Here is a 57,671-nt window from a genome sequence, read left to right on the forward strand (position 1 = left end):
TTGTACCCTGCAGGGTCGCTTATCTCGATAACGGGCGGAACATTGCGGTTTCTCAGTTCCTCTAGGCGGAGCGAGGCCAACGATCGGTCCAGTTCGCGCTGAAGTAACAGTTTCTGGTCATCCCAAGTATATGGGTTCAACTGGACATGCTTGAGATACCAGTTGTAATTGTCTTTGCCGACGCCGGACGGACCCGTACGCGAGGGGGCTTCTGCTGCGATCCACCTGGCAAATTCGTCGGTCGCGACGCGGGCCGCGGTAATTGCGCGCATGAGCTTAGGGCTGGCACCTGTCATTGTTGCCGGATTATAGCCATCCAGCGACCGCATCTTCAGCGTGCCAGCTTGCAGCGCGGTAAGCGTTTGGCTTTGGTCCTTCAATGCGCGATCGCCGTAAGCCCACAGGTCGTGCGCCTGACTGTCGGCGAGATTGACTCTGGCCGATGCTAACTGGCGCGGGATCGCGCCGATCAACATGGTGAGTGTTGCGTCATCCTGACGCGACAGCGGGAAGCTGTACGAGAACAAGTCGATACTCGGCGCGGCCGACGGGCCTTCATGCGCAGGGACGTCACTTTGGTCGGCGAAAACCGTTTGATAGAACGACGGATCACGGGCCCATGGCTTCAATATTCGCAGGTTGAAATCGAACGCGTTCATTTCCGCCTCGATCAGTCGGTAGTCATTCTGCTGTGCGATCGTCCATCCGGTACGATCCAACCCCGAAAGCCGAGATTTATACGAAGTCAGGTCCGTGGCGGCTTTGGCCATCGCGGGCTGGCTATAGTCAGGCAACCCTTTGCGCACGACCGGCGTAACAAACGTGCGCCAGTCCTTGAATAGCCTGTAGAGCTCGCGGTCTTGCAGGATCCGCGCCGGGGCGACATTCTTCGACGCATCTTTAGTCGCGGGATTTTTCGCCTGGCCAACCGCAGGTGCGTTCGCCAGAGCAAAACAGATTGCGAGGCAGGCGGCAGTGTTCGAAGGTTGTCGCATTACGTTCCCCATTAGCAAACGCGTGGAGCATGCACGCTAGCCTAAGCGCAAGCGGCGGCAAGCTGGGAATGCCAATGGCATGATTGGAAAAGATTTTAGTTGATAGCGAGCCAACAACGTCGTGGCTCAACAGTTACGGAAAAATATGCCGCTCAATATGCCGAATACCGCTAATCAGCGAACACAGGATCGCGCTACTCGACATCCAATATCAAAGCCGCCCGTCCGCAATCGGGAGGACAGAAGCAACGGTTGAACGTCTGCAAAGGGTCGGGTCTTCTTCGAAGCGTTCTTCCTGCGGCCATCATGGCCACAGGAGATGTGTCATGGGATTATCAGAGTTCGATCCCGCCGCCCGCGAGCGGGTATCTTGGAACGCCGGGCGCAAGGTTGGCGCAAAGCGGGCGCTCAAACCCTGTCAGATCTGGGCGATCCGCTTCTTTCTCGACCAATATGGGCGGGTCCGCGACCGCGCCCTCTTCGATCTCGCCATCGATAGCAAGCTGCGCGGATGTGATTTGGTCAAGATCAGGATCAGCGATATCGTCTGCGATCGGAGAATTCGGACCAGAGCCACGGTTGTACAGCAAAAGACCGGCCGGCCGGTACAGTTTGAGCTGATGGACGACGCTCGCGCCAGCCTGCTCAAGTGGCTCGAGCTGCGCGGCGGCTCTCTGGAAGAATATGCCTTTCCAAGCCGCACAGACCATTCCACCCACATAGGCACGCGACAATACGCACGTCTGGTCGACGAATGGGTCACGGGAATTGGCTTGCCTAGCGAAGACTACGGCACCCATTCGCTGAGGAGAACGAAGGCGTCGATCATCTACAAGGCGACCGGAAATCTTCGTGCCGTCCAGATCCTACTCGGGCATACGAAGATCGAAAGCACGGTCCGATATCTCGGTGTTGATGTGGAGGATGCTTTAACCTTGGCAGAAGGCACGGAAATCTAAAATCGGCTGGCTCCTCGCCGTTGCGGGGAGCCAGAACCGTCCAGGGGACGGCTATGCGCCATTTGTTGCCGTTCTATCGCGTCTGCAAGAGGGCTTTGATACGTGCGCTGCGGCTTAGCATACCCACCGTTTGATCATCCCTCGACGACGCAGCGGAAGCCGATGTGCGATGTGGAAGTATCGATCATTTCGGGGTGCCGGGCGGCTGGTCGATAACGCTGGCAAAAATTGGCTGCGCACAAATGTGAGCCGCCTTTTAATACCTTGCGGCCGATCCTCACGCCTGGCTGCGACGAGTCAAAACTGTTCTTCAGCGTGCCGCCACGGGGGTTGCTGAGCGTGCAGCAGGAGCCCTTGGACTTCTTTATCACCTTTATCACCGTTCTCCGATCGCTCCACCAATCGCTGGTCCATTCCCAGGTGTTGCCGATCATGTCGACAATGCCGTAGCTGTTGGCCGGGTAGGTTCCGACAGGAGACGTTCCTTCCCATCCGTCGAGCATCTGGTTGGCGAAGGGGAACAGCCCCTGCCAATAGTTCGCCATCATCGAACCGTCAGGTGCCAGTTCGTCTCCCCACGCATACTCCTTGCTTACAAGGCCACCGCGGGCGGCGAACTCGAACTCGGCTTCGGTCGGCAGGCGCTTGCCGGCCCAATGGGAATAGGCCAGCGCGTCCGCATAGGCCACGTGAACGACGGGATGATCCCACAGATCCAAGTTGTCCAGGTCCTCCTCGGGCCCGGCCGGGTGGCGCCAGTCCGCCCCGAATTCGAAATGCCACCAGTTGGAGGGATCAGCGAGATCAACTGGGCCAGACGTCTTGCGGAAGACCAGTGAGCCCGCCTGATCCATGCCAGGGAGCATGCCGGGATAGTTTTTGGGATCGGGCGCGATCTGCGCGATAGTGGTATAGCCGGTAGCCTCCACAAAGGCCGCAAACTGCCGGTTAGTCACCGGAGTAGTGTCGATCCAGAAGGCATCCACGCTGACGCGGCGAAGAGGGGCTTCCTCGGGGTAGAAGCGGTCCGAGCCCATCGTGAAGGCACCCCCGGGCACCCAAGTCATTCCAGGCTGCCCGGACTCGGTGTCGCCTGAACCATCATTGGTGAAAACCATCTCGCCTTCTCCGGTGGATGCAAGCCTAGCTTCCGCTTTCCCAAGGAAGCCCGATCGCTGCATACGCACGTCCCTCATTTAAGCTGGATGTCGATCTGCCGGATCGTGCCCGGAAAGTTGCTGTCCGCTATGGTATAGTCGGTATTCACCGGTGTGATCGTGTCCATGCCTATGTCGAAGCCTTCCGTGTGAGACATCCAGCCCCGTACAGTGCGAGCGATACGCCCACTACCCGCCGGCTTGCCATCGATGCTTATGGTGAGCATGCCGCCCGAACCCGGTTCCGCCTTGTCGGCCTGGAACGACGCCGAGACCTTGTGCCGCCCGGCACCAAGCGCGCTCGTGCCGCGGATGGTGAATTGGTCCGATCCCACTGCATTGTAGTGGAATACCGGAAAGCCTTGTTTGAGGTAGAATGCGTAGCCACCAAAGCGCCCGCCCTGCGTGACCAGCACGCCCTTTGCATTCGCGCCTATGTCGACGTCCGCATCGATAGTGAACGACTTGCCGATCGTGTGCGGTGCCGCATCTTCGTTCAAGCGACTGAGCGGCGCGCGATATACGAAGCGGCTGCGATTGCCGCCTAAGGTCGGTCGGCCGGCAGCCCCTTCGCTGTAGTCATGGATGGGCAGGATGTGGTTGGCCGCCGCTTCCTTCCAGAACAGATCCTGCAGTTCCCTAAGCTTGGCGGGGTTGCTGGCGGCCAGATCGTTGGCAGTGGTAAAATCCTTGTCGAGGTTAAACAGCGTCCATTTGCGGCTATCGGGACCCAGGTTCAATTTGCGGTCGACGCCCGCGCCGACTTCCCAGGCCAAACGCTTGGGAAGTGTGCCCGCCATCCAGCCGTCGTGGTAGATGCCGAAATTCTCCATCATCTCGTACACTTGCGTCCGCCGAGCGGACGGTGCCTTGGGCGCGGTGAAGCTGTAGGCAAGACTGATGCCGTCAATTGGCTGCTGCTTGACTCCCCCCACTGTGTCGGGTGCCTTGATCCCCGTAGCTTCCAGGATGGTGGGCGCGATATCGCTGACGTGGGCGTACTGCGTGCGGAAAGTTCCCATGTCCTTGATCCGCGCTGGCCATGAGATAACCATGCCATTGCGGGTGCCGCCCGTCTGAGAGGCGATCTGCTTCCACCAGGGATAAGGGCTGTTCATTGCCCACGCCCAAGGTGCCGGGAAGTGGTTGTAGACGTTCGGCCCGCCGATGTCGTCGTAATGCGAGGCAAGCTCGGCAAAGGTTTCCTTGCGGCCAGTGATGCTGGACTGTTCGAAGGCAAGGCCATTAAGCCCGCCTTCCGCACTCGATCCGTTGTCGCCCTCAATGAAGATAACCATTGTGTTGTCTAGCTGACCGCTATCCCGGAGGCTCTGTATGATGCGGCCCGTTTGGTAGTCTGAGTATGCGACAGTGGCAGCGAACGCCTCCATCAGCCGCACGGAAACCTTCTTGTGTTCGGCATCCAGCGAATCCCAGGCTGGCAGTGATTCCGGGCGAGGTGAAAGAACAGAATCTTTTGGAATCAATCCCATAGCCTTTTGGCGCTCGAAGCTTTCCTCGCGCACCTTGTCCCAGCCCTGATCGAAGCGGCCCCTGAACTTTTCCAGCCATTCCTTTGGCGCGTGATGCGGCGTGTGCGCGGCACCGGGGGCGTAGTACATGAAGAAGGGCTTTTCCGGCGCACTGACGTGCTGTGCCTGAAGCCAGCCGATCGCATGCGTGGCGATGTCCTTTTCAAAGTGGTAATCTGGATCATCAGGCTGATCGACCGGCTTCTCGTTCTCGACGAGGTTGGGGTTCCACAACGACGCGTCAGCCGACAGGAAGCCATAGAAATATTCAAATCCGAGGCCCGTTGGCCAGCGATCGAATGGCCCGGCAGGACTCATTTCCCATTCGGGCGTAACGTGGCCTTTGCCCAGCATCGCGGTGTTATAGCCGCCAGCCTTGAGCATCTGCGCGATTGTCGCCGCTGTCTTGGGGATGACGCTCGTGTACCCGTCGTAGCCAGTGGGTATGTTGGCGACATTGCCCATATTGACGTTGTGCGGCGCGCGGCCGGTTAACAAAGAGGCGCGAGTGGGTGAACACAACGCCGTGGTGTTGAATCGGCTATAGCGCAGGCCCTGCTTCGCCAAAGCGTCGAACGTCGAGGTCTGCACCGGGCCGCCGAATGCGCTACTGACGCCGTAGCCCACGTCGTCCGTCATGATCACCAGCACGTTGGGCGCGCCCTTCGGGGCGGTGGGTTCCGATGGCCAGCGCGGGGCGTGGGTCGTCTCGGCAGTCTTGCCTACGACCCCGCCGCCCACCTGGCCAACCACTGGCGAGGTGAAGGCGAGCGCGGAGCTGGCAAGCAAGGTTGTCCATAGGCGCGAAGATCTGATCATGATGGACATCCTCTTGGTGGTCACTCTTCCCCCTAAAAAGGGAGGGCTCCGGCTATCGCGATCGGAGCCCCCAGGGGGAGTCGGGAAAGTGGGTCAATAGCGGAACGTGACTTGCGCCTGCACGGTACGCGGCAAGCTGGCGAACCCGGTCTGGTCGGCCAATACGCCAGCGTTCGTGCCTGTGCCCGAGCCGCTGTTGGGGGTATCGTTGCCGCCGATCACATAAAACCGGTTGGTCAGGTTCTTGCCGATGAGCTGAAACTGCAGGTGCTCGTCTGCTGTGGTGAACGAGATCGTGCCATCCAGCGAGATGTAGCGCTTTTGCCGAGTGAACGGATTGCCAAAGGCAGTCGCGATGTAGCTGCCGCTGTAACGGGCATCGAGGCCGAGGGCGAGCTTGCCGCTGCCTCCGAGTTGTGCCTCGTAGGATGCACCCAAGTTCCCGGTCCAATCAGGAGCATTGGCGGTTGGCTGGCCCTTAAGGTTCTGCCGGTTCGCAACAGTGTCGGTCGCAGGATTAAACGGGCGTGAGCTATCGGTTGCCGCCACATAAACGAGATTACAGCCCTGTCCGCGCGTTTGACCGGCCCAGCACGGCGTGCCAGGTGCATCGCCATAGCGTGCACGGTTGTAATTGACGCTGCCGTGGAGGTCGAACCCGTCCAGCGCACGCGGGGCTACCTGGAACTCAAACTCAACGCCCTTCGTGCGGGCCGAACCGGCATTGATAGTGGTGAAGGCGAAGATGTCCGAGCGGAAGAAGTCGAGTTGCAGGTTGCTGTACTTGTAGTTGTATGCCGTGAGGTTGAGGCGCAATTGGCGGTCGAGCCAGGTTGTCTTGATACCCGCTTCGAAGCCTTTGGCATTCTCGGGATCGAACTCGAAATCCGGCAGCCCGGCGCTTGGGCTGTAGATGCCCGAGTTTGAAAATCCGCCCGACTTGTATGCGGTTTTGTAGGCACCGTAGATAGTGATGTCACCTGTGGGCTTGTACGTCACGGTGGCTTCGGGCGACCAGTCATCGAAGTCCTGATTTGAACGCAGTGTTACCCCGGGAAGGAAGATGCCCTGCGCCACGCGGATCGGGTGGGAATAAGGCTGGAGGAAGTAGCTATCCTTGCTTTCCGCCGTATACCGCACGCCGCCAGCAATCTCGAGTTTGTCGAAGGGCCTTACAATGAACTGGGCGAAGGCCGCGAAGGTCTCGCCCTTGGTCTGCGAGTCCTTCGAGTTAGCCAGATAGCGCCGGAAGCCTGGCGTTGCTGCACTGTTTTCAAGTCCGCCAGAGGCTGTCCAGGCGTTATAATCGCGCTTGGTCGATTGATAGTAGCCGCCGATCATCGCATCCCAAAAGCCGCCGATGTTTGTCTGTGCGCGCACTTCCTGCGAAAAGGCGTGCCAGGTCGAATCCTCGGTAGCAAAGACCCCGGGCGCGCCTGCGCGCGAAACGCTGTCGCCGTCGAACTGGAATGTGTTTCGGTTCCAGTTGTAGTTGGTGATGGATGAGATCGTCAGCTCATCCATCGCCCAAGTCAGGCCCAGATTTGTTGCCCAGGACGTGTACCGGTTACCCTGCTGGCCGCTCGCGTTGGAATAAGGCACGCTCGCGGCAATATCCGTCGGTGTGCGGTTTGCCGACGAAGCGAAACGACGATCGCACGCAATCGCTGGATTGCTGGCCAGCGCGCCCGTGGGACAATAATAGACAACCGACCCAGCGCTGGGATTGTTGTTTTTATTAATGCCATAATTGGCTTTTAGCACGGCGGTGAGCGTGTCGGTCGGCTCCCATTTTAGAGTGCCGCGAATATACGCTTCCGTGGCCCGACCGTCACCTGCGGGACCAGAGGTGTGGATTGTGGTGGTGCCCGGAACCGCCGTGGATGTGCGATCGATCGTAGGATAGGGCTGCGCCGTCCCAAGCTGCTTGTAATAGCCGTCGAACTGTTTGGAGGCGCGCGCGGCTATGCGAATGCCCAGCGTTTCGCTCAGGGGACTGGAGACAATCGCCTCACCATAGACCTGCTTGGCGGTGAACTCGTAGCCAGCGCGTGCAATGACTTCCAACTTGTCCCCAGGATCGGCGGTAGTGATCGAGACAACGCCAGCGGTGGCGTTCTTGCCGAAGAACAGGGCTTGAGGACCCTTTAGAATTTCCAGTCGACCAAGGTCGAAGAAGCCTTCGTTGATTGTACGGCCCTGCCCGGAATAGGCTCCGTCGACGATCACCGCGACCGATTGTTCCAGCCCGATGGAAGTCGTGTTCGAACCGATGCCGCGTAGCACGAGTGTGGCGCCCGACCCTGATGGCGTTCGTCCGATAGAGAAAGACGGCGTCTGCGCTGCGACCCGTTCAAGGGAACTCAGGTCATATTGCTGCATGCGCGCGGCACTGATTGCGATGACAGAAACGGGAACGTCCTGCGTGGTTTCTTGCCGCTTGCGGGCCGTGACGATGATGTCGCCGATGCCGCCTTGCTGCGCCTGCTCCGTTTGCGTTTCCTGGGCCATCGCAGTTGGGGAGTAGATGAAACCCAATCCTGCGCTTGCAGTCAAAAAGGCCGAGCGGATCATCGTGCGACGGCGAAAGGGGGCGGCCCGGCTCAGTTTAGGCATGTCATCTTCTCCCAAATTTTTTTGTAGGCGACTTCCCATCGCGGTGTCAGCGATTAAAACATATGCGTTAATCATAATAACGCACCTGTTTTAAATGTTAGGCCGCAACTAGTGCTACGCTTGCTACCGCGCAGCTTCAGAGCCTTGTAGGAAAGGAGAGTGTCTTGCTTCGCGAGCTGGAATTTGCTTGCGGCTCGTGTACGGAGGGCGAGGTGACCGAACCACTTCGACACTTCGCCGACGAGACCAAGCTGCGGATCATCGCTGCCGCAGAATCGCTTTATGCCCAGCGCTCGATCGAGAGCGTGTCGCTCCGCGAAATTGCCCAGGCGGCGGGCAACCGAAACACCAATGCGGTGCAGTACCACTTCGGAAACCGCGCAACACTAGTGCAGGCGATCTTCGCTTGGCGGGTGTGGCAGATGGAGGGGCCGCGCGGCAGGGCACTGGCGCAGGCGGAAAAGAGCGGCGGACGATTCGACCTCGCAACCCTCATGCGCATTTTATGCGAGCCGATCCTTGACCTCACAAACGACGAGGGCCTCCATACTTACGCTGCGTTCATGAGTAAGTACCTGCTTCAGCAACGACCTGTCGGAGTGTTTCATCCGGGCGACACGCGCGCCGATCTCAACCAGAACCTGCGGCGCATCCTTGATCAGATTAACACATTGGTCGCCGCAGAAGATCCGCACTTTGGGGATTACCGCATCGGATTGTCCTACCTCGTGGTGCTCAACATGATTGTGCTCTCGAACAACGAAGGCTTGCACAAGCGCGAACCGGAACAATTCCGCAGACGCTTCGAAACCGCACTCACCATGGCAGTAGCCGCGCTAGAGAGCAGCTACACCTGACCACGCTCCGAAAACCCTGCACTTCAAATCCGGCCTCACTTCGACGCCAAATAGAAAAACGCTTCAGCATCAAGGGCGATGGGAGAGTTGCGTGTCCAAAGCATTCACTTACCCCACTTCCTTTGGGCTGATGATTGATTGCCGACGGTCCGCACCTGGGAACAATAAATCAGATGCTGAACGTCTTAAATGGGTCGTTTCGAGCGGGGCAGCTTCGGGCAACGGCCTTATCTCTCCCATGTCACCCGGAAAGGGTGGTTTGTGGACAGGCGGCTTCTGGGGAGATGATCGGCGATAGCTGACGTCGCATGGTGAAAAATGATCCGTCTACAATCGCCCCCAGTTGCGGTCATAAGTCGCCGGTGGTTATGTAGGCCCATGGCGAATGCAATCCTCACGTTGGACCAAATGGACACGGGAGTGATCTTTTGGCATCGAGCAGATGAGCGAGCATTCTTCGAATGGCTTGAACGCATTTCGTGCGTTGAGAGCGTAAAGGGCGAAGGCCAACGCGGTTTAGTGGTGCGATTGAAGCGCAGACCGGGCCAAGACGATTTACGGCAATTTCTCGCTCTAGCGCATCGGTATGGATTAGAGATGAGCAAGTTCGCCAAGTTTGAGACCAACGCCAACCGAGACTGGTTCCGCGATCCCAAGATGTTTTGGTATAAGCAAGTGTTCGGCGGAGCGAGCAGCACCAACTAGTTGGCCGCTAACCAGCAAAGAAGGAACATCTGCGGGTGGATTGCAGACTGCCGGCTTACGAGGGAAAATGTCGCAAAGCGGTCAGCCTACCTTGCCAATAATCTCTTCCAGCTTCTGCTTTTTGAGTGGCATTCTTCGTCCCTTTGTGGTCCAGATTATCATAGTCTTTGGGCCACTCAGCGGGGGGGGCAGATCATTGGTGCCCAATTATATCGACAACTACTTCAGCAGTGATGACGATCCTGAGGTTATGCCATTGACCAGTTAAACGGCAAAAAAATGGTCGCCTGTGGCCGAGGCTGGGCCACGTGCCTTGTCTGGTACTTTGGCGGCTTGCGGAACCGACTAACGTACGCCAACTAATTCAGTACTCGTTCGACTTCCTCTCGAAATCAGATGCGCAACGCTCCCCAGCTATGCCAAAAATTAAATATCAATGTAGTAGCATTGATGTATTTTAACCGGCAGAGAAAATCCCAAGAAAAAGCCTTGAGGGGAAAGCCGTGGAGAAAGCGCTCATTGAAGCGATCAAACAGCATCCTCGCTATAATGGCCTGGTGGCGCGCCGCTCTCGCTTCGGCTGGATGATGTCCGCTGTAATGTTCATCGCCTTTGTTGGCTTTACGATGTTGGTAGCGTTCGGCAAAGAATGGCTGGCCACGCCGATCGGGCATGGCGTCACCTCTGTAGGCATACCTGTCGGGCTAGGCCTGATCGCTCTCGCCGTTCTGCTGACCGCCATTTACGTCGTGCGAGCCAATACTGTGTTCGACCGCGAAATGATGGCAATCCTGAAGGATGCGCGCCAGTGAAGGTCGCGCGCGCCGTGATCGTCGCACTCGCCCTGCTACCGCTCCCGGCCTATGCCGCGGCATTGGAAGGGGAGGCTGAGCGCCAGCCCATGAACTGGGTCGCGATCGGCATGTTCACGCTGTTCGTCGCGCTCACGCTCTCGATTACCAAAAAGGCCGCCCAGCGTACGAAGACCGCGGCGGACTTCTACACGGCGGGCGGGGGAATCTCCGGATTCCAGAACGGGCTGGCGATGGCCGGAGACTATATGTCCGCGGCGTCCTTTCTCGGCATCTCGGCGCAGATTTTCAACGATGGCTATGATGGGCTGATCTATTCGACCGGCTTCCTTGTCGGGTGGCCGATCCTGCTGTTCCTGATGGCAGAGCGGCTGAGAAACCTTGGCAAATACACGTTTGCCGACGTCGCCTCATATCGTTTTGCCCAGCCGCCGGTGCGCAGCTTCGCAGCAGGCAGTACATTGCTCGTCGTGTCCTTCTATCTCATCGCGCAGATGGTTGGCGCGGGGCAGTTGATCAAGCTGCTGTTCGGCCTGCCCTACACCTACGCCGTCATCATCGTTGGTGCCCTGATGATGCTGTACGTCCTGTTCGGAGGCATGCGCGCAACGACCTGGGTGCAGATTATCAAGGCGGTGATGCTCCTCGCAGGGGCGACGTTCATGGCTATCATGGTCCTTGCGCAGTTTGGCTTTTCGCCCGAAGCGTTGTTCCGCCGCGCTGTCACGGTGAAGACCGATCTCGCACTTGCCGCCGGATCGTCCCCGGGCGAAGCGGCCGTAAAGGGCAGGTCGATCATGAGGCCCGGCAATTTCATCAAGGACCCCATCTCCGCCATTTCCTTCGGTTTGGCGCTGATGTTGGGCACGGCAGGCTTGCCCCATATATTGATGCGTTTCTTCACCGTCCCCAATGCGAAGGAGGCGCGCAAGTCCGTGCTCTGGGCAACGTCCTGGATCGGTTATTTCTACGTGCTGACTTTCATCATCGGTTTTGGCGCGATTGTGCTGGTCGCAACGGAACCAGGCTATCTCGACGGTGGTGGCATGTTGCGGGGCGGTGGCAACATGGCTGCCATCCATCTCGCGCACGCAATTGGCGGCAATCTGTTCCTCGGCTTCATATCCGCTGTCGCCTTTGCCACCATTCTTGCGGTAGTGGCAGGCTTGACACTCTCAGCCGCGTCCGCCGTCAGCCACGATGTCTATGCCACGGTTCTTCGCAAGGGGAAGGCAGACTCTGCCAGCGAGTTGAAGGTCTCACGGATTACTACACTCGCATTGGGGACTATGGCGATCTTGCTGGGCATCGCTTTTGAAAAGCAGAATGTGGCGTTTATGGTCAGCCTCGCCTTTGCGCTTGCAGCATCCGGCAATTTCCCGGTGCTGATTCTGTCCTTGCTGTGGAAGGGCTGCACCACGCGCGGCGTTGCGATCGGCGGCACAGTTGGGCTGCTGACCGCGTTCACTCTGACGATCCTGTCGCCAGCAATCTGGGTGAACGTTTTTCACATGACGAACGCGCCCTTCCCTTATGCCTCTCCTGCGATCTTTTCTGTTCCGGCAGGCTTCCTTGCCATCTGGCTGATCTCGCTACTTGATACAGGTACCCGCGCCGCCATCGACAAGGCGGGCTATGAAGCGCAACGCATCCGGTCGGAGACAGGGGTGGGTGCGGCGACCGCGTCAGCAGATCACTGATGCGGCTTATCTTCCGGGCGGGAAGCACGCCCAGTAAGAATGACTTGGCTATTCTTTGCAGGTCCAATGTAACGGCCGTTTTCGAGTGCCTCAAATCGCGACTGAACGTCTGCAAGGGGTCGACATTGGAAGGCGGTACGTGGGACGATGCTGCCGATCTACAGATATAGAACGAACGGCAGCTCGTATGGGGAGCTGACAGCCCCACGTTTTTGCCATCACATCCCCCCTTAACGACGCCACGCTCAATCTATCGACGAGTCGGTGAATAAAGCGTCCCTTCTTGACCAATCTGCTATGTGAGTGGTCGAAAAAACTGTTGCCCCCACGCACAGGCGGCGTTGACTAATGTGCATCATGTCATTACATTCACCACATGACTCGCGACAAAGCGCACCCGTTCCAGATGAGGGTCTCCTCGGACTGGCTCAACAAAATTGACGACTGGCGTCGGACCCAGGCTGACCTGCCATCGCGCGCGGAAGCGATCCGCCGCCTCGTCGGCATGGGCCTCAGTTTCGGCATCGAGGTCGGCGACGAGATCTCGACGCCGGTCGGCCGAGCTACCGTCAAGCGGATCATGTCTGCGATTGGTCAGGTGGTCGTCGAAACGAAAAACGGCGACGGCCATGCTTTGCATTGTCCGAGATCGATGCCGTAGACGAGAACGGCTAAACGCAGAATGCTGACACGCGGGCATCTGATCGGCCAGATCATCGACGACCTCGCCGGCATTGCCGCGCAGGCCAGGCAGCGCGGACGGCTGCACCTGTTCGACATCCACACCCACGTCGAGGACTTCGCCAGGGAGGTGCTCAACCGCGCGCTTGGGCTCGGCCTGTCGAACCTCAACCAGGAGCATTCAAACAATCCCGGGCTCGATCTAGGCGACGCCGCCGCGGGTTGGGCATTTCAGGTCACGGCCGACAAGTCCGGCGCCAAGGTCAGGGAGACGCTCGACAATATCGGCGACCAACAGCGCGCGAAATATCCCAATATCCGCATCCTCGTGATCGGCGAGAAGCAAGGATCCTACACCTTTACCGGCGAGCCGTACGCGACGTTCGGCTTCACGCCCGAGATGGTCTGGGACTTCAACGACGTGTGCGGCCGGATCATGTCGCTGCCGATCGACGCTCTGGTCGATCTTGCCGGCTACGTGTCGCGCGAAACGCGCCGCGTGCGGATTGAACTCGAAATTCCGGATGAAGACGGGAAGTTCCCGACCAGCATCGACAATCTGATCGAGGCGCTGCCCCGGCCGCAATTGTCGAACGCGGCCAAGATGGAAGTATATTTCGACTCGGAGGAAACGCCCTTCGAGCGCGAAGAGACGGCCAAATCGATCGCCGAGCTGAGTGCGAGGCTCGCCGCGCTGCCGCGGCTGACCCGCGAGGTGTTCAAGTTCCTGGTCGAGCGCCGCGACGAGCGGTCGGCCGGCTTCCACGACGAATTTCGCATCAGCGATCCCAAGCTCAGACGCATCTATCACGGCGACGATCTCGACGGCGACCTCGCGCTGCTCCAGGAAGCCCGACTGCTGAGCGCCAACGAGCCGGACAATTACGGCGAACCCGGCTACTGGCAGATCCACTTCCCGGGCTCGGGCTACAATTTCCACCTGATTTTCATCGAATATGTGACCGATCTCGGGCTCGACCTGCGCAAACCGCTCGTGACGCTCGACTTCTCGGATTTCTAGGCCGTTGGTGACGTTACGGAAGTTTACTGCAGGGGCATTGCGCGCATCCGCAACAAGGCGGCGGGCGAGGTTCTCGAGATCGAGAGCGACGAGCTCAACTGGGATGCCGTCGGCGGGACGAGCGGCAGATGGGGATCGAGGCACCTTCGACGTTTGGTTTCGTCAGTTCCGGACACTGAGCTGACACACCCAAACATCGCCTTGTGGTCGCGTTCTGCCGGAATAGCTGCCGGTCCGCACGTGGGGAGCAAAATTGTGGCGCTCAGCGGCCGATTTGGGTCGGCTTCGTAGAAAGCGAACGCCGCATCGTGGCACGAAGCCGCTATTCCTACCAGGGTCGCTAAACATCGGCGTCTTTACAAAAGCCAGCATTCGCGCGTTCTGCCGTCCGGGGTTCTGCGACCAATGGGACAGAAGTCGTGCGCGGGGCGGTTGAAAATGCGTTCCCGGTGAAGGTAAAGTAATGCGTCGCTCAACGGACTCATAGCCTTTATGAAGGACGTGAGCCACTCGATTGATCCAGGGCCGTCGCAATCTCGGTGAGCAACGCCAGCCGCTGCTCGAGCATGGTTCGCGATAACAAATCCGTCCTTGCCCAGTCAAACCGCTCGAACAGCGCCCGGTCAGAAAACAACATCTCATGGGCCTCGGCAGATGCCTGAGCAGCACGCAAAGCATCAGACCAGTTCACCTGACTGTGCGCCGACCTGGCGGCGATCTCTGCTCCGATACGCGCCTCAAGCGCCTCGATCGTCTGTCTTAACCGCTCGCGATCATCCACTGGATACCCGTCCTGCGTAAGGAGGTTAGGGAAGTCCGATGGAGCATTCTCGGTGATCGTGGTCTCAAGAAGCCGGATCGTCGAGATAACGTTCTGACAGAGCCACATCACCCGCTCTGGGGGCCAGGTTTCGCACAGCGAACGTCCGGAAGAGCTCCCGTACCCGATCTCGTGAACGAGGGCATGGCGGGTCATGAAGAGTTCCTCGAGCACGTCGCGCATCAATGGCTCTCGCACGACATCGCCGAACAGGCCAAGCTGTTCGATCACTATAGGCTGGATCGTACTATCAGGCGACGTCGCGATGCCAAGCGCCTCGAACAGCGTCTTGAACACGCCGAGATATTCAGTCACCGAGCCAACGGTGAAGGAGACCCCGAGGAGCTGCGGGATAGACACCTTGGCCTGGATCATCTGCGAAAGCACCTTCGCCGGAACCTTGCCATCGAGCGCCTTGGCGTCGATCTTTTCCGGAAGAAAGGTGTAAAGATCGGTCAGCCGCGACCGGGCATGCCATTCCAGACAGGTCGCAAGACCGACCAAAGTGTAGGGTACGATCTCAAACCCATTCCACCACCAGTCGGCTCGCTCGTCTTTCTCGCCTTCGAGCTCGAACATTTGCGTGATTTGCTCGGTTTCGCGCAGAAGGAGGCGCGCGCGCTCGAGTGCTGAAAAGGCATTGAACTTGTTGACCGGTCCGGATGCATAGCGCCCGGCATAAGCGACATGCCGGTTGGGAGTGTTGTCATTGGCCACGTTGATCATCCATAAAAATCGACACGCGATATCCGATGCAGCGGTGCTGCACAGCCCCTTATCGTTAGGCCAGCCATTGCCGACTGCGGAATGGCAACAGTTGGTCGATAACGGTGGCGATAGCTGCCGGTCCGCACTCGGCGATCGAAAATCGCTGGCTGAATGGCGGCAAAGGGTCGACAGCGCATCGGCAGCAACGCGCTACTTCTTGCAGTTAAGAGCCGAAGCCAAACTTTGAGGAACAGAGCACCCGTTCTCTTGTAGGGTGCGGCCGAAGAGCGCCCTGCTCGACACTTATGGCACCGGACAGTCGACCCCGTCATACCTGCGGACGCTGCCGCTTTCCGAATTGAAGAACGACCGCAGCTTCGTTGAGCATGCGCACCGCAATCGTAACGACAATGGTGCGCTCCACTATCGAGCGTGCGCACGACCTTGGCCTCAAAGTGGTCGCGGAAGGCATCGAGGAACCCGCCTGCCTTAAGCTTCTGCGCTCGGTAGGCTGCGAACTGGCACAAGGTTATCTGATCAGCAGACCTTACTGGCCGGGCAGGTAAGTGCGCTGCTGGAAGCGGAGGCGGCTATTGCATGCACGCCACAGCACATCGATCCGGCCCGCATGGCCTATGAACAACAACGCACGAGGGCGTCAGCATGTTAAAAGCGCTCTCTCCACCCCAAAGCTTTCTTTCGTCAGGATTAATTGCGCCGCGTCAGTGGCGATGCGCATGTCCCTAAAAAACATTACCTCGCCGCTGCATCCATCTTGGATTAGCCACGTAGCTTAACGGCAGATTAATTTACTCTCTCCCGCGTCCGCGCGGTGCACGTTGGTAAGGACCATCTCAAAAGATCGCAACGGCGCTCCACTGCTCGACGGTTCAAGTAGAGGTGCTTCGCGAACGACCGACGGGTTCAACAGGAGGAAGCCAGTGAAACATTACACTAAACTTTTGCTCGCGGGAGGCGGCGTGCTTCTTGCCATTCCGCTGGCGTTCATGGCTGCGGAGACATTTGCACCAGCGGCCGATCACCTCGATCCTCCAACCCGCACCGACCCGGCCATGGATACGACCCCCGATCGCCCGGCGGACATCGCCGACGTTTATGCCTGGCATACCGACACCAAAGTCATCATCGCGATGACCTTTGCCGGTCCACAGGCCACCACCGCGCCTGCTACTTACGATCGCGATGTTCTTTACACCATCAACATCGCCAATGGCCCCAACAAAACGGTATCGACCATCCCGGTCACCGTTCGATTTGGGCGCGACAATACAGCCAATGGTACACAGTTTGGTGTTCAGATTGCCGGGTTACCGGGTGTGACCGGCGCTCTGACCGGTCCGGTCGAAACTAACCTCAGCAAGGATGGCGTTACGGCTCGCGCCGGGCTTTTCGACGATCCGTTCTTCTTCGACCTTCAGGGTTTCCGAACGACGACCAGCACGGGGACGTTGAGTTTCGACAAGACCCGCAACTTCTTCGCCGGTCAGAACCTGACGGCTGTGGTCCTGGAAATTCCGCGTGACCGTATCGCCAATGGCACGAACCCCATCGGCGTTTGGGGAACAACCGCCCGCTTTGGAGGACAGCTCTGATGTCTCGCACTCACCACATGCTGATGGGCTTAGCCTCGTTGAGCGCCATTGCTGCACTCTCGGGCTGCGGCGATGACGACGCGCCACCCGTCGTCACTCCGGCCCCCGCACCAGCGCCGACGCCAACTCCCACGCCGACGCCAACTTCCTTCAATGTGCAGCGTTGTCTGGATCAGACTGTCGGCACGGGCGGACCCACCGTCGCAAGTCTGGTCGTACCAGACACACTGACGCTAAACCTTGCGGCTACTTCCGGCTTTCCAAATGGTCGGAAGTTGACCGATCCCGTCATAGATGTGACCCTTGCGGTTATCTTCCTCGACCTTACGAAGCACAGTCCGCTGACGCTTGCCAATCTGCCGCTCAATCCAGCGGCTAACGATGTCGCCTTTCAGTCGGCATTCCCCTACCTTGCTCCACCCCAAGGTTCGCCTCCGCTGAGTGGAACAAGCGGCACAAGCTTCGACTTCCGCTCCGATCCGGCAAGTGCTTATGTGCGTGTCGACCGGATGGGCATGCCCGCCGTTGCGACCGCACTGATCGCTTCGTCCCGTAAGACAGCCTATAACGATGCCGATCCGTCCGACGACGCGGCAGGCACATTCGTCCCCGATCTGAAGGGGCAGCTCACCACGCTGACAAACGCGTTGGCGGATGATCTGGTTGGGGCCGGTCTGACGCCTTGCGCCACACCGGGATGATCGGTCGCTAGGACAGTAAAGCAGGTGAGGCGCGATCAAGTGACGCGCCTCACCTGATCCGAAAGCTCAGCTATGATAGCATCAGTGGCGCCACTCCAGACGCTCAACAAGGTCGGTCTCTACCTGCTTGCCGCGACCGTCGCGGTAGCCGCTGTTACGATCTCCGTGGACCAGTTCTCCTTACCCGCGCCAACCGCCGCCAACGAAGTCGCACCGCATTTACGCTTTGGCCCGAAAAGCTTCGCTGCTGCTTTGGAACTTGCTGCCGGGCCGATCGCCTTGGGAAGGGAGCGCGTTGCGCGTGCACCGGACCAGTGGGCGTATCAGGAAAGCTATGCACGTGCGCTGATGGGACGTGCGCGCCTGACAGGATCGTTTGACGATCTTCTGGCGGCGCGTCTGGCATTGATGCGCGGGCGCGCAGATGCTCCCAAGGGCGCAGGTCCGCTACTGACCGATGCCGTCAGCAATTTGACTATTCACCGCCTGGCGCCGATCGCATCGACGCTCACCTTGCTGGATGGTGCCGCCGTTCCCGCCGACCGGGGAGATCAAGCAGAGGCGCTGGCGATCCGCGGCGATGTCGCATTCTACTCCGGAAAGTATTCTGCAGCTTGGCGCACGTACCGCGCCGCCGCTCAGATGGATAATGGTCCGGGGATTGCCGTACGTGCGGCCAACTACTTCAAGAAAATGGGCAGGTTTGACGACGCGATCCGCCAGCTCGAATACGCAATGAAGAGCGTCAAGGCGCCGACGCCGCAGTTCTACGCCAACATGATGCTGCAAAAGGGTGTGATCGAACTGGATCGGGGGAATTGGGAAACCGCCACACGACTGTTCTTACTGGCTGACGCTACCTTTCCCGGCCATTGGCTCATCAAGGCGCACCTCGCTCAGATGACCGCACTGGGCGGCGACCTCGACGGTGCCGAGCAGCAGTACCGCACCATATTGGCTAAAGCGGGAAGCGAGATAGCCATGCCCGAAGTAATGGATGCTTTGGCCGCTTTGTACCGTGCGAGGGGAGACGCCAAAAACAGCCGATATTGGTCCGATCGCGCGGGCGCACTATGGACCCGCCGCCTGTCGCAGTTGCCCGAGGCGGCGTATGGCCCTGCGCTTGAGCATGAGCTAGTGCTGGGAAACCCGGCCAGAGCGCTGGATCTGGCGCGGCTCAACTTTGCTGCACGGCCTTATGGCGACTCCTGTATCATGCTGGCGATGGCCTTGTTGGCGAATGGTCGCCCTCAGGAGGCGGTCGCTATCCTCAAGGCTGCGGAGCAGACCGGCTGGCGGACCGCGCAGCAATATGTCGTATTGTCGCAAGCATCGGCGATGCTTGGCCAGGTTCAAGCGAGCGAAGATTCCCGCCCCAAGGCACTCGCACTTAATCCCAAAGCGTTCGACCCGGCAAGTTCGCTTATCTGGTTCGGCAATCACTGATGCTTGCGCTTCCCAGGCTGCTTCTCGTGATGCTGGCAGCCCTGCTGGCGCAGCCCCTCCAGGCGCACCTGACCCCAAATTCGGAGATGCAATTCGATTTCGGACGCCGTGAAGTGCTTGGAGACCTGATAATTCCGGCGGGTGAATATGCCTATGCAACGGGTAACCCCACTGGCAACGATCCCGCGTCGCTCAAGCGCGCTGAAGCGTTCCTGCGCCGGAACATCAATGTGACCGCGAAACGAGGCGCAGCCTGGAAGTTAACGGTAGAACGTCTCGAGTTCGCGCAGATTGCCGGACCGCCCGACCTGCATGCCGTCTTGCGGTTGACGCCTCCTGCTGGCGCATCTGCTCGGCAGTTCGATATAAGCTGGCGCGCCGTCATCGACCGGGTGCCGAACCACTTCGTTCTGTTTGTCGCCAGAAGCGACTTCTCCAGAGGCACGCTGGATGGTGGCCGCGAGATTTTGGGAGCGCTGCAGGGTAGCCAAGGGTCGCTATCTGTCGACCGTGGAAAGGCGAGCCTGACCGACGGCTTTCGCGCTGCGGTCGGGTTGGGCATGCGCCATATTGCGGAGGGCTACGATCATCTTTTATTCTTGATCGTCCTGTTGTTGCCAGCGCCACTCCTGGCAGCCGGGCGGCGTTGGGGAGAGAACAGACCCATTGGCTCGACACTTTGGCATCTTATCGGGATCGTCTCCGCTTTCACGATCGGTCACAGCCTGACGCTAATCGGTGCTGCTGTGTTCGACTGGCGTCTGCCCGTACAGCCAGTGGAAATCCTGATCGCATGTTCGATCCTGATATCGGCAATCCACGCCCTACGCCCCCTGTTCCCGGGTCACGAAGCGCGCGTCGCGGGTTGGTTCGGCCTGGTCCATGGATTAGCGTTTGCAACCACCGTTAGCCATTTCGGCCTGGGTATGGAAGAAAAGGCGCTTGCCATACTGGGTTTCAATATTGGCATCGAACTCGTTCAGCTTGCAGTGGTGCTCTCAATAATGCCGGCGCTGCTGCTGTTGGTCCATACGTCCTACTATAAAATGATTAGGCGGGTGACGGGTGGATTGGCTGCTATTGCCGCAATAGCCTGGCTCATCGAAAGGGTATTTGGAGCAGGCAACGCTTTCACTGCGGCGATGGAAAGCGCATTTAGATACGCACCATGGGTCGTGGGGACGCTGACCCTGTTCGGCGTTGTTATCCATACGAAAAGGCATCTTCAATCGTCACGGATCATCAAGTCGGCCGCGTTGGACCGGTAAATCGCTCGCTGCGATGATCGTGCCGACTCGTTCACCGGCGTGTCTGCCACTTGGAGAAGCTGTGATGGCCCATGTTCATAGCAATTAGCGGCGCTGGCAGAAGATAAAATGCTCGGCTTATGACAAAGCAGACCGACCGCAGCTGAGAACAACAAATCAGCCGCTGAATGTCTCACTAGGGTCGACTTGAGAAATTCGGCAGTTGGAACGAAGCTCTTGTTCGAAAGTTTCGGTGAACCGCAGGTTCCAATGAGAGCTGTCGTTTTTGGCGAAGCTAGCCGACAGCCATCCATCGTCGATGCTGTAAATTTTCGCCCGACATAAGACGTTTGTACAGAACTGTGTTTTGGAACGTACAAGTCTACAAAGTAGCTTAAAACGCGCGTCATTTATTCCGCGGAACATTAACCATACCGTTAATCCCAACCGCCTTCTGCCGCATCGCTAGTTTATGGTAGCGATACCAGATTTTCCCCGTCATATTGGCTTGGACAAGTAACGCGATGCTCTCGGTAGATGGTATAAAATCTAAGACGCGTTCACTGGCCGCAGACAAGCTGTTGAAGCGATGGGGGCTTTGAAGGATGCATAGCACTGGCAACACTCTGTCCAGGCGGACACTGTTAGGCGCTGTCGCGGGAGTGGCTGTGATCGCTTCGATCTGCCCGGTCGTTGCGGCGCCAGTTGTGGCGCGTCGCTTCTCGCTTGTCACGCAAGGCCGTCCCGTCAGCATCCTCATTGATGAGTCGCCTGACCAGGCTGTTACCCATGTCGCGGAAAGTTTCGCTGCGGACCTTGAGCGTGTAAGCGGGTCGAAGGTACAACTGATCCGTGGTCGCTCAGAGGTTGCGTCGGGACCACTATTGATCATCGCCGTGAAGGGACAGAGTGCCCTCGCCGATCAGATGGCTGCCACCGGTAAACTTTCGGTGGAAGATCTCGAAGGAGAATGGGAAGCTTATCGCCGCATCGTCGTGCAACGCCCATTCCCCGGCGTGCCTCGTGCGCTGGTCATCGTAGGGTCGGACCGTAGAGGCGCGATATTCGGGACGTATGACACCTCCGAACGCATGGGCGTCTCGCCTTGGCACTGGTTTGCCGATGTGCCCATCCTACAGCGCAAGAACGTAAGCCTGCCGTTTCCTGAGAAACTCGACCGACCCAAGGTGCGGTATAGAGGTTTCTTCATCAATGATGAGGATCCATGCCTCAGCGGCTGGGCCATCAAGAAGTTCGGCGGCGTCAACTCGGCCATGTATGCCCACGTCTTTGAACTGCTGCTCCGCATGAAGGGCAACTACCTGTGGCCCGCTATGTGGGGCAAGGCGTTCGCGCATGACGATCTCCAGAGTATGGTACTGGCCGACGCCATGGGCGTGGTAATGGGCAATTCCCATCATGAACCCATGCTAAGAGCACAAGCGGAATGGCACCATGCAAAGGAAAACGGAGTTGCTGCGGGGGATTGGGACTACACCCTCAATGCAGATAATCTTCGTACCTTCTGGAGGGGAGGCATAGAGCGGATGATGTCGAAGGGCGACGGAAAGGGCTACGAGTCCGTGGTCACCGTCGGCATGCGCGGGGACGGCGACGAGGCGATGGCTGAAGGCACCGCCACCGAGTTGCTCGAGCGCATCGTTCATGACCAGCGTGCCATCATCGCCGGCGTTACAAAACGCCCAGTAGAACAGCAGCCTCAAGTCTGGGCCCTTTATAAAGAAGTGCAGGATTACTACGACAAGGGCATGCAGGTGCCGGATGACGTAATCCTGCTCTTCGCCGACGATAACTGGGGTCAGATCAGGCGGCTGCCGAAGGTAGGCGCTCCCGCACGGTCAGGCGGGCAAGGTGTCTATTACCATTTCGACTATGTTGGCGTGCCGCGGAACTACAAGTGGATCAATACCAACCAGATCGAGAAGGTCTGGCAACAGATGGATCTTGCATATCGGCGTGACGCGCGAGCGATGTGGATCGTAAATGTTGGCGACATCAAGCCCATGGAATATCCATTGAGCTTCTTCATGGCGATGGCGTGGGATCCTGAAGCCATGACGCCTAGCGCACTTGCGAACTATCCCAAGGCTTGGGCACGGGCAGGCTTCGGCGAAGAGCAGGCACCGCCTATCGCGGACCTTGTCACGACATACAGCAAATACGCCGCCCGCCGGAAACCGGAACTGATCGACCAAAACAGCTTCGCCTTGGGCGGCATCACGCCTGCGGGGCTGGACGGCGGCGAGTTCGGCGACCTGATGGCTCGATGGGACGCGCTGGAGGCAGACATGCTTGCGACGCGAGCAAAACTGCGGCCTGACCAGTTGGACGCCTACTTTCAGATGCTGGAATACCCGATCTGCGCAATGGCCAATCTCTATCGGCTTTACTACGCCGCAGCCTGGAACAAGATGCTCGCTTCCCGGAACGACGCACGCGCCAACTACTTCGCAGATCAGACGGAAGCGGCATTCAAGAGGGACGGAGAACTGACGGCTCAATATCACCGAATCAACAATGGCAAATGGGACGGCATGATGTCGCAAGTCCATATGAGCTACGTGATCTGGAACGATCCAACCCAGCAGACGATGCCAAGCATTACGCGGGTGGGCGGAGACACGCCCAGCGATCGTCTCAGGCAGAAGCCGGTCTTAGTGCAACGATCTATCACTGCGGACGACGTGCTTGAAATCGAGGCAGTAGATTTCGTGAGTGCCAGCCAAGGTAACGAGATACGGTGGACGCCGATACCACATCTTGGCCGGACAAAGGGGGCGCTGGTGGCATTGCCGCAGGGTCTTCCGGCGACCACTCAGGCACACGGGATCACCGTCGATTATGATATCGTCGTGAAGCGCGCGGGACAAACCGGAGTCACCCTTTACCTAACACCGACCCTCGACACCTCAGGAGGCAAGGCTGTAAGCATCGGCCTGTCGATCGATGAAGGCCCGATGCATATCATGCGGGCCGAACTGGAAGCCACCGGCGGCGCACAGGACAACCCGGCCAAGAAGCTGTGGGCTGAAGCTGTGTCCGACAACGTCCTTCGGCTATCAGCGAACTTCGGAGAATTGACTGCCGGGCGTCATCGCTTGAGGGTGTGGCGGTTGGATGACAATATTGTCCTTCAAAAGCTGGTGTTGGCAACGACGCCTTCCGCGCCTTCGTAGCCAAAACCTTCCCCTATTTAGCGCACGAAGGTAACGTCATAGCCTTAACCCGCCCCCTGCCGGTCCTGCTCGTCTCAGGCTATGCCGAAGCGGACGGCAGCCCCGGGGGACTTGCCGGTCTCACCAAGCCTTTCCGCAGCGCTGACCTCGCCGCCAGCATTTGCGCTTTGCTGCCGCACGGCGGTAGCAATTCTGGCTACGGCTAAAGCGCCATTGCAGGCGAGCATGCTACGACAAGGAAGGCATTTCAGATCCACACGGCGGCTCTTCCACCACCTGTCAATCGAGCATGCGCGGGATCATGGTGGCCCGACCTCTTCGGAATCAACGATCCCGACGCGCAGATGAAATCGGCTGAGACAGATCGCGGCTGTAAGACCTGCTGGTCTTGCGCCGATCATCAGGCAATCCAGGCTCACTATGAATCCGTTGCCGCCGTAACCAGGCTTTCAAGGAGGGTGGTCACCTTGGCAAGCCGATCAGCCTCGTCGATCTGCTCCTTCAGAAGCCAGCGGCCATCTTTGCTGGAAAGCCCAGACCATTTCCTACTGTCGCGCGTAGCTTCACGCGGGGTCAGCGCTATAGCTGTGGGGCCTGTATCAATCCGTGCGACGCCGGCTGCGCGCGCAAGAATAGCAACTCTGATGGATTCGATCAGACGTTCGGCAGCGAGCGGCAGCGGACCGAGCCTGTCGGTCAGTTCCTCCTCCAAAGCGTCAAGCTCGGTTTCATCCACAAGCCGCGAAAGCCTGACATACAACCCCAAGCGGATGTCAGGGTCGGGTATCCACTCCTCGGGCAGACCGCCCGCATCGCCCAGATTGAGCTCGGGCGTCCAAAGCCCCGCGTCTTCGCCTCGCGCCTCTCTCAAAGCCGCTTCGAACAAATGTTGATAGAGATCGAGCCGATCAGCTTCATGTGGCCAGCCTGCGTGTCGGCCAACGGATCGCCAGCGCCACGCTGATCGAGATCGGCGGCGCTGATCGCGAAGCCCGCGCCAAGCTGATCGTAGGTTGCAAGCGTCCGCAACCGCTTCATGGTGCGTTCAGCGATCTCTCCAGCTTCGGTAAGCAGGATGACCTGACCACGACGGTTGCCGCGACCCACCCGCCCGTGAAGTTGATGAAGCTGTGCGAGGCCGAAGCGGTCTGCCCGCCACACGATCATCGTGTTGGCTCGCGGCACATCCAGTCCCGCCTCGATGATGTTAGTGGCCAAAAGAACATCGCCTTCGCCACCGCCAAAGCGAACCATGGCGTCATCGATCGCGGCGACCGGCATCTTGCCATGCGCTTCGATCAGTACGAGGTCGGACGCGATGCGTGCCAGACGCTCAGATAGCGGCCCGAGATCCTCGATGCGAGGGACAACGATAAAGCTCTGTCCGCCGCGCAATCGCTCACGCAAAAAGGGCCGTCCTGATCATCGCATCGTCAGGGCTGGCAAGGCTTGTCCTGATAGGCTGGCGACGAGCCGGAGGCGTCGCGATCACCGACATTTGGTGCAGGCCGAACATCCCGCGGTGCAGTGTTCTTGGAATGGGTGTCGCGCTCATCGCCAGAAGGTGAAGGTCGGAGCGTCCCCGCAGCTTTGCCTTATCGGCAGCGCCGAAGCGCTGCTCCTCGTCAATGATGACAAGCCCCAATTTTGCATAGCGAATGTCCTTCGCCATGACGGCGGCGGTTCCGATAACTATACCGATGGAGCCATCGGCCAGCCCTTCCTTTGCGGCCTTCTTCTCCGCAGCGCTCGATAGGCGCGACAGACTGACCACCGTCACACCCGTATCCTTAAATCGCCGCTTGAAGGTTTCGGTATGCTGACGAACGAGAACCGTCGTTGGCGCAACCAGGATGACCTGATAGCCAGCAAGCGCCGCGAGCGCGGCGGCACGCAGGGCGACCTCGGTCTTCCCGTAGCCCACGTCGCCGATCACCAGGCGATCCATCGGCCGTCCGCTGGCAAGGTCGTCCCGCACCGCCTGAATGGCACGAACCTGATCTGCCGTCTCGTTGAAAGGGAATGTGGCAACAAATCGTTCGTACGCTGCACTATCGGGTTCAACGACAGCAGCTTTGACCTTGTCTTTCTCCCGAGCCAATTGAAGGAGGTCGCGGGCGCTTTGGGCAACCGCCTCCTCAATCGTGCCGCGACGCTTCTTCCAGGTCGAGCCGTCTAGCTTGTCGAGCCGCACCACATCGGCATCGGCGCCATAGCGCCACAAAAGGCCAGCCTCATGACAAGGAACGAGCCGCCGGGCGCCATCGGCATATTCAAGAGCGATCAGTTCCGCGTCGCCTTCGCCGGGAGCCGGCTCGAGGCCAAGGACCCGTGCCACGCCATGATCCTCATGCACCACAAGATCGCCTGCGCGAATGTCGCCGCCTGCATGAGAGAGGGCGGCAGCAACGCCGTCTTGCGCGGCACCTAAAACTGCGCGGCTGCCGAGAAGATCGGCGGCCGCAATCACAACGAGCTTAGGGCCAAGAGCACCCCGGTCGATCGGCGCGACAAGCGCGGCTATGGCTCCCTCGGAGAGTTCATCGACAGCCGCAATGGCTTCGATGGCCTCAACCGTGGTGTTGAACGTCTTGGCGATCTTTGGCCTGAGGAAACGGACATCCCGCTCGCTGCCTACCAGCAGCATGCGCTTGCCCGTCTCCAAATGCGGTGCCGCAAAGCGCTTCAGCGCCGATAGGGGTGAACGTTGTTCCGCAAAGCGGGGAATGGAAGACACCTCCAATGCTTCCGGATCGCCTGGACGCCAAGCATTGAGGTCCTCTGCCCATCGCGCCTGCGAAGCGGCGCCGATCGCTGAACCGGAGGTGCTGGCGGCTTGGTCGGCGAGGCGAATGAAACGCTCTCGCCGCTTGTCGGCTTTTTCCGAAACATAAATCCGGCCGGCCGCAGATGGGCCAAAATTGTTACCTTCTGCTCCGACTCCGGTTAGATCGCGCGGCCGATCTCCAAAACCTCGCACGGCTCCTGGGTGCCCTGCGTTGCCGGATCATAGCGTCGGATGCCCACGACGCGACCGTCTGCGATGTCGATACGCGCCGGCAAGCCGGTATCTGCCGGAAAGATGTCGATCACCTCCCCTCGGACCGCCACCTCGCCTGGCTCATCGACACGATCGTCGGCGACGTAACCAAGCTTTTCCATCTCAGTGGCGAATTCTGCCGCATCGATCGGATTGCCGAGGCGCAGGCTGGGAGGAGCAGCATCAAAAGCGGCCGGATCTGCATAAAGCCGCGCCGCCGCTTCGCCGCTCATAATGGTGGCAAGAGGCCGGCGTTCGGGCTCTTCCCTAAGGCGTCGAAGTTGCAGCAAGGCTGAGACACGTCTGCCGATGTTCGCGGGAGACGCAGGCGCGCTGTCGCCAGGCAAGGTATCACTCGATGGCACGAAGACGATATGATCACTCGGTGACAGGGGCATAAGCGCATTTGCCACCGCTTCGGCTTCCTGCTCGTCATCGGCGAGATAGAGCAAATCGCCGGCCTGAAGCGCCTCAACAGCATGAGGACGGTTTCGCTAAGTCCGCGTGAAGCGCTCATGTCGCTACACCTGCGCAAAAATGGGCCCGATCAAGCCCAACAGTAAACCGGTTCAAATGCCTTCTTCGCCCTTATGATCGCCATGGCCTGAAGCGCGCAGTTCTGCCCGGTCACGATCTGCACGCTTGCGTGCAGTCTCGATCATCGTCCGTTCCTTAGCGGTCGGGCGATCCGTGGATTTAGGCGCGGCTTTCTCATAGAGGCCGCCACTCCCTGCTGGCCTTGGATCTGCTTCTGGATCCTGACCGCTTCTCTTCTCTTCCATCGTGCGCCTCTTCTACAGATGAGCAGCTAACTGCGAGACAATGTCGCGGGTTCCGCCTACGCCGAAAAGTTTGGACCAAAGATCACAGCTACGAGACATGCGGTAGGCTGCCGATTTAAGGTTCAGGATGACTGCTTCCTGATCGTCTGCTTGGATCCGATCGAGCGGTAGCTTCCGTCAGCATCGAGCATTTTTCGATGCGCACTTGAATGACCGGCTCTGGTCGGCAACCCGGAGAATAGCAGACGGTCGACGCCAGGAGAGCAGAAATTCTATTAAACGGCCGGCATGGGCATCTGTAGCAAGGCGCATCCAGCGGCATTCACTCAGGTTGGTGACCAATTGTGCATCTCGAGAATGGAAGTGATTGTACCACCGTTAGCGATCGGTTGACGCCGGCAGCTTAAGTGAATGTCGCAGAAATCCTCTGCTGCCATCAGGCGCTATCGCCGCGATCCTGCGTGCCACGTGGCCGGTCCGTGTTTCGCTTGCGCGGCCAAGGGCCGGTCACGACAACGCGTTTCCACCGCTTGCCAACCCACGTGAGTGCTTTCAACGGCTGTGGTCGCCATTCGAATGCGGCAGATTTGTGTACCTCACGATAGCGGATGTGCAGCAGGAGCGCCGTGATGCTGAGAGCCAATTTATCAGTGCTGCCTCTGCGATGGCCAATCATTCTCGGCATGGCGTTCAGCGGATTCTTTGATGGCATATTGCTGCATCAGCTGCTGCAGTGGCATCATTTCCTGAGCCTTGCGACCGGCCCCGCGATGCAGGACATCCGAACACAGATCCTTGGCGACGGCCTGTTTCATGTCGCGGTCTACATGCTGACCGTCGCCGGCTTGTACGGCCTTTGGCGGCACCGCTCCGTGGTGTCGGGGCCGGGATCCGGGCGTCGCCTGATCGGCGGCGTTCTGCTGGGGTTTGGAACCTGATCGATGTCACGATTCATCTCGCGCAGCAGCTTGGTAAGCGTCATGTCCGACATGGGGGCATCCCCTTTAGCGCCGGGGAAGATAAGGGAGCGCGATCCGATGCGAAGTTCTTGGCATCGCATGATTATGGAAAGCGCCGGCTTGGATAGGGGAATGACATGTTCGCGGCTCGCCTTCATGCGCTCCTTGGGAATTGTCCACAGCTTGGCATCGACATCGATTTCGTCCCAACTCGCTCCACGGACCTCGCCGGACCGTACGGCGGTCAATATGGCGAAACGCAGCGCAAGACGGCTGAAAGATTTCCGCTGGACCAGCCTGGTCATAAAATCGGGTACCTTTGTGTAAGGCATGCTGCGAAGTGCGCGTCTTTCTTTGGTTGGCGGGGCAAGCCTTTGGTCACCGCACGCATTGGAGCTTCGCTATCGCGGTATCCAGAGGCGTAGGCCCAGTCCAAAACGGTGCCGATCCTCTGTCGCACCCTGCGTGCCGTTTCCGGCTTGGATAACCAGATCTCCGAGAGGACATTGCGGATCATGGGTCCGGTGATGTCATGCACTTGCAGGTCGCCGATCCCCGGGAACACATAGCTTTCGAGCGTCTGGAGCCATTGCTTTGCGTGCTTCTCATTTCGCCAGTTCTTCCCATGCGAGGCGATAACCTTTGCGGCTGCTTGCCTGAAGGTGGGAATGCCCTGCAGCTTGCGTCGCTCGAACAGAGGATCAAGGCCCATTTCGACCCAAGTGCGGATTTCTCGAGCGCGCTCCCTGGCTGTCGAGAGCGATACCTTAGTAACGCTGCCGAGGCCGAAGTCGCGGCGGTTCCCGTTTTTCTGCACGCGGCAGACCCAGCTTTTCGCTCCACTGGTCTGAATCACCAAAAAGAGGCCATCGCCATCGCCGTGTCGTCCCGGCCGCGTGGCCGCCTTCACCGAGGTAGCAGAGAGCTTTCCCATAGCTCAGAATCTCCCACATTTTTTCCCACATTGCCAATCGGTCACCGATGGACGAGCGGGGATGGGAGCGGACGCGAATCACGCTAAAACCCGCAGAAAAGCTGGCCTTTCGCGATTCGCAGCGGATCGGGAAAAATTGAGTGTTGGCGGAGAGGGAAGGATTCTTAAATTATGTCCATCTAGCTGTATTTATTGAACTAAATTATCTTTTAGGGATATGCGCCCCACATATTTCCCCACACTGGCATCGGGGCATACAGACGAATAAATATAGCGCCTGCGAGGAACGAGATTAGCACCGCCTACGATCTACTATGATGTGAATATAAAAAGACTCCGACAGGTTTCCCCAGTCATCTGCACCCGCTGATTCTTAATGAGCAACCAAACGCTTCAGGCACCCTGCCGGACAATTCTTGAGCCGCCACGAGGCGGCATTGACCGGCAATGGTGATGTCGACAGATGGGACCTTATGCCCGGTCGGCTTCGGAGCACTGCAGCTTCGATTACGGACACTAAGCCGGAGCAAAACTACCGTCCGCTGGAGCCGACATTGCTGTCGTCAGCGGTCATAAATCACTCCATCGATAGCTGCCGTACATTCATGGCCTGCGAATGACGTATCATTGTCATCTTCAGCTGCATCGCTGCGTTCATTCGGGCCGAGCGCATCAATGATATCGAGCCAAAACTGTGTTCTAGGCACCACCTCGCTCGATAGGTGTTATGCATTGATGGCCAAGCGTCCTTTCAAGGTGTTCCGAACCTCTACCGGCTTTCAGGATGCCTATGTTGCGGTGACGAGCCGTAAGGCAGCGCTGGAGGCCTGGGGCACGGACAAGGATCTGTTTTCTGCGGGCGCAGCAGAGCTGGTTACCGACCCGGAGCTAATTAAGGCGCCGCTGGCACAGCCGGGAGTCGTCATCCGCATTGCGCGGGGCACCGCTGCACAGCACCTCGCCGCCGCCGGCGATGCATGCAAGCCCGTGACGGGCAAAGCCCATGCAAGGCCGCGATGGCAAGCAAAGACACAGAGCGCGGCCGCGCCTAGGCCCAAGAAGCACCCGCCCAGGCCGAGCCGCACGATGCTCGATCGGGCGGAGGCGGCGCTGGAACGTAAGGAACAAGACTATTCGTCTGCGATCGTCGACATAGAGGCGCGGATCGAAGATCTTCGTTGGAAGCGCGATGAACTTCGGTCCCGGCGGAATTCGGAAATCGCTAAGTTGAAGGAGCGTCGCTCGCGGGAGGAAGAGGCCTATCGCAATGCCCTGGATGCTTGGGAAGGATAGTAGAACAGCAAAGGCGTGCTGATCGGTATGCACGGCGGCATATAAATGCGTGTCACCCAACAGGCCCTTGGCTGCATGTTGGCGAAGCCGCCCGCGGAACGTTCTCGAGCAGCGCAGCAGGGCAGGCGAGTTCATACAAGTGATATCATGTCCCCACCCTTTCTAAGTAGGTCCGTCATCCTGAATTTTCTCGAGTAAAAAATCTCCGCTCGCGAATAAATTCGCCAGATGAGCTAACGGCATGCCGCATAAAGGCAGCCTTAGGTTTTCCGAGATGCATGGTGGGCGGCAAGATAGCCAAAGGTCATTGCTGGTCCGATGGTAATTCCTCCGGCTATGATATTGCCCCCGGTGACGGCAGCCGCGTCGTTTCCGACGGCGTAGAGTCCGGGGATCGCGCCTCCGTCAGACCGTAGCACTCTTGCGTCGGCATCCGTCGCCAGACCCGCATGCGTCCCGCCGCAGCCGGCCGTTCCCTTGACGGCGAAATATGGACTTTGATCAAGCGGGCCCAGGCAAGGATTGGGCTTATGGTCAGGATCGCCATTAACGATGTCGTAGGCGCTTTCGCCGCGCCCGAATTCCGGATCGCTGCCTTGCAAGACGTTGGCGTTGAAGCGCTTAACCGTGCTTTCAAGACCGTCTGGATCTATACCCACTATCTCTGCCAGTTCTCGGATAGTATCCGCTTTTTTGAGATAGCCTGATCGCACGAATTTTCTGTGGGGCAGCGGCTGTGGCGGTACCGCGCAAAGGCCGTAACGATCGAGTGAACGCTTGTCGCAAATGAACCATGCAGCGGTTTCCGCTTCGTCATACGTCGCGCGCACCAGTGCGGCGCCCCAATCATGGTAGGAAGCGCCTTCACTGATGAAACGCCGCCCGCTGCGCGTAACGCATATCTGCCCGGGCACCGCGCGCTGAATGAAGATTGGGAAGATCGACAGGTCGCCTTCGTCATGAGCAGACTGAGTAACGGGGGAATAGGCGATCGGCTCGATCATCTTATCGTCGAAATGCCCACTAATCTGCTCGGCCATCCGAAGGCCATCGCCAGTGTTGCCATAGGGCATCAGGCCCCAGGCCAAAGAGTTCGTTGCGACATCTCCCATCGCGTCGCCAAGCAGTTCGTTACGACGACGCGTGTCATGCGGAAAGCCTCCGGTACCCAGAACCACGCCTTTGCAGGCGCGAACTTCGATATTACGACCACCATGTTGGACAATCGCTCCGACAACTCGGCCCTGCTCAATTAACAGCCGGCGGACTGGTGCGTCGGTCCAGAGCCGCCCTCCCCGGTCGAGAACCGCCTTCGCAAGCCCGCCGATCAAAGCGCGACCGCTGGTAAGCCTCGTCGGCTGCCCTGAACGCAAACGATCGACGATATTGCCTGCGACCAGACGCAGCACGCGCAGGGCCGAAGAAGGCTTGCGGCCTGCGGAGATGAAGGTGGACAGATCCTCGTTGCCGATCTGCACCCCAAAGGCCGTCATAGACTTCAGGGGTTTCCGCAGGCGATCGAGATCCTTGCCCAGGCACCTTCCATCCCAGACGCTGGTATAGATGACCCGACCGCTTTCCACGCCTCCCGGGGCGGTGGGATGATAGTCTGGCATTGCCTTAAAGAAGGTAAAACGAACCGGCGAATTGGCGAGGACGAAATCCATCATTTCCGGCGCCTTCGCAACATAGGCCTCGGCCCGTGCCTTATCGAAATGGGGCCCAGCTTCATGCCGAAGATAGGCCAATGCCGCTTCTGGGGAATCCTGTATGCCAGCAGCTTGCGCGAGGCTGCTGCACGGGACCCAAAGCCACCCGCCGGACCTCGCCGTCGCGCCTCCGAATACCGCTTCCTTCTCAGCGACAATCACATCGAGGCCAAGATGAAGGGCGGTCAGGGCAGCAGTCATCGCACCGCCACCCGAGCCCACTACCAGCAAGTCGCAGCTATATTCGTTTTCGATGCCCTGCTGGCTGTCCATCGGTATCTCCCAAAATCTATCGCTCAGTGTCAGCCCTGCGGATGGCTAAAAACCTTCTCCGTGCCATCCATGGCCTGTAACAATTGCCCGCCGTCGACAGCCAGCACCTGCCCCGTCACGAAGCCGCCCACCGGCGACGCCAGAAAAATGACCGCGCCGGCCATTCCTCTGGAGGCCCGAACCGCTTAAGGGGAATGCCGCCCATCAGCGCTTTGGTCGCTGCCGGATTGGTCTGAACGAAGTTCGATCCTTCCGTCGCTAGTAACCCCGTGGCAGTGCCGTTGACCGGAACGCCATCGCTACCCAGTTAGACCGCGAGAATGCGGACAAGGTGACATAGTGCCGTGTTGGCAGGCTGTAAGAAAGATTGATTGGGCTCGCGAACAGGCGAGCGACGAGGTTTTGAAGGTCAGGCTTCCGATGTGTCCTCCACGCATATGCGGCAGCATGGCACAGGCCAAGGCTATCTGCCCTATCACATTGGCATCGAGCGGCCCGTCGCGTTTGCTCGTCACAAATCTGCATGATGCCGCCCAATTCCATATGCGCTGCAATCGCCACAAGATGATTGGCTGCGGTTTGCGCGAGGTGTTCTGCCGCCTTGCTCAAGAACGTCATAAACGGCCGGCAATGCGCGACTTGCTCCATAGATCGCCTCGATTTTCGCTGCCACCGCTTCTGCCGCGCCCAACGTCCGGCTCGTCACGACGACACGAGCGCCATGCTCCGCAAGGTGCATCGCGGTCTCCCGCCCAATGCCTTTCGTCGCGCCAGTAATAACGCATGCAGCGCTGGCCAGATCGGACATTCCCAACTTGCGCCTCCTCACTTCTTGATGCGGATTATGCGATCGCCCCGAAAGGTTCCTATCCACCGTTCAGTCCCCACATCTATGGCAACTGACCCGCCAGTGAAGGCTCCCCCCTCTGTTTCAGGGGACAAGATTTCGGTATGAAGGGTTTTGGGATCTATCTTCACGACTCGATAGGGCACTGGACAGCTCGCGGCGGTGCTGCCAAGGCACTGCATAACCGCCTGTTCCCGACCTGCGAACAGCTGGCCAACGGTCAGCAAATTACCTTCACTATCCCATCGCAGGTTATCCAAGTGAATACCGAGATCAATGCTATCGCGCCGCACCGGCTCGCTTCCGCGCGATAGGCGCACCAAGCGCTGGTCGCCCCAGGCAGCTATGAAATAAGTCTTGCCATCCAGTGAAATAGCCAGCCCGTTGGATCCCGAAACAGCGCTGTCCGCAACCTTGTGCCAGCCAGCTTTCGGATGCCACTCCAAAACATAACCGCTTGGCTCTCCAAACATCAAATCGGGAAGCCAGCGTTGCGGAGGATCGCGACCATCATGCGACTTAGTGATTGCAATCCCGCCTTCCGGTAGGGCAACAACGCCGTTTATCTGGACGTTGGCAGGTGCCAGAAGACAGCCGGCCCAGCGTAATGTAGGCTGCTTTTTCTTCGATCCCTTTTCAATGTCAAAGATCTCGATGGACTCGCGGTCCCCGTGGTTGACCGCGTACAGGCGCAGGGGATTGTCGCCTATATAAAGCCCATGGCCATCGAAGCTGCTAGGTGCCGGCTGGCCGGGACAGCCGGCAAACTGGGGATCCACCTTGGCTTCCAGCTTCCCTGGATCAATGGTTTCAACGTTGCCTGAAGCGATGTTAATCAGGTAGAGACCTTCAGATTTTGCCGCTGGACTGGAAGCGCTGCTCGCAATGACCAAGTCTGTTCCGGGTACTTGGTCCATGTCTTCAGGATTGTGCAGGCCACACAGGAACGCGCCACCACCTGCTCCACACTTCGCCGACCCTGCAGTTTGCGCAAGCACAATGTGAGGCGAATCGACCAGCATGGCCGCAGCAACTGCGAGGATCGAACAAAACACTGTTCTAAAGGTCAAGCTCGGCTCCTTTCCTGCCTCGTCGACGAAACAGCAAAATCCAAGTCAGCGACCAAACGTGGAAATTGCGCGCTGTCGCCAATTTATTTTTCCGACAAGATCATGTCGTGAGTGAAGATAATTTGACGCTTGCGGGACACTCACGCGACCGGTGCCATCACTTTGCGCCAAACCGATAACGGAATGTCACGCCATAGGTCACCGGCATCCCGGTATACCGTGTGGTGAAGTCCGAATTGCGCGTGGCACTAATAACGTAGAATTTGTTGGTGACATTTCTACCCCAAAACTCGACGCGCCAGCTTTCATCCGCGGCAGCAAAGCCTGTCCGAAGATCGAGCAATTTATATCCCGGAATGCGCAACAGCGCCTCCTGATCTGCAAACGCAGGCGCGTTGCTAAGCAACACAGCGGTCGTCCTGGTGCGACCCGCAACATTACCACCGACAAATGCTGTGAGGCCGGACGAGAGCGCAAAATCATATTGGGCATCAAGAAACCCTTGCCATTTTGGCGTATAGGGAAAGCTCTGCCCTTTGAAATCCGTGACGTTGCCGAACGGTCCGATGGGTGTGGCGGGGTTTTGCTGGATACGGGTCGACAAGTAAGTGCTATTTGCCGAAAGAGTAAGCCCGTCCATTGGCCTGGCGACAATCGAGAACTCTCCACCTGTGACTCTCGTTTTCGGGATAGGAACCAGACTGGGAAGTGTTCCAAAGACTGGGTCGATGATATAGCCTACCAGCTGCTTATCGCGATAATCATAATAGAAGGCGGCAGCGGTAATCTGAATTTTGCGCGAGAGCAGGCTAAGCTTCGTACCAACTTCGTAGGCAAGCACCGATTCTTGGGATATTGGCGTCAAAGCGACTGACGTTCCTGAAGGAAGGGTTGGAAAACTGCCGGCCTTGTACCCTTTGGTCACGTTCGCGTAGAGTAGCGTATCCGAATTCGGCTTGTAGTTGGCGCTTACCCGCCACGACAGATTGTCCTGGTTAAGCGAATTGGTCACGATCGGAAGCGGTACATAGCCCGGACTCAGCGTTGCGCACACACCTGCTGGAATGGTCGCCGCCTGCCCTGTTACAATAGTCGAGAGAAAAGCGAGCGCCGCTGACAATTGGCCGTTGCCGGCATCACGGACACAGCCTGCGAAATCACGATCCTGATCGGTATAGCGGATCGAACCTTGAACCGTAAGCTGCTCAGTGATGGCATAGTCGAGGCTGCCGAAGGCGCTTTTTGAGGATATTTTCTGGTCATTATCGACATAGGTCGTATCAAACGTAAAAGGTCCCACGCCGGTCCCAGATGTGATCAGCGGATCGAAAAGCAGGTTCTCAATGACCCGATCGTTTTGATAATTGCCGCCAACCATCCATTTGATTTTTCCCGCATCTCCGCTCAATCGCATTTCCTGCGAAAAGCTGCGAATATTGCCGAAATCTCGACTCACGCCAGAAGAGTAAGTGGTACTGTCCAGATCAATCGGAATGTCCTGCTTGTACTTTGCGTAGGATGTGAGCGAGGTCAGCATGACATCATCACTCAAATCCGCCTCGATCCGACCGGCGAACTGGTAAAAATAATTGTCCTGACTAAGATCCAGATTTGGATCCCAAGCCGCCGCACGCGAATTGCGCGGTGCCGTGGGGAAGGTTTCGATTGGAAATGGCAAGGGGCGTCCCATCGGAGCGGGCACCAAGGCCGTGTATTGCGTCAACTGCGATTGCTGCGAGTCTGAATGGTCTCGCCAGCCCGTGACGGTCAGCGCTACACGAACAGTATCGGCTGCATCCCAATCCAGACTGACGCGCCCGGTGTAGAAGCGCCGCTTTCCATTCGACTGTCGCGCGGTGTAACCCTTCTGCCAATCGTCCTGATATTCATTACGAAGCGCCACGCGCATGCGCAGGGTATCCGTGATCGGCCCGCTGATATAACCTTCCGCGTTGACTTGATTGAAACGGCCATAGCTGAGGTCGAAACCCGCCTGCAGTTGTGGGGTTGGCTTTGCCGCAATATAGTTTACCGCGCCGCCGGTCGAATTCTGACCGAACAGCGTCCCCTGCGGCCCCTTCAGGACTTCTACGCGCTCAAGATCAAGAGTAGCGCCGCGAGCCATAGGCGAGAAAGGCAGTGGTTGCTGATCAACATAAACCGAGACAGCCGGACTGACACCTAATGTCGTGTCATTGAATCCCACGCCGCGGATGAAATAAACCGGCAGGCCATAGACCGTCTTCTGAAAGGTGAAACCCGGGACTAATTTCTGCAGGTCGTCAGTACTGGAAACGCCCATTGATTTGAGTTGATCGCCACTGGCCGCGTTTATGGAGATCGGGACATCACTCAGCCGCTCTGACCGTTTTTGCGCGGTGACGATAATATCACCCATTAGTGCCTGGTCCTGCCCAGCTGCGGATACTGTATCCTGAGCTTGTGCCATTCCCCCAGCGACCAGCACAAATCCTGCCACAGACGATAGCGCCATCACGCGAAACTTAAACATTGACATACCAATCCTCCCACTTCTGACGCCTGATCTCACTGCCAAGCTAAAGATATAAATAGTGCGTAAATTACTAGGAGCACTATCATCATAGTTTAATTACTATCAATCTATACCGATACGACCGTTTGATTATATTATAATCGAAAATTCATGATATTTACTTCACTGTCCTTTGATCTAGAAGAACAACTCTGGTGTCACTGACACTGTCGACGGCACGAAACTTGGTTTTCGCATGTCGCTCTCTCGGAAAATACATGAATATGATTACTTCCTCATATTCGTATCTAACTGCGATGTGGCCGTCAAGGAGCAGACGATAAATATTTTACCGTCCGGTCGGTCTATGCGAATTTTGTTCTTCGGAGGGGATTCATTGACGTCACGTAAAACAGCGGATTTGCTCGACCCGAGACAGACCCGAGACAGCCGAAATCGCACGGGAAGCACGAGAATCGCGTATTTTGATATAGCTACTCGGCAAATCAGGCGCGCACATTCCCGCAGAAAGGACGATCGACTCGAACGAATCCAGCGTTGCACCTGCAGTTGTCGTGACGCATCCGGCGCGCATCGAGGAGCTTCCGCGATGACTACCGCGGGCTATCCGTCGATCATCAAAGTTCGCCCACGCGCTTTCCGATCGCCGCGCAGGACTTCTTTTCCGTAAGCCAGCGTTTAGGTTCCCATATACTTTCGCTCAGTTGCGGCCTTTAGCGCCGGACCGCCATTTGGCGAGCGTTGGCCCCATTGCCCAGATCACATGCTCAGCGTCTTGAAGAAAGTCTGGTCCCACTTCGGTGTTAAGAAAAATTCGATGCCGAGATATTCGAGTTTGCGCTGCCACTAATGGATTATCCGCTGTGTTTCCCTGCGTTCCCGTCCTGCGCGGCGAGCGCCAAATCACCGCCAAGCTGCCGATCGTGCGAAAAGACGCACTGTATGCCCCCAGACGCCCAGCAGACGTGCTGCCTCCAAACCAACAGGTCGTCCCCCAGCCCGTCTTGCTCGGCGCTTCATAGACACGACCAAGCGGGACCTGCAGGATCATGACATCTGGCACCTTTTGTGGCTCATCCTAGGGTGGACGCAAGGCGGCAGTGCCGATAAAACTAGCGGCCCCTCATCTGCTAAAACGATCGCCAGGTCAGTGTGACTTCGTCCTAGTCCGCCCGCTCGAACAAAACCAGGAAGGGTCGGCTCAAGCCGCTGTGTAACGCGATGGCAGCGCCTGTTACAAATGATGCGCCTTCGGACAATAACCACAGGGCAACCTGAGCAATCTCCTCCGGTGGGGCGACCCTGTTGAGCAAGGCCGCACCTTCAACCAAAGCTTTTAAATCAGGAAATTCATCGAATTCCTGTACAAGCATTGGCGTGCTCGTGGCTCCCGGCAGGATAGCATTGATCCAGATGCCAGCTTGGCCGTACGCTGCAGCAGTCGATCTTAGTAGTTCAAGCAGGCTGCTTTTACCCGCACAATATCAGGTGCTATATCAGTCCCTTTAATGGCAGCAGAAGACGTAATCACAATTGAACCTGCTCGCTGCCCAAGCTTTGCTGGAATTTGATACTTTATACAATAAAATGTGCCAGTAAGATTGATTGCTTTGCTACGTTACCACTCTAGGGATGGGAGTTGGTCAAGGATCTTACCACTTTGAGATATGCCAGCATTGTTGAAAGCTCAGTCCAGTTTTCCATACGCGCTCGTTGCAGCCTCGACTATGGATGCCGCTTCATTTTAATTGGAAGTATCAGCAACGACCAGTGCGCGCGGCCTGCCGCAGCATTTATTGCTTCGACAGTTTCTCTGCCCGACGCTTGACTTCCATCGGCAATTGTGAAGCTCGTATTTTCCTTGCCTAAAAGAAATGCGGTAGCCCGCCCGGTACCGTTCCGCCGCCGGTAACGATCAGTGACTTTCCTTCGAAAGACATTGGGATGCTCCCCGGTGCAGATCACAATTTCTGACGTCGATTAGGCTTTTCTCTTGGATATTTATCAGCACGCCGCAAATCCTTCACCCGCACAGCCTTGCCCACTGAACGGTCCAACGTACCTGGTGAGAGCAGCGTAATGCGGGCCGAGATGCCGATTATGTCTTTGACGAATGATGAGAGTCGTCTGGCTTCGGAACCATGGGCGCTCACGTTATCCTCGCGGCATTCGACCTGAATGCTCACCTCATCCATCCGTTTTGGCCGGCTGATCTCGATCATATAATGCGGAGCAAGGCCGTCGCATTTGAGGATCTGCTCTTCGATCTGCGTAGGAAAGACGTTAACGCCGCGAATGATGAGCATGTCGTCCGACCGGCCAGTAATTTTCGCCATCCGCCGCATCGGCGTTTCCGTACCCGGCATCAGTCGGGTCAGGTCGCGGGTGCGGTAGCGAATGATAGGCAGTGCTTCCTTGGTCAGCGAGGTAAAGACCAGTTCTCCAGCCTCACCGTCGGGCAGTACTTCGCCAGTCTGCGGATTTACGATTTCGGGATAGAAATGATCTTCCCAGATGATCGATCCGCCTGGGTCGGTGACGGACTCCTGTGCGACGCCGGGACCTATGACCTCCGACAGGCCATAAATGTCGGTCGCCTTGAGATCAAAAGCGTTTTCGATTTCCGCCCGCATGGCTTCGGTCCAGGGCTCCGCGCCAAAAATGCCGTAGCGCAGCGATGAATCGCGTGGATTGAGGCCCTGACGGCGGAACTCGTCAAGAATGGCGAGCATATAACTGGGCGTTACCATGATGATTTCAGGCTTGAAATCCGTAATGAGCTGGACCTGCTTTTCGGTCTGCCCGCCCGACATCGGGATTACCGTGCAGCCCAGCGCTTCCGCGCCATAATGGGCACCCAGCCCCCCGGTGAACAGACCATAGCCATATGCGATATGCGCCTTCATCCCGCGACGACCGCCGGCCATATATATGCAGCGCGCGACAGCATTGGACCAGGTCTTGATGTCGTTCTCGGTATAGCCCACCACTGTGGGCTGGCCGGTAGTGCCCGAAGAGGCATGAATGCGCGATATCTGATCCTGCGGCACTGCGAACATGCCAAACGGATAGCGAGCGCGCAGGTCGGCCTTCGTGGTGAATGGAAATCTTGCCAGATCGGAAAGACTTTGGAGATCATCGGGCTTTACGCCCGCATCGTCGAAAGCCTCCCTGTAATGCGGGCTGTTGGCATAAGCGTGCCCCAAGGAGGCCCGCATGCGCTTGAGCTGTAGCGCCTTGAGTTCAACCGTGCTTTTCGGACCGAAGTCTATTTCTGGCATGACCGTCTCAATATGCGTTCATGGTGAGCAGATCGTAGGTCGCTATGATGTCTGTTGTCGAATCTGTGACCACGACTGCCCAGCGGACCTCGCCATAGTCGTCATTGCGCGGTGTCTTCGCCTTCACCGTTAGCGCGACCTTGATAGACTCGCCCGGCGGCAGGGGTTTGAGAAACTTCAAGCTGTCGAGGCCCGTATTGGCCAGTACCGGACCTTCAGCCGGATCGACGAATAGGCCAGCGGCGAAGGAAAGGATCAGATAGCCATGAGCAACCCGGCCAGGGAAGAATGGATTGGCGGCGGCCGCTTCCTCATCCATGTGCGCATAGAAGGCGTCGCCGGTGAAATGAGCAAAATGTTCGATGTCCTCCATTGTGACGATCCGCGGCGGGGTGTTGAGCGTATAGCCAATATTCAGCTCACCAAAGCGCATGCGGAAGGGATGTGTAACGCTTTCGATCTGCGGAGCATTGGGCAGATAGCGGTCGATCACGGCGCTCAGAACGCGCGGGCTACCCTGTAGGGCGCTGCGCTGCATATAATGTTTGACACCACGCACGCCGCCCATTTCCTCGCCGCCGCCAGCACGGCCCGGGCCGCCATGAATCAGCATCGGCAGGGGCGAACCATGTCCAGTCGATTCCTTTGCGCTGTCACGGTCGATCAATACTATGCGACCGTGAAATGCACCCGCCCCGAGCACGAAATCGCGGGCTACCTGCGTGTCATAGGTGAAGAAGGACAGGGCTAGCGACCCCATGCCACGATTGACCAGCGCAATAGCGTCGTCGAGATCGGTATAGGGCATCAAAGTGGACACCGGACCAAATGCCTCGACATCGTGGACCAGCTTTGCGGTCCACGGCGCATCATTGCGGAACAGCAATGGCGAAATGAACGCGCCAGCACCCGGTTCAACGCCCTTGGCATCGACTATATCGATATCGCCGAATACCAGCGACGACTCTGTGGCCAGCCTGCGAGCATTGGTGCGCACGTCGTTCAGCTGCACCTGACCGGCGAGCGCACCCATCGTAACGCCCTCCACGGAGGGATCGCCCACGACGATCTTTGCGAGCCTGTCCTTGAGTGCCGTTTCGGCTGCATCCATCCATATTGCGGGCACGAAAGCGCGACGAATGGCGGTGCATTTTTGCCCCGCCTTGGTCGTCATCTCACGGACGACTTCTTTGATGAACAAGTCGAATTCGGGCGTGCCGGGTCCGGCATCGGGACCAAGAACAGATGCGTTGAGCGAGTCTCGTTCCGCCACGAAGCGTACCGATTCACGCGCGATAACCGGATGCGTCTGCAGCTTCATCGCCGTATATGCCGAGCCGGTAAAGGATACGACGTCCTGACAGGTCAGATGATCGAGCAGGTCGCCGACCGGTCCGACGATCAGCTGCAACGCGCCGGCAGGCAGCAGGCCTGATTCAATCATGATGCGGACGGCACCTTCTGTCACCTGGCAAGTAGCGGTGCCGGGTTTGACGATCGCGGGAACGCCCCCCAGGAGCGTCGGACCCAGCTTTTCCAGCATGCCCCATACCGGGAAGTTGAAAGCGTTGATGTGAATGGCCACACCCTTGAGCGAGGTGTAGACATGCTGGCCGGCAAAAGTTCCGCGCTTGCCTATCGGCTCGAAATCGCCATCGATCAGAATGACGTCGTCGGGCAATTCGCGGCGGCCCTTTGACGCCATGGTGAACAGCGTGCCTGCCCCACCCTCAATATCGATCCAGCCGTCACCACGCGTCGCGCCGGTGGCGCTGGACAGAGCATATAGCTCCTCCTTACGCTCCATGATCGCCTGGCCCAATCCCTTGAGCATCCGGGCACGGGCATGGAAGGTCATGGCACGCAGTGCCGGGGCGCCTACGGCACGGGCATGGTCAAGCATGGCTGCGAAATTCAACCCCTCGCTACCTGCGTGCGCGACGACCGAACCATCGATCGCCGACAGCACGGGCACCGTCCCGCCGGTAGCAACCACCCACTGATCGGCGGCATAGTTTTTAAGCAATGTGGTCATGAAACCCTCTAGTTGATGTCAGCGCCCGGTAAAAACCGGAGGACGCTTGGCCATGAAGGCGGCGACGCCTTCCCTATAATCTTCGCTGTTGCCAAGTTCGCGCATCAGGCCACACTCGATCACCAACTCGTCATCGAGCGATTTGGGCATGGACTCGCGAATAGCATGCTTGGTCGCGGCAAGACCGCGCGTTGGGCCGATGGCAAATTTGCGCGCCGCCGCCATGCTTTCTGCTTCGAGCGCGTCGTCATCAACGCACTTCCAGATCAAACCCCAGCTTTCGGCCTTTTCCGCCGACAATGGCTCGCCGGTCATGGCAAGGCCCAGCGCCCGCGCCTGCCCCACAAGGCGCGGCAGCACCCAGGTGCCGCCCGAGTCAGGGATCAGGCCGATATTGGCAAAGGACTGGACGAATTTCGCGCTGCGCGCCGCGAAGACCATGTCACAAGCAAAGGCGATGTTGGCGCCCGCCCCCGCGGCGACGCCGTTGACGGCGCACACCACTGGCTTGTCCATTTTCGCCAGTCGCTTGACCAGCGGCGCATAATAGCGCTCGACTGAGTGGCCTAGATCAACCGGCTTGTCACTGGGAGCGACGGCCCGGTCGGACAAATCCTGTCCGGCGCAGAACCCCCTGCCCGCTCCTGTCAGAAGAACGGCGCGAATGGCGGGGTCGGATGCTGCCACGTCAAGCGCCTCGGCCACTTCACCATGCATCTGGACAGTGAAACTGTTCAGCCGTTCCGGCCGGTTCAGTACCAGCCGCGCCACGCCGTCGATCACCTCCAACTGTATCGTCTCAAATGCCATACGTCGCCTTCAGCCTTTCGTATTTTTAATAGACTGCCCGGTCGGACAATTATTGGCAAGCCTTAAATTTGCGGCTAGGAGCAAGGCCATGGAAATTGCTTCGGATTCGATAGTCGCCATTGTGGGCGCGGGGACAATGGGCGCAGGCATCGCGCAGGTCACAGCAGCCGCGGGACATCCGGTGCGCGTCATTGACAGTCAGCAGCACGGTCTCGACCATGGTCGGCAAAGCGTGACTAAGTCGTTGGCCGGACTGGTGCGTCGCGGCATCATGACCGCTGAAGCGCAACGCGAGATCGAAGCGCGGATCTTCTGGACGACTGACATCGGTAATACAAACGACGCGACGCTGGCGATCGAGGCAATTGTCGAACGACTGGACGCGAAGGTCGCATTGCTCTCTGCCTTGGCGGAAATTATGGCGCCCTCGGCGATATTGGCGACCAATACCTCTTCCTTATCGGTTGATGCCATGTCGGCGGCTCTGGGTGACAGGCGCACCTTGGCGCAGCGCACCGGCGTGGATGTGCTGATCGATCATGCGCGCGACTTCGCCACCGCATCACTGCTTGTCGTAACGGCGCGAGCCCATGAGGCAGCCGCCACCGTCGCAGCGCTTGGGCAGGCCATTGGAAAGGGCGCAATTGCCCTGCCCGATCGCCCCGGTCAGATTGTGCTGAGGACCCTGGCACAGCTCGCCAATGCGGCGCTCGATGCCGTAGCGGACGATGTCGCCGGTGTCGAAGGTATCGACGAGGCGATGCGTTTCGGCGCAAATCATCCCGAAGGGCCATTGCAATGGGCAAGGCACGCGGGCTTGGTGGAGGTCTCCAAGGCCCTTGCCTATATCAGCGCGGCGACGGGCGATACGCTGTATACGCCCGCCCTCGCCCTCCCGTGCGGCGAGGTCCTTTGATGTCGGACGCACTCGCCCGTCGGATCGCCGATCATCTCTTCTCGCGAGAGGGCACCGCCGGCGCATGGGGTCTGATGATCGAGGAGGTCCGTATCGGCTATGCCCGCGTCAGAATGACCATACGCCACGAAATGGCCAATGGTCATGGCACCGTACATGGCGGCATGATCTTCGCACTGGCCGACAGCGCCTTCGCCTATGCCTGCAACTCGCGCAATATCGCGACGGTGGCGGGCGGGGCGTCTATCCTGTTTCTGAGCCCGGCGCGGATCGGCGAAAACCTGATCGCGGAAGCGCGTGAGGACGCGCTTGCAGGCCGCAGCGGGTCATACAGCGTCGCCGTCCGCACAGCGGACGGGCGGGCGGTTGCGCAATTCCAAGGATTATCGCGCAGCATCGGCGGCGCATTGATTGATGAGCAGGAGAATTAAAATGGCTGACGCTTTTATCTGCGACGCCGTGCGCACCCCCATCGGACGCTATGCCGGCGCGCTGGCCGCGGTGCGCCCCGACGATCTGGCCGCCATTCCGATCCGTGCGCTAAAGGAACGCAATCCCGGTGTAGACTGGAGCACGGTCGACGACGTCATTCTGGGCTGCGCCAATCAGGCGGGCGAGGACAATCGCAACGTCGCGCGCATGGCTGCATTGCTAGGCGGGCTGGGCGTAGAGGCACCAGGCACGACCATCAATCGCCTATGCGGCTCCGGAATGGACGCGGTCGCCATGGCGGCGCGCGCAATCAAGGCTGGCGACGCGGAGCTAATCATTGCGGGCGGCGTGGAGAGCATGAGCCGAGCTCCCTTCGTCATGCCCAAGGCCGAGGGCGCCTATTCCCGCGCCAACGCGGTCTATGACACGACGATCGGCTGGCGTTTCATCAACAAAGCGCTGAAGGCCGCGTTCGGTGTCGATTCGATGCCGGAGACGGCAGAGAATGTTGCCGACGATTTCGGTATAAATCGTGCCGACCAGGATGCGTTCGCTGCCGAAAGCCAACGCCGTGCCAGCGCCGCGCAGGCCGCCGGGCGCTTCGACGCGGAAATCGTGCCCGTCACGATACCGCAAAAAAAAGGCGATCCCCTGATCGTATCACGCGACGAGCACCCGCGCGAAACGAGCGTGGAAACGCTGGCCAAGCTGCGCCCAATCGTCCGCTCCGACGGGACTGTGACGGCCGGCAACGCTTCAGGCGTTAATGATGGTGCCGCCGCGATCATCGTCGCTAGCGAGGCCGCAGTGAAGAAATACGGCCTGACGCCGCGGGCCCGCATGCTTGGTTGCGGCGTCGCTGGGGTGCCGCCCCGGATCATGGGCATCGGCCCTGCCCCGGCCAGTGAAAAGCTGCTCGCCCGCCTCGGCCTCGATATCAACGCGATGGATCTAATCGAGTTGAACGAAGCTTTTGCCAGCCAGGGTCTTGCCGTGTTGCGCCGATTGGGCTTGCCGGACAATGCCGATCATGTGAATCCCAATGGCGGAGCCATTGCGTTGGGTCATCCGTTAGGCATGTCGGGCGCGCGGCTGGTGCTGACCGCTACGCAAGAGCTTTCGCAATCGAGTGGCAGGCTTGCACTGTGCACCATGTGCATAGGCGTAGGCCAAGGCATCGCGATGGTAATCGAGCGTGTCTGAAAATATAAGTTGACCGTCCGGTCGGACAATTATATGAGATTGAGCAACCTTTCCTGCGAGGAGGAATGTGATGTATACGACTGAGTTGGACAAGGGCGCGACCAATGCTCCTACCCCTATCTATAATGACGATCTCGCGTTGGTCGCCGCATTCGAAGCGCGTGTCGCGGCCGATGAATTCATCGAGCCTAAAGACTGGATGCCTGAAGCCTATCGCAAGACTTTGGTGCGCCAGATCTCGCAGCACGCTCACAGCGAAATTGTCGGCATGCTGCCGGAGGGCAATTGGCTGACCCGCGCGCCTAGTCTTCGCCGCAAGGCGATCCTTTTCGCCAAGATCCAAGATGAGGGCGGGCATGGCCTCTATCTTTATTGCGCGGCGGAAACGCTGGGCACCAGCCGCGATCAGATGATCGAGGCGTTGCATGCTGGCAAAGCGAAGTACAGCACCATCTTCAATTACCCCACTCTCACCTGGGCGGATATCGGTGCGGTCGGCTGGCTGGTCGACGGCGCGGCGATCATGAACCAGGTGCCGCTCCAGCGCACCAGCTATGGTCCCTATGCCCGCGCCATGGTGCGCGTGTGCAAGGAGGAGAGTTTCCACCAGCGCCAGGGTTTCGAGATCATGATGGGTTTGGCGGCCGGTACGCCGGAACAAAAGGCGATGGCGCAGGATGCGCTCAATCGTTGGTGGTGGCCCAGCCTGATGATGTTCGGCCCACCCGACGACAATTCGCCCAACAGCGCACAGTCGATGCGGTGGCGGATCAAGCGCGACACTAATGACGATCTGCGCCAGAAATTCGTCAACGCAACAGTGCCGCAGGCTGAACTGATCGGCCTGACGATTCCCGACGCAGACCTCAAATGGAACGAAGAACGCGGCGCATATGATTTCGGCGCGATCGAGTGGGAAGAATTTTATGCGGTCGTCCGGGGCGAAGGCGCCTGCGCCAAGGAACGCCTGCAGGCCCGCCGCAAGGCATGGGACGATGGCGGCTGGGTGCGTGACGCCGCCACCGCCTATGAAGCGAAACGCCAGGCACGCGCTGCGGCCTGAAGGGGAGAATGAGGTTGAGCAAGGATTGGCCGCTCTGGGAGGTTTTCATCCGTGCACGCGGTGGCCTCAGCCACAAGCATGCGGGATCGGTGCATGCGCCCGATGCGGATTTGGCACTACGCCATGCGCGGGACACCTACACTCGCCGCATGGAGGGCGTCAGCCTGTGGATCATCAAGTCGACCGACATTATCGCGTCCGATCCGGCTCAGTCCGGGCCGCTTTTCGAACCCGCCGAAACGAAGGTCTATCGTCACCCGACTTTCTATGATCTTCCCGACGAATTGAAACATATGTGATGCCCTCATTGCCTACCATATCTCCCGAAGATGAACGCAAGGCCGCCAAGGCAGCGACGAGCGGTGCCATCGGTGACGCACCCGCGCCCGAATGGCACCCCGCCCTATTCGATTATCTTCTGCGCTTGGGCGACGACAGCCTGATCCTGAGCCAGCGGCTTGCCGAATGGTGCGGTCACGCCCCCGTGCTTGAGGTCGACCTGTCGCTAGCAAATCTGGGTCTGGACCTGATCGGCCAGGCGACCTTGTTCCTCAACTACGCTGGCGAGGTCGAAGGCAAGGGCCGTGATGGAGACCATCTGGCCTTCCGACGCGATGTTCTGGCGTTTCGAAACGCTTTGCTAGTCGAACAGCCCAATGGTGATTTCGCTCAGACTATCGCCCGGCAATTTCTTTTCTCGACATACAGCTTAGTGCTGTTCGAGGCGCTGAGGCAGTCACGAGATCCACGCATTGCGGAGATCGCAGCCAAAGCGGTTAAGGAAGTGCGCTATCATGCCGGGCTGTCGGCCGACTGGGTCATCCGCCTTGGCGACGGCACAGAAGAAAGCCGCCAACGAATGATTGATGGCCTCGATTGGTTCTGGCGCTTCGTCGATGAACTGTTCGATGTCGATGCGGTAGAGTCTGAGATGGTCGACGCAGGCATTGCGCCCGACAAATCGACCCTGCGCACAGCATTCGACGTTACGGTCGGCAATGTGCTGCGCGAAGCCACGCTGCCCTTGCCAAGCTACCCCTATCCCATCAAAGGGGGACGCAAGGGGCATCATACCGAGCATCTGGGGCATTTGCTGGCGCCCATGCAATATCTGCCGCGTGCCTACCCTGACGCCGTCTGGTAGGATCATGACCCTGGCCGCGCCCTTGGACAGCGATGCCGAGCAGCGGATCATGGCCGCACTCGCCACCGTACCCGATCCGGAAATACCGGTGGTCTCGGTCATGGAGCTTGGTATCGTCCGTTCGGTACAGTGTGATCCGCCTGCCGTGCTCATCACACCAACCTATACCGGGTGCCCGGCGACGCTGGTCATCGAACAATCGGTGCGTGCGGCCCTGAACGATGCGGGGTTCGCGCATGTGCCGATCAAAACCGTGCTCTCGCCGCCCTGGACCACGGACTGGATCAGCGAGGACGGGCGCAACAAGCTGAAGGCCTATGGCATCGCCCCGCCCCCGCGTGGCAGCGCCGCCCGGTCGCTACGCGGCCCCGAACTAGTCGAATGCCCGCGTTGTGCATCAAATCAAACCTTAGAAATCAGCCGTTTCGGTTCCACGCCCTGCAAGGCGCTCTGGCAGTGCCAGGACTGCAAGGAACCGTTCGACCGCTTTAAATGCCATTAGGAGTCAGCTATGTCCGCCGGTTTCCACGCTCTTGAAATTTCCGAAGTCCGGCGCGAGATCGATGATGCGGTTTCGCTCCGTTTCGACTTACCGGACACGTTGCGCGAGACCTTCCGCTTCACGCCGGGCCAGCATCTGACACTGCGCACGGAGATCGATGGCGAGGATGTGCGTCGCAATTATTCCATCTGCGTGGCTCCACATGAGGATGAGCTGCGGGTCGCGATCAAGCAGATCGCCGGCGGCGCCTTTTCGACCTGGGCGAACAATAGCTTGTCGGCTGGCGATCGGCTTGAAGTCATGCCACCGCATGGCAGCTTCACCTGGACCTTCGATCCGGCGCGCGAAGCCACCTATGTCGGTTTCGCCGGCGGCTCGGGGATCACGCCCATCCTGTCGCTGCTTAAGACTGCGCTGAACAGCGAGTTCAAGAGCCATTTCGTGCTGTTCTATGGTAATCGTTCCAGTGACACCATCATGTTCCTGGAGGAGATTGCACAGCTCAAGAACAGGTTCATCGACAGGCTGCAGGTCTATCATTTCTTGTCCGACGAGGAAGAGGATGTTGAACTGTTCAACGGGCGGCTGGATATCGAGAAAATCGCGGACATTTTGTCGACGCTGATCGATCCGGCGATAATTGACGCAGCGTTCGTCTGCGGCCCAGCGCCTATGATGGATTCGGCACAGGCGGGCATGGAGCAAGCTGGCGTGCCCGTCGACCGCATCTTGGTCGAACGCTTCACCGTCGGCGAAATGTCGGCCGCCCAGATCGCAGCATTGCGGGAAGTAGAACAAAAGGCCGCTGGCCTGCCGGTAAAGGTCACACTGGAAGGCCGCCGCCGCATCCTGACCTTCGATGCCGACAAAGGCAGCATCCTCGAAAATGCTCGTGCGGCGGGAATGGCAGCCCCCTTTGCGTGTAAGGCTGGCGTCTGCGCGACCTGCCGCGCAAAGCTGGTCAGGGGTGAGGTGACGATGAAGGCCAATTACGGTCTGAGCCCTGAGGAAGTAGCGCAGGGCTATGTCCTGACCTGCCAGGCTGTGCCGCTGACCGATGACGTGGAACTAGACTTCGATGCCTGACGCTGCGCATGCCAATGCCTTGCTGCTGGTCGAACATTCGGCGATGATGCGCTGTTGCTCCGCCTCAACATGCCGGAGCAGCGTAATACGCTGTCCACGCCTCTGATGGTGGAAATCGCACGGGCATTGACGGCCGCAGAAACCGATCCAGCCGTCCGCCCCGTCGTTACCACCGGCAATCTCAAGGCCTTTGCCGCGCGCGCCGAGATCGACGAACTGGCGCAATCGACCAGCGACGATCGGATCGAAAGCTCCCGCTATCTGACCTGGTAGTCAGTACGCGGCTTTTCCAAGCCGTTGATTGCCGGCGTCGAGGGCGCTGCCTGGGTGCGGGTATGGAATTGATGATGTGCGGCTCAGCACGCTGGCGACATCAGGTCAAAGGCCATATCCGCGACCTTCTGCGCGCTGATCGTGCCGCTCTCGCTGAACCAGGTCTTCGTCCAATTTATCATGCCGAAAAGCAGCATCGTCTGCACCCGCGCCTTGGCCGGGTCGGCTGCCATCGCCGGGTCGATCGCGACAATCAGGCTCTGCACCGCTTCAATGACGATCCGCTGCTTGCCGATAATGCTGCGCCGCTTGTCATCGGGCAGGTTCGACAGTTCATTAAGCAAGACCTTCTGCCGACTGGCCGCGCCGATATAATGGGCCATGAAGCTGCGTAGCAGGTGCCGCAACCGCTCGTGCGGCGGCTTGTCCAGCGCCATCACAGTTTCGACGTCTTCGACCAGCTGATCGATATGCGAAAGCATGACGGCGTAAAGAACGTCTTCCTTGGACGGATAATAGTGGTAAATCAGCGACTTCGAGGTCTGGCACGCCTTAGCGAGGTCGGATACAGATGCGCCGCGAAAACCGAATTCGGCAAAGAGGTCAGCGGCCCTTTCCACGATAGCCTCGCGTCTTTGCTCATAATCTGCCGCCTGGGTCCGTGCCAAAACTTACATTCCCTAAAAAATTTGGTCTGAATCGACTATCATAAAAAGGGTTGGGGTCAATTCGTGGATAAGGCACCGATCCATACTTCCCCAGCAGCTGGCTGCGAAACCAATCTTTTTATGCGTTGTGGCGATCAAGACCGCAAATTAATCCCACAGCCCGGCAGCACAGGCCGTCAGGAGCGCTGCAGATTCTCTCACATCCTGGCGATAATCATGGTCATCAATCGCCGTAAGGCACAAAAAGTGATTTCGTCGGCGATCGCCGTGTTGATCCGTCCAACTGCAAACTTCTTCCAGACAGCCGGGTACGCCGTAATTCGACACCTAACTGCGCCAGTCCAGCAGCCGCTGCATGGCACATAGATCAACATTAGTAAATGGTAGTGAATTTTTTTCAAGCTTAGACCGCCATCATCTTCTCCTACTTATTTTTCCTGTTCGAGCCATGAGGAACTCAATACCGCAACCATCAATATAACATTCCTTTATTCGCAATATTAGTCTTCCTCGACAATAATCAACGTCACTAAACTCTTTGCAAATCCCATAAGATCTTTGCCAGCCGCACGATTTTCAGGTGACTTCATCGCCTCATCAAATTTTAAGGCATCTGCAAAGTACATTTCAGTCATCAGGAAATATGGCGGCTCACCCATGGGTGACCCAATTACGCTGTTCACCACTGCCTTCATGAGATGCGGCGTCTTCGCGACGAGCGGCATGTGAACGTTATGATAATGGTCGAGGAATGCGTTCACATCATCGGGCTTACGGTAGAGGGCGATCAACTTGACGGTCATGGCTAACCTTTCTCGCGTTTAAAGATGTATCGGTTTTCCGACCACAGCGAGTGCGGCTTCCTTCAGGGCCTCGCTCTGCGTTGGGTGAGCGTGGCACGTGTAGGCAATATCTTCTGCCGTCGCACCGAATTCCATCGCTTGGGCCGCCTGCGCGATCATCGTGCCCGCCACGCTCGCAATGATATGGACGCCCAAAACCCGCCCGGTTGCGGCATCCGCTATAATCTTCACGAATCCGTCCGTATCGTGATTGGCCTTCGCCCGGCTATTGGCGATCATCGGAAATTTGCCGATACTGACCTTGCTCCGTGCCGCCGCTTCTTCTTCCGTCAGTCCTACCCCCGCAATTTCAGGCGTGGTGTAGACGACGCTCGGTATAACCGCATGATTGACCATGCCAGGCTGGCCGGCGATCAGTTCAGCGGCAGCAATGCCCTCATCCTCCGCCCTATGTGCGAGCATCGCGCCAGGGGTTACGTCGCCGATCGCCCAGATGCCATTTACCCTAGTGCGAAGGTCGTGATCGACCTCGATCTGGCCGCATGCATTAATGGCAAGACCCGCCTTTTCAAGCGCGAGGCCCCGCGTGTTGGGCGTACGGCCGACGGCGACGAGAACGATGTTAGCGGAGAGTTCCTCCTCCGCGCCTCCCGCTGCCGGCGTCAATGTCAGGATAACGCCATCGGCGCTCTCGCGAGCTTGCGTCACCCTCGTCGAAAGGCGCAGGATCAGGCCCTGCTTTGCAAACAGCTTCTTTGCCTCCTTACGGACATCACCGTCCATGCCGGGTAACAGCTGATCGAGATATTCGATCACCGTTACATGCGCGCCCAGGCGGCGCCAGACTGATCCCAGTTCCAGCCCGATCACGCCCCCGCCGATGACGACCAGATGGCCCGGCACCTTGGGCAGTTCTAAGGCGCCGGTAGAATCGATGATCACCTTGCCGTCAATTGCCACTCCTGGCAGCGGCGCCACGGTCGAGCCCGTCGCGACGATGATATTGCGCGCACGGTAAGTCTTTTCGGCCACCGTTACGCTGTCAGCGCTCGCAAACGCTGCATGGCCCTTCAACCAGTCCACCTTGTTCTTGCGGAAGAGGCCGGCAATCCCACCGGTCAGGCCTCTTACCACGTTCACGCGGGACGCGTGCATTGCATCCAGATTCAATCGGCTGGCAGAGACCTCGACTCCCAAGGCAGCAAGCGCCCCCGATGCGACTTCTTCATATTTCTCGGAGGCATGCAGCATCGCCTTCGAAGGTATGCAGCCGACATTGAGGCAGGTGCCGCCAAGCGTCTCGCGCGCATCGACGCATGCCGTTTTCAGGCCAAGCTGGGCAGCCCGGATAGCCGCAACATAGCCTCCCGGTCCTGCGCCAATGACGAGCACGTCATAATCATAGTCATCCATCAGTGTGGCCACTGCTCGATCGTTTCCACAAATTTGGACAGCCAGCCGTTGGTCTGGTGCCCGTCGACAACGCGATGGTCGATGGTGAGCGAAACATAAGCGAGCGGACGAATTTGAATTGTATCGACACCGTCCACTTCGCGCACAACGACGCGCTTTTCGGTCTTACCAATGCCCAGTATGGCCGATTGCGGCTGGCTGATAATGATCGGCGAAGCAAACAGCGAACCCGATACGCCATGGTTCGAAATCGTGAAGGTGCCGCCGCGGACATCGCCGCCACTTAGACGGCTGTCCCGCGCTCGTTCGATGAGGTCACCCAGCCGCAGTGCTATACCAAGCAAGGACAACTCCTGACAACGCGGTACGACGGGCACAATCAGTCCCTTGTCGCCCAGCGCAGTACCGATGCCGATATTGATGTCGTCATAGAGTTCCAACCGGTCTTCATACCAGCGGCTATTGATTGCGGGCGACGCTTTCATCGCGGCGACGCAGGCAGCAATGAAGTAGGCAGTAAAGGTCAGGTTCGCCCCTTCCTTCTCGAAAGCGATCTTATGCTTCCTGCGATGGGCAATGATTGCGCTAAAATCGCATTCGAACATTGCAGTCACATGCGGCGCGGCGGTAATGGAGTTCAGCATGTTCTGCGCGATCGCGATCCGCATCCGATCATGCGGGATCGCTCTTACGCCGCCACCTGAAGCTGGCGTTGACGCAGGTTGCGTTGGGTCCAGCTCGGCTTTCCGGCCGCGCACTGCCACGAACCGGTCGACATCCAGGCGCGTGAGGCGGCCGCCCCTGCCCGTCCCCTTGATTGAGGAAGCATCGAGGCCATGTTCGCGAACGGCGCGACGGACGGCTGGCGAAAGCACAGTGACCGATTCAGCCGCTGCCGTATGGGATAGGGATGCTTGCGCTGTGCTCGCGGCTGAGGTTGGCACCACTCTGCCCGCCGCCGCCGCCACGGCCCTACCATCCAGCGCGCTCAGACGGCCCAGCAAAGCGCCCGGTTCGGCTTCCGCATCCGTATCGAGCAGGATTTCCGTCAGGACGCCGGCGGCGGGCGCAGGAACTTCCTGCGTCACCTTGTCGGTTTCCAGTTCAACTAACGGATCGTTCAGCGCGACCGTGTCACCGACCTTCTTTAACCAGCTGCGAACGATCGCCTTTGTGCCTTCCTGTTCGGCGGGGACGAGTATATCTGTCATACGTATATTCCCCTCAGAAGCCGATGAGATCGTCGATTTTCGCCGCGATGCGCTCGACTGAAGGTAGGACCCATTCAAGCAGCACAGCGTTATGGGGGCTGGGAATGTCGGGCATGGTCAACCGCGCGACCGGCGCATCGAGGTCGATAAACGCCTCGTCAGCCACCACAGCGGCAATCTCAGCGCCAAAGCCTGCCGTTTGCAGATCTTCATGAACGATGAGGCAGCGACGCGTCTTGCGAACTGATTCTAGCACCGCTTGCTTATCCCACGGCATCAGCGTGCGCAGGTCGAGCACATCAGCGGAACGTCCTTCAGCCGCTTCCTCGCAGCGATGCACCATCGCACCCCAAGTCACGATGGTGATATCGTCACCTGTGCGGGCGCGTTTAGCCTTTCCGAAAGGCAATACATAATTATCACCGGGATAAGGGCGGCGTGCCCAAGCATGATCGAGCATGGCACGATGTTCGAAAAAAATCACAGGATCGTTGCCACGCAGTGCACCGCGCAACAGACCAACCGCATCCTCCGCGTTGGACGGCACGGCGACTTTCCATCCCGGGCTGTGGACGAAAGCGACTTCGTTGGTCTGGCTGTGCCAAGGATCCCCACATTTGAAAAAGCCGCCTGGAATGCGGACGACCATTGGCGCAGCGAACTGGTTATTAGTGCGCCAGCGCATTGATCCACAATCGTTAATCTGCTCGGTCGCCGGTTCGGCGTATTTACGGAACTGGATTTCGGGCACCGGCATCAGTCCCGCGATAGCCATGCCTACGGCTCGTCCAATAATGCCTTCCTCAGACAGGCTAGTGTCGAACACTCGGTCGACCCCATATTTTTCCTGCAAGCCCAGAGTTACCGCATGGACACCACCCTTGGGGCCGATATCTTCACCGAACAGCACGACACGCGGGTTGAGCATCAGTTCATGGTCGAGCACACGTCGGATTGCGGTTACCATGTTGATCCGCTGCCCTTCGGGATTGGGCGTTTCGGTTGCTTCCGGCGCCGTGTAGCCATGGGTCCATTGCCCGCCCATTGCCTGCATCGCGCCATCCTGGAAGAACACATTTTTCAGTACGGTTTCGGGCGCGGCGACGGACCGCGCCTCTGCCGCCTCGCGCGCCGCTTCCGCCGCCTGCGACGCATCGGCTGCGATCCGGTCCCATTCGGGTTCACTGAGCATCGCGGGGACCAAATAGGATTTGAGCCTGGGCAAAGGATCGCGCGCCCGTTCGGATGCGACGAATTCATCCGACTTGTAGGTTTGCGTATCCTGAAAGCTATGCCCCTGCAGACGAGGCACGGTCAGCCGTAGCAGACACGGCCCGTTGCGGCCGCGCACGAACGATACCGCATCCTCGATGAGTCGAGCCGCCTCGGCCGGCTCAGTGCCATCGCCGCCCATGATCTCCAGATCATGCCAGCTTGCCAGATTCGCTGCGATATTTCCGCCTGGCGTCTGGAAGGTAGATGGCACGGAAATGCCGTAGCCATTATCTTCGATGTAGAAGAGCATCGGCAGCTTCTGCGTGGTTGCAATGGTGAGTGCCGACCAAAAGCCGTTGGAGGCGACCGATCCATCTCCTCCCAGAACGACAGCAATACCCTTTTCATACGAGGGATCGCTGAGCACTTTATGGTGATATTCAATGGCCTGTGCCCAGCCCGCGGTCGGGGTATATTGCGCGCCCACACCACCACACATTGGCAACGCCGACGCGCCTCCAGGGTTGGGATAATTGAATACTGTACCGATATCGCGTCCGCTCGAGTAGCCTCCCTCCCGCGCCATTGCCGAAGCGAGCGCGACTTCGGGATCAACACCCAATGCAAGCAAAAGCGGCCTGGAGCGATAATAGCCGCAAGCAGCATCGGCCGGTTGATCCAAGCTCAAGCCCAGCATGATCTGCGCCATATCATGTCCGCGTGCCGAGAACTGGTACAGGACCTTCTTCTCGGGTACGAGCCGGTCTTCTTCCATCGCATCGAGTACGCGCGAAAGCGCGAGCAGATAGGCGATCCGCTTCCAATCGTAGCGATCATCGGGAGCGTTTCGCTGCGGTGGAGCGGCAAGCGTCTTAGCCATATCAATATCCAATAATCATTGCCCGTCCGTTCGGACTATTTATTCCGCTTAGCAGTGCGTTCTAAATGGCGCCAGATCAAAGTGTAAAGGTGAACTTCTAGCGAGCCTGATGATCCTCAAGAGCGATGTGCTGTCGCTAGTATCTGGCCGGGAAAGCAGCCGTCGAAGCTGGCGTCTTTCCCGACCGCCCGTTTCAGGCAGCAACATCCATACGTCGGCGAAGGCCCTGCTTCTCCATAAGCGGCAGAACCTCCCTTATGAAAATATCGAGGCCTCGCTCATAGTCCATCCATGTCAGGCAGATGCCTTCAACACCGGCCTCTGATAGCGAGGCGATCTCGTCAGCGACCTGTTGATAAGAGCCAACCAAGGGGAACCCGCCAACATGAGCAGCCGCCTGACGGGTCATGTTGGCTTTCTGCTCCGGCGACATGCCGGTGCCCCCCATCATTGCGTTGACCATGTTCTCAACCGCTGGACCATCGACCTGATCTTCACTGTAACGTTCGACATAGGCGCGCGCAGCGCTTTCTGTTTCGGCTGCCGCTATGCTGGTTGCTACCCATACTTGAATCGATCGCCCTCTTTCGGCAGCCAAGCGGCGCAGATTTGTAACCTGCTCGGCGGCACTGCCGGGCCTACGCGCATCGGGAGAAACGAAGGCGACGTCGGCCCACTGTGCGGCAAATTCATGTCCAGCGGGCGAAAAGGCGGCGTTCATAATGGGGGGCCGGGGCGACTGGAGCGCCTTAGGCTGTTGATATCCGCCTTCGACATTGAGATAGGAGCCGTGGAAATCGAATTCGTCGTCTTCCACGAGCAACTTGTGCAGTACTTCCATCCATTCGGCCCCGTAACTGTAGCGCTCATCATGGCCGAGCTTACCAACGCCGAACATTTTAGCCTCTTTCTCCATCCAGCCGGCGACTACGTTGAGAACCGCACGGCCATGCGAGATGTGATCGATCGTGGAAAGCTGTTTGGCTGCCGAGACCGGCGAGAAGGTGAGCATGTTGATCGTGGATATGATCGAAATTCTGCTAGTGGCCGCAGCCAAGGCGGCCGCCCAGGTGAAAGTTTCGAAGCTACGCCCCCAAGGATTAGTAATCCCCCCAAATCCACGCCAACGCGCGATGGGGACCGCCGCCTCGAATCCCGCCGCCTCGGCCTGTTGTACAAGGCGGAGATTTTGGTCCCAACTTATTTCGTGCCGGTCGGGTGCTTGCGTGATCGCACCGGCGCTGTTCACATTGATGCCAAACAATCCCAGCTTCATGCGGTTGTCATTAAACAGGGGACCGCCCTGCGCACAATCCAGCGCCACGCCTGGAATCGCCAATTGGTTGCTCATTTCCTCCACCTTTCATTTCACTGCGTGCGGCGTGACTCCGGAACATCCGACGCCCCCGGTCCACGCTGGGTCAGTTGATCGTTGCGAGGGCCTGTTCCACGATTGCCTGGTCTTGACTGTAATGTCCGCCCGCTACGCCGATCGCGCCAATCAGTTCACCATCAAGACGGATGTCCGAGCCGCCCGGGAGAAGCGAAAGAACCCCCTGAGCGAGTACTGATTTGATGAGCAGATCATCATCCTTCACCATGTTAAGAACCGCGTGCGTCGGCGCACCGAAATTAACCGATGCGACCGCTTTCTTCTCGGCCACGTCCAAATTGATGTATCCGACATTCTCATGCCTGCCGCTGGCAAGGACGCGCCCCCCGCGGTCC

Annotated in this window: 50 protein-coding genes and 1 pseudogene (2 of these 51 running past the window's edge); 24 read left to right on the top strand and 27 right to left on the bottom strand. The window is 58.5% G+C overall.

Annotation, left to right across the window (positions count from 1 at the left end):
• Positions 1 to 995, bottom strand: partial view of a DUF885 domain-containing protein gene (locus C1T17_RS12230; protein WP_104953683.1) — the 5' portion only. 721 nt of this gene lie to the left of the window's left edge; 995 of the gene's 1,716 nt are visible here — the first part of the coding sequence; it begins with the start codon at positions 993 to 995; its stop codon lies off the left edge, out of view.
• A 326-nt stretch (positions 996 to 1,321) separates the two neighbouring features.
• Between C1T17_RS12230 and C1T17_RS12235 the strand changes: the two genes are divergently transcribed.
• Positions 1,322 to 1,954, top strand: coding sequence for a tyrosine-type recombinase/integrase (locus C1T17_RS12235; protein WP_104953684.1), 633 nt, complete (start codon positions 1,322 to 1,324; stop codon positions 1,952 to 1,954).
• A gap of 134 nt (positions 1,955 to 2,088) precedes the next feature.
• Here the strand turns inward: C1T17_RS12235 and C1T17_RS12240 are convergent, their stop codons facing one another.
• From C1T17_RS12240 to C1T17_RS12250, 3 genes are all read right to left on the bottom strand, one after another.
• A complete protein-coding gene (locus tag C1T17_RS12240) occupies positions 2,089 to 3,021 on the bottom strand; it encodes a formylglycine-generating enzyme family protein (protein WP_104955196.1) in 933 nt (310 codons plus the stop codon).
• A 125-nt stretch (positions 3,022 to 3,146) separates the two neighbouring features.
• The gene (locus C1T17_RS12245; RefSeq protein WP_411269237.1) at positions 3,147 to 5,471 is read right to left on the bottom strand and encodes an arylsulfatase; all 2,325 of its coding nucleotides are present in this window, start codon (positions 5,469 to 5,471) and stop codon (positions 3,147 to 3,149) included.
• A gap of 84 nt (positions 5,472 to 5,555) precedes the next feature.
• Complete coding sequence (locus C1T17_RS12250) at positions 5,556 to 8,078, bottom strand: TonB-dependent receptor (RefSeq protein ID WP_104953685.1); 2,523 nt, start codon at positions 8,076 to 8,078, stop codon at positions 5,556 to 5,558.
• A gap of 164 nt (positions 8,079 to 8,242) precedes the next feature.
• Between C1T17_RS12250 and C1T17_RS12255 the strand changes: the two genes are divergently transcribed.
• The 5 genes from C1T17_RS12255 (at position 8,243) to C1T17_RS12280 (ending at position 13,854) form a co-directional block, all read left to right on the top strand.
• On the top strand, positions 8,243 to 8,935 hold the full coding sequence (locus C1T17_RS12255; RefSeq protein WP_104953686.1) for a TetR/AcrR family transcriptional regulator: 693 nt from the start codon (positions 8,243 to 8,245) through the stop codon (positions 8,933 to 8,935).
• A 1,208-nt stretch (positions 8,936 to 10,143) separates the two neighbouring features.
• A complete protein-coding gene (locus C1T17_RS12265) occupies positions 10,144 to 10,452 on the top strand; it encodes a DUF485 domain-containing protein (protein ID WP_223262573.1) in 309 nt (102 codons plus the stop codon).
• Positions 10,449 to 12,152, top strand: a complete 1,704-nt coding sequence (locus C1T17_RS12270) for a cation acetate symporter (protein WP_104953140.1) — start codon at positions 10,449 to 10,451, stop codon at positions 12,150 to 12,152. Before C1T17_RS12265 ends, C1T17_RS12270 begins: the two co-directional genes overlap by 4 nt.
• A gap of 376 nt (positions 12,153 to 12,528) precedes the next feature.
• Positions 12,529 to 12,813: a hypothetical protein gene (locus tag C1T17_RS12275; protein WP_104953688.1), complete on the top strand. Its 285-nt coding sequence runs from the start codon at positions 12,529 to 12,531 to the stop codon at positions 12,811 to 12,813.
• Positions 12,814 to 12,834: 21 nt separating this feature from the next.
• The gene (locus C1T17_RS12280; RefSeq protein WP_104953689.1) at positions 12,835 to 13,854 is read left to right on the top strand and encodes an SMEK domain-containing protein; all 1,020 of its coding nucleotides are present in this window, start codon (positions 12,835 to 12,837) and stop codon (positions 13,852 to 13,854) included.
• A 490-nt stretch (positions 13,855 to 14,344) separates the two neighbouring features.
• Here C1T17_RS12280 and C1T17_RS12285 read toward each other — a convergent pair whose 3' ends face one another.
• The gene (locus tag C1T17_RS12285) at positions 14,345 to 15,391 is read right to left on the bottom strand and encodes a hypothetical protein (protein ID WP_145959002.1); all 1,047 of its coding nucleotides are present in this window, start codon (positions 15,389 to 15,391) and stop codon (positions 14,345 to 14,347) included.
• On the opposite strand from C1T17_RS12285, the gene C1T17_RS21340 reads away from it, so the two are divergent.
• From C1T17_RS21340 to C1T17_RS12315, 7 genes are all read left to right on the top strand, one after another.
• Positions 15,384 to 15,629, top strand: a complete 246-nt coding sequence (locus C1T17_RS21340) for a hypothetical protein (RefSeq protein ID WP_189338334.1) — start codon at positions 15,384 to 15,386, stop codon at positions 15,627 to 15,629. The two genes, C1T17_RS12285 and C1T17_RS21340, sit on opposite strands and share 8 nt — an antisense overlap.
• Positions 15,630 to 15,792: 163 nt before the next feature.
• Entirely contained in the window at positions 15,793 to 15,948 is a 156-nt protein-coding gene (locus C1T17_RS21690; protein ID WP_223262574.1) for an EAL domain-containing protein, read from the top strand.
• A gap of 375 nt (positions 15,949 to 16,323) precedes the next feature.
• Positions 16,324 to 16,995 carry a DUF4331 family protein gene (locus C1T17_RS12295; RefSeq protein WP_104953691.1) on the top strand — a complete coding sequence of 224 codons (672 nt, stop codon included), beginning with the start codon at positions 16,324 to 16,326 and terminating at the stop codon, positions 16,993 to 16,995.
• Positions 16,995 to 17,696 carry a DUF4331 family protein gene (locus C1T17_RS12300; RefSeq protein ID WP_104953692.1) on the top strand — a complete coding sequence of 234 codons (702 nt, stop codon included), beginning with the start codon at positions 16,995 to 16,997 and terminating at the stop codon, positions 17,694 to 17,696. The genes C1T17_RS12295 and C1T17_RS12300 overlap by 1 nt, the downstream gene beginning before the upstream one ends.
• Positions 17,697 to 17,780: 84 nt before the next feature.
• Positions 17,781 to 19,142, top strand: coding sequence for a tetratricopeptide repeat protein (locus tag C1T17_RS12305; protein WP_189338335.1), 1,362 nt, complete (start codon positions 17,781 to 17,783; stop codon positions 19,140 to 19,142).
• On the top strand, positions 19,142 to 20,410 hold the full coding sequence (locus C1T17_RS12310) for a HupE/UreJ family protein (RefSeq protein WP_104953694.1): 1,269 nt from the start codon (positions 19,142 to 19,144) through the stop codon (positions 20,408 to 20,410). Before C1T17_RS12305 ends, C1T17_RS12310 begins: the two co-directional genes overlap by 1 nt.
• A gap of 647 nt (positions 20,411 to 21,057) precedes the next feature.
• A complete protein-coding gene (locus tag C1T17_RS12315; RefSeq protein ID WP_223262575.1) occupies positions 21,058 to 23,586 on the top strand; it encodes a glycosyl hydrolase 115 family protein in 2,529 nt (842 codons plus the stop codon).
• Between the two features lie 418 nt (positions 23,587 to 24,004).
• On the opposite strand, the gene C1T17_RS21695 is transcribed toward C1T17_RS12315, so the two are convergent.
• Genes C1T17_RS21695 through C1T17_RS21710 form a run of 4 tightly spaced genes read right to left on the bottom strand, consistent with a single transcriptional unit; the run spans position 24,005 to position 27,078 of the window.
• Positions 24,005 to 24,472 carry a TRCF domain-containing protein gene (locus C1T17_RS21695; protein ID WP_223262576.1) on the bottom strand — a complete coding sequence of 156 codons (468 nt, stop codon included), beginning with the start codon at positions 24,470 to 24,472 and terminating at the stop codon, positions 24,005 to 24,007.
• A complete protein-coding gene (locus C1T17_RS21700; RefSeq protein ID WP_223262577.1) occupies positions 24,454 to 24,993 on the bottom strand; it encodes a helicase-related protein in 540 nt (179 codons plus the stop codon). Before C1T17_RS21700 ends, C1T17_RS21695 begins: the two co-directional genes overlap by 19 nt.
• Positions 24,986 to 26,566 carry a DEAD/DEAH box helicase gene (locus C1T17_RS21705; RefSeq protein WP_223262578.1) on the bottom strand — a complete coding sequence of 527 codons (1,581 nt, stop codon included), beginning with the start codon at positions 26,564 to 26,566 and terminating at the stop codon, positions 24,986 to 24,988. The genes C1T17_RS21700 and C1T17_RS21705 overlap by 8 nt, the downstream gene beginning before the upstream one ends.
• Positions 26,533 to 27,078 (bottom strand): hypothetical protein, encoded by a 546-nt coding sequence (locus C1T17_RS21710; protein WP_223262579.1) that lies wholly within the window; start codon positions 27,076 to 27,078, stop codon positions 26,533 to 26,535. Before C1T17_RS21710 ends, C1T17_RS21705 begins: the two co-directional genes overlap by 34 nt.
• 959 nt (positions 27,079 to 28,037) lie before the next feature.
• On the opposite strand from C1T17_RS21710, the gene C1T17_RS12330 reads away from it, so the two are divergent.
• On the top strand, positions 28,038 to 28,346 hold the full coding sequence (locus C1T17_RS12330; RefSeq protein ID WP_104953697.1) for a DUF2243 domain-containing protein: 309 nt from the start codon (positions 28,038 to 28,040) through the stop codon (positions 28,344 to 28,346).
• Here the strand turns inward: C1T17_RS12330 and C1T17_RS21715 are convergent.
• Positions 28,232 to 28,699: a tyrosine-type recombinase/integrase gene (locus C1T17_RS21715; RefSeq protein ID WP_317617046.1), complete on the bottom strand. Its 468-nt coding sequence runs from the start codon at positions 28,697 to 28,699 to the stop codon at positions 28,232 to 28,234. The two genes, C1T17_RS12330 and C1T17_RS21715, sit on opposite strands and share 115 nt — an antisense overlap.
• Positions 28,669 to 29,301, bottom strand: a complete 633-nt coding sequence (locus C1T17_RS21720; RefSeq protein WP_223262581.1) for a tyrosine-type recombinase/integrase — start codon at positions 29,299 to 29,301, stop codon at positions 28,669 to 28,671. The genes C1T17_RS21715 and C1T17_RS21720 overlap by 31 nt, the downstream gene beginning before the upstream one ends.
• A gap of 735 nt (positions 29,302 to 30,036) precedes the next feature.
• Between C1T17_RS21720 and C1T17_RS12340 the strand changes: the two genes are divergently transcribed.
• Positions 30,037 to 30,594, top strand: a complete 558-nt coding sequence (locus tag C1T17_RS12340; protein WP_104953698.1) for a hypothetical protein — start codon at positions 30,037 to 30,039, stop codon at positions 30,592 to 30,594.
• Positions 30,595 to 30,854: 260 nt separating this feature from the next.
• Here C1T17_RS12340 and C1T17_RS12345 read toward each other — a convergent pair whose 3' ends face one another.
• From C1T17_RS12345 to paaG, 9 genes and pseudogenes are all read right to left on the bottom strand, one after another.
• On the bottom strand, positions 30,855 to 32,576 hold the full coding sequence (locus C1T17_RS12345) for an FAD-dependent oxidoreductase (protein WP_104953699.1): 1,722 nt from the start codon (positions 32,574 to 32,576) through the stop codon (positions 30,855 to 30,857).
• 29 nt (positions 32,577 to 32,605) lie between these two features.
• Positions 32,606 to 32,740 carry a hypothetical protein gene (locus C1T17_RS21915; RefSeq protein ID WP_262982700.1) on the bottom strand — a complete coding sequence of 45 codons (135 nt, stop codon included), beginning with the start codon at positions 32,738 to 32,740 and terminating at the stop codon, positions 32,606 to 32,608.
• A gap of 347 nt (positions 32,741 to 33,087) precedes the next feature.
• Positions 33,088 to 33,384 carry an SDR family NAD(P)-dependent oxidoreductase gene (locus C1T17_RS22130; protein ID WP_104953700.1) on the bottom strand — a complete coding sequence of 99 codons (297 nt, stop codon included), beginning with the start codon at positions 33,382 to 33,384 and terminating at the stop codon, positions 33,088 to 33,090.
• A 17-nt stretch (positions 33,385 to 33,401) separates the two neighbouring features.
• Positions 33,402 to 34,493, bottom strand: coding sequence for a hypothetical protein (locus C1T17_RS12355; protein WP_145959003.1), 1,092 nt, complete (start codon positions 34,491 to 34,493; stop codon positions 33,402 to 33,404).
• A gap of 157 nt (positions 34,494 to 34,650) precedes the next feature.
• Positions 34,651 to 37,005 (bottom strand): TonB-dependent receptor, encoded by a 2,355-nt coding sequence (locus C1T17_RS12360; protein WP_223262582.1) that lies wholly within the window; start codon positions 37,003 to 37,005, stop codon positions 34,651 to 34,653.
• 1,166 nt (positions 37,006 to 38,171) lie between these two features.
• Positions 38,172 to 38,480 (bottom strand): annotated as a pseudogene (locus C1T17_RS12365) (SDR family oxidoreductase); the annotation flags it as partial.
• A gap of 489 nt (positions 38,481 to 38,969) precedes the next feature.
• Positions 38,970 to 40,289: a phenylacetate--CoA ligase PaaK gene (paaK, locus tag C1T17_RS12370; protein ID WP_104953703.1), complete on the bottom strand. Its 1,320-nt coding sequence runs from the start codon at positions 40,287 to 40,289 to the stop codon at positions 38,970 to 38,972.
• A gap of 7 nt (positions 40,290 to 40,296) precedes the next feature.
• The gene (paaZ, locus tag C1T17_RS12375) at positions 40,297 to 42,324 is read right to left on the bottom strand and encodes a phenylacetic acid degradation bifunctional protein PaaZ (protein ID WP_104953704.1); all 2,028 of its coding nucleotides are present in this window, start codon (positions 42,322 to 42,324) and stop codon (positions 40,297 to 40,299) included.
• A gap of 18 nt (positions 42,325 to 42,342) precedes the next feature.
• Positions 42,343 to 43,134: a 2-(1,2-epoxy-1,2-dihydrophenyl)acetyl-CoA isomerase PaaG gene (gene paaG / locus C1T17_RS12380; RefSeq protein WP_104953705.1), complete on the bottom strand. Its 792-nt coding sequence runs from the start codon at positions 43,132 to 43,134 to the stop codon at positions 42,343 to 42,345.
• An 88-nt stretch (positions 43,135 to 43,222) separates the two neighbouring features.
• Here paaG and C1T17_RS12385 point away from each other — a divergent pair, with 88 nt between their 5' ends.
• The 9 genes from C1T17_RS12385 (at position 43,223) to C1T17_RS12425 (ending at position 49,753) form a co-directional block, all read left to right on the top strand.
• The gene (locus C1T17_RS12385; RefSeq protein ID WP_104953706.1) at positions 43,223 to 44,050 is read left to right on the top strand and encodes a 3-hydroxyacyl-CoA dehydrogenase family protein; all 828 of its coding nucleotides are present in this window, start codon (positions 43,223 to 43,225) and stop codon (positions 44,048 to 44,050) included.
• Positions 44,050 to 44,481 (top strand): hydroxyphenylacetyl-CoA thioesterase PaaI, encoded by a 432-nt coding sequence (gene paaI, locus C1T17_RS12390; RefSeq protein WP_189338336.1) that lies wholly within the window; start codon positions 44,050 to 44,052, stop codon positions 44,479 to 44,481. Before C1T17_RS12385 ends, paaI begins: the two co-directional genes overlap by 1 nt.
• A 1-nt stretch (position 44,482) precedes the next feature.
• Positions 44,483 to 45,685, top strand: coding sequence for a 3-oxoadipyl-CoA thiolase (gene pcaF, locus C1T17_RS12395; protein WP_104953708.1), 1,203 nt, complete (start codon positions 44,483 to 44,485; stop codon positions 45,683 to 45,685).
• A gap of 70 nt (positions 45,686 to 45,755) precedes the next feature.
• Positions 45,756 to 46,748 carry a 1,2-phenylacetyl-CoA epoxidase subunit PaaA gene (gene paaA / locus C1T17_RS12400; protein WP_104953709.1) on the top strand — a complete coding sequence of 331 codons (993 nt, stop codon included), beginning with the start codon at positions 45,756 to 45,758 and terminating at the stop codon, positions 46,746 to 46,748.
• A gap of 8 nt (positions 46,749 to 46,756) precedes the next feature.
• On the top strand, positions 46,757 to 47,047 hold the full coding sequence (paaB, locus tag C1T17_RS12405; protein WP_223262583.1) for a 1,2-phenylacetyl-CoA epoxidase subunit PaaB: 291 nt from the start codon (positions 46,757 to 46,759) through the stop codon (positions 47,045 to 47,047).
• Positions 47,047 to 47,892, top strand: coding sequence for a 1,2-phenylacetyl-CoA epoxidase subunit PaaC (gene paaC, locus C1T17_RS12410; protein WP_104953711.1), 846 nt, complete (start codon positions 47,047 to 47,049; stop codon positions 47,890 to 47,892). The genes paaB and paaC overlap by 1 nt, the downstream gene beginning before the upstream one ends.
• A 4-nt stretch (positions 47,893 to 47,896) precedes the next feature.
• Positions 47,897 to 48,394, top strand: coding sequence for a 1,2-phenylacetyl-CoA epoxidase subunit PaaD (gene paaD / locus C1T17_RS12415; RefSeq protein ID WP_104953712.1), 498 nt, complete (start codon positions 47,897 to 47,899; stop codon positions 48,392 to 48,394).
• Positions 48,395 to 48,403: 9 nt separating this feature from the next.
• Positions 48,404 to 49,480 (top strand): 1,2-phenylacetyl-CoA epoxidase subunit PaaE, encoded by a 1,077-nt coding sequence (paaE, locus tag C1T17_RS12420; protein WP_104953713.1) that lies wholly within the window; start codon positions 48,404 to 48,406, stop codon positions 49,478 to 49,480.
• 54 nt (positions 49,481 to 49,534) lie between these two features.
• A complete protein-coding gene (locus tag C1T17_RS12425; protein WP_104953714.1) occupies positions 49,535 to 49,753 on the top strand; it encodes an enoyl-CoA hydratase-related protein in 219 nt (72 codons plus the stop codon).
• An 83-nt stretch (positions 49,754 to 49,836) separates the two neighbouring features.
• Here C1T17_RS12425 and C1T17_RS12430 read toward each other — a convergent pair whose 3' ends face one another.
• The 7 genes from C1T17_RS12430 to C1T17_RS12460 form a co-directional block, all read right to left on the bottom strand.
• Entirely contained in the window at positions 49,837 to 50,421 is a 585-nt protein-coding gene (locus C1T17_RS12430) for a TetR/AcrR family transcriptional regulator (protein ID WP_104953715.1), read from the bottom strand.
• A gap of 500 nt (positions 50,422 to 50,921) precedes the next feature.
• The gene (locus C1T17_RS12435; protein ID WP_104953716.1) at positions 50,922 to 51,224 is read right to left on the bottom strand and encodes an EthD family reductase; all 303 of its coding nucleotides are present in this window, start codon (positions 51,222 to 51,224) and stop codon (positions 50,922 to 50,924) included.
• 18 nt (positions 51,225 to 51,242) lie between these two features.
• Positions 51,243 to 52,637, bottom strand: a complete 1,395-nt coding sequence (gene lpdA / locus C1T17_RS12440) for a dihydrolipoyl dehydrogenase (protein ID WP_104953717.1) — start codon at positions 52,635 to 52,637, stop codon at positions 51,243 to 51,245.
• Positions 52,637 to 53,848: a dihydrolipoamide acetyltransferase family protein gene (locus tag C1T17_RS12445; RefSeq protein ID WP_189338337.1), complete on the bottom strand. Its 1,212-nt coding sequence runs from the start codon at positions 53,846 to 53,848 to the stop codon at positions 52,637 to 52,639. Before C1T17_RS12445 ends, lpdA begins: the two co-directional genes overlap by 1 nt.
• A 13-nt stretch (positions 53,849 to 53,861) precedes the next feature.
• Positions 53,862 to 55,943, bottom strand: coding sequence for a transketolase C-terminal domain-containing protein (locus C1T17_RS12450; RefSeq protein WP_104955200.1), 2,082 nt, complete (start codon positions 55,941 to 55,943; stop codon positions 53,862 to 53,864).
• Between the two features lie 193 nt (positions 55,944 to 56,136).
• Positions 56,137 to 57,282, bottom strand: coding sequence for an LLM class flavin-dependent oxidoreductase (locus C1T17_RS12455; protein ID WP_223262584.1), 1,146 nt, complete (start codon positions 57,280 to 57,282; stop codon positions 56,137 to 56,139).
• An 82-nt stretch (positions 57,283 to 57,364) separates the two neighbouring features.
• Positions 57,365 to 57,671 carry the 3' portion of a GlcG/HbpS family heme-binding protein gene (locus C1T17_RS12460; RefSeq protein WP_104953719.1) on the bottom strand. 92 nt of this gene lie beyond the right edge of the window, so 307 of the gene's 399 nt are visible here — the last part of the coding sequence; its start codon lies off the right edge, out of view — the gene reads right to left on this strand; the stop codon is at positions 57,365 to 57,367.

The organism is Sphingobium sp. SCG-1, from assembly GCF_002953135.1.
Classification (GTDB): Bacteria; Pseudomonadota; Alphaproteobacteria; order Sphingomonadales; family Sphingomonadaceae; genus Sphingobium.

Excerpts from the sequence above, each read along its gene's own strand:
- C1T17_RS12385 (WP_104953706.1), top strand. The coding sequence starts at position 43,223 with ATGGAAATTGCTTCGGATTCGATAGTCGCCATTGTGGGCGCGGGGACA.
- C1T17_RS12240 (WP_104955196.1), bottom strand. The coding sequence starts at position 3,021 with ATGACTTGGGTGCCCGGGGGTGCCTTCACGATGGGCTCGGACCGCTTC.
- C1T17_RS12345 (WP_104953699.1), bottom strand. The coding sequence starts at position 32,576 with ATGGACAGCCAGCAGGGCATCGAAAACGAATATAGCTGCGACTTGCTG.
- lpdA (WP_104953717.1), bottom strand. The coding sequence starts at position 52,637 with ATGGATGACTATGATTATGACGTGCTCGTCATTGGCGCAGGACCGGGA.
- C1T17_RS12450 (WP_104955200.1), bottom strand. The coding sequence starts at position 55,943 with ATGGCTAAGACGCTTGCCGCTCCACCGCAGCGAAACGCTCCCGATGAT.
- paaE (WP_104953713.1), top strand. The coding sequence starts at position 48,404 with ATGTCCGCCGGTTTCCACGCTCTTGAAATTTCCGAAGTCCGGCGCGAG.
- C1T17_RS12235 (WP_104953684.1), top strand. The coding sequence starts at position 1,322 with ATGGGATTATCAGAGTTCGATCCCGCCGCCCGCGAGCGGGTATCTTGG.
- C1T17_RS21715 (WP_317617046.1), bottom strand. The coding sequence starts at position 28,699 with ATGCCTTACACAAAGGTACCCGATTTTATGACCAGGCTGGTCCAGCGG.
- paaI (WP_189338336.1), top strand. The coding sequence starts at position 44,050 with ATGTCGGACGCACTCGCCCGTCGGATCGCCGATCATCTCTTCTCGCGA.
- C1T17_RS12245 (WP_411269237.1), bottom strand. The coding sequence starts at position 5,471 with ATGTCCATCATGATCAGATCTTCGCGCCTATGGACAACCTTGCTTGCC.
- paaG (WP_104953705.1), bottom strand. The coding sequence starts at position 43,134 with ATGGCATTTGAGACGATACAGTTGGAGGTGATCGACGGCGTGGCGCGG.
- C1T17_RS22130 (WP_104953700.1), bottom strand. The coding sequence starts at position 33,384 with ATGTCCGATCTGGCCAGCGCTGCATGCGTTATTACTGGCGCGACGAAA.
- paaD (WP_104953712.1), top strand. The coding sequence starts at position 47,897 with ATGACCCTGGCCGCGCCCTTGGACAGCGATGCCGAGCAGCGGATCATG.
- paaB (WP_223262583.1), top strand. The coding sequence starts at position 46,757 with ATGAGGTTGAGCAAGGATTGGCCGCTCTGGGAGGTTTTCATCCGTGCA.
- C1T17_RS12280 (WP_104953689.1), top strand. The coding sequence starts at position 12,835 with ATGCTGACACGCGGGCATCTGATCGGCCAGATCATCGACGACCTCGCC.
- C1T17_RS12360 (WP_223262582.1), bottom strand. The coding sequence starts at position 37,005 with ATGTTTAAGTTTCGCGTGATGGCGCTATCGTCTGTGGCAGGATTTGTG.
- C1T17_RS21915 (WP_262982700.1), bottom strand. The coding sequence starts at position 32,740 with ATGGCCGGCGCGGTCATTTTTCTGGCGTCGCCGGTGGGCGGCTTCGTG.
- C1T17_RS21720 (WP_223262581.1), bottom strand. The coding sequence starts at position 29,301 with ATGGGAAAGCTCTCTGCTACCTCGGTGAAGGCGGCCACGCGGCCGGGA.
- C1T17_RS12330 (WP_104953697.1), top strand. The coding sequence starts at position 28,038 with ATGCTGAGAGCCAATTTATCAGTGCTGCCTCTGCGATGGCCAATCATT.
- paaK (WP_104953703.1), bottom strand. The coding sequence starts at position 40,289 with ATGCCAGAAATAGACTTCGGTCCGAAAAGCACGGTTGAACTCAAGGCG.
- C1T17_RS12435 (WP_104953716.1), bottom strand. The coding sequence starts at position 51,224 with ATGACCGTCAAGTTGATCGCCCTCTACCGTAAGCCCGATGATGTGAAC.
- C1T17_RS21690 (WP_223262574.1), top strand. The coding sequence starts at position 15,793 with ATGGTGCGCTCCACTATCGAGCGTGCGCACGACCTTGGCCTCAAAGTG.
- pcaF (WP_104953708.1), top strand. The coding sequence starts at position 44,483 with ATGGCTGACGCTTTTATCTGCGACGCCGTGCGCACCCCCATCGGACGC.
- paaA (WP_104953709.1), top strand. The coding sequence starts at position 45,756 with ATGTATACGACTGAGTTGGACAAGGGCGCGACCAATGCTCCTACCCCT.
- C1T17_RS12300 (WP_104953692.1), top strand. The coding sequence starts at position 16,995 with ATGTCTCGCACTCACCACATGCTGATGGGCTTAGCCTCGTTGAGCGCC.
- C1T17_RS12445 (WP_189338337.1), bottom strand. The coding sequence starts at position 53,848 with ATGACAGATATACTCGTCCCCGCCGAACAGGAAGGCACAAAGGCGATC.
- paaZ (WP_104953704.1), bottom strand. The coding sequence starts at position 42,324 with ATGACCACATTGCTTAAAAACTATGCCGCCGATCAGTGGGTGGTTGCT.
- C1T17_RS12340 (WP_104953698.1), top strand. The coding sequence starts at position 30,037 with ATGGCCAAGCGTCCTTTCAAGGTGTTCCGAACCTCTACCGGCTTTCAG.
- C1T17_RS12310 (WP_104953694.1), top strand. The coding sequence starts at position 19,142 with ATGCTTGCGCTTCCCAGGCTGCTTCTCGTGATGCTGGCAGCCCTGCTG.
- C1T17_RS12275 (WP_104953688.1), top strand. The coding sequence starts at position 12,529 with ATGACTCGCGACAAAGCGCACCCGTTCCAGATGAGGGTCTCCTCGGAC.
- C1T17_RS12250 (WP_104953685.1), bottom strand. The coding sequence starts at position 8,078 with ATGCCTAAACTGAGCCGGGCCGCCCCCTTTCGCCGTCGCACGATGATC.
- paaC (WP_104953711.1), top strand. The coding sequence starts at position 47,047 with ATGCCCTCATTGCCTACCATATCTCCCGAAGATGAACGCAAGGCCGCC.